The organism is Roseateles sp. (assembly GCF_039595295.1).
GTDB lineage: Bacteria > Pseudomonadota > Gammaproteobacteria > Burkholderiales > Burkholderiaceae_C > Roseateles.
Genome location: NZ_JBCNLU010000005.1, coordinates 172,373 through 224,141, shown reverse-complemented (window position 1 = coordinate 224,141; position 51,769 = coordinate 172,373). Strand labels below are relative to the sequence as shown.

Here is a 51,769-nt window from a genome sequence, read left to right as displayed (position 1 = left end):
GCTTGGGGCTGGCGGTCGAGGTACTCGGCGAGCATCACACCCAGCGTCGTCGTCTTGCCGGTGCCCGGCGGCCCCCAGAGGAAGGCGTTGTCGTGCGCCACCAGCGCCAGCGCCGCGCGCTGCGCCGCCCGCAGCCAGCGGAACGGCGAGCCATCGAGCGCCGGTGCGTCCGCCAACGGCGACGGCCGGGCGAGCCCCGGCCAGCAGGCCGCGGCGCGCTGCGCCCAGACCTCGTCGGCCCAGGCGTCGACGATGGCCTTGAGGAAGCGCGGCGGATAGAGCCGGATCAAATGACCCTCGCCCGGCGGCGCGGCGGTCGCGTCGCGCAGCACGAGCTGGTCCTGCTCGACGACGACGGCGAACACGTTGGCCGCGCCCTTGGTCGGCGCGCCCCACCAGGCGGAGGCGCCTTCCAACCGGTCGTCGAGCAGCGTCAGCGCCGAGGCCTGCCCGGGGCGCTGGCCCTCGGCATAGACGTACTCGGGATCCAGCGTGACGCGCCACAGCGCGCCGTCGCGCTCGGCGCGGATCACCTTGAAGTCGTAGAACTCGGGCGTCGCGGCGACTTCGGCCTCGATCGCCGCGCGGATGTCGGCGATGGGCATGGGGTCGCGACGGATCGGCCGGGGCCGTGGAACTGCGGGGAGGCGGGACTATAGCGGCCTCGGCGCACTGGCCGCACCCCGGCGATGGGCCACCAGCCGCCGGCCGCAAGCAGCAAGCCCTGACCCTTCCGGGAGACCCGGCATCGGTCGATGCGGTCAGGATGCGCTGCCCCGGCGGCCGCACAATCGCCGGATGTTCCGGCTGCCCACCACCGCCACCGCGCCCTTCTGCCCCTCCGAGGTCCACGGCTCCATCGCGCTGGACGAGGGCTCGCCGCTATGGAAGCGGCTGTTGCGCGTGGCCGGGCCGGGGTTGTTGATCTCGGTCGGCTACATGGATCCCGGCAACTGGGCCACCGACATCGAGGCCGGCTCCCGCTTCGGCCATGCGCTGATGTGGGTGGTGCTGGCGTCGAGCCTGGCGGCGATGCTGTTGCAGACGCTGTCGCTGCGATTGGGGCTGGTGACCGGGCAAGACCTGGCGCAGGCCTGCCGCGACCGCTACCGGCCGGCGGTGCGGTTGCCGCTGTGGGTGATGGCGGAGCTGGCCATCGTCGCCTGCGACGTGGCCGAGGTGCTGGGCACCGCGCTGGCGCTACATCTGCTGTTCGGCGTGCCGCTGCTGGGCGGTGTGGGCATCGCGGCGCTGGACACGCTCATCGTGCTCGGACTCAAGGGCCGCGGCTTCCGGCAGGTGGAGGCCATCATCCTCGGCCTGGTGATGACCATCGGCATCTGCTACGCCATCCAGCTGGCGCTGGTCGGGCCGGACTGGGTGGCGGTGGCGCGCGGCTTCATTCCCAACGGCGTCGCGGTGCACGACCCGAAGGCGCTGCTGCTGGCCATCGGCATCCTCGGCGCGACGGTGATGCCGCACAACCTCTACCTGCACTCGTCCATCGTGCAGACGCGGCGCATCGGACGCACGGACGCGGCCAAGCGCGACGCGATCCGGCTGTCGACGATCGACACGCTGGTCTCGCTGACGCTTGCGCTGATGGTCAACGCGGCGATCCTGATCCTGGCGGCGACCGCCTTCCACGCCCACGGCCATCGTGACGTGGCCGAGATCCAGGACGCGTATCACCTGCTGGATCCGCTGGTCGGCACGGCGGCGGCCTCGGTGCTGTTCGGGGTGGCGCTGCTGGCCGCGGGGCAGAGCTCGACCTTCACCGGGACCATCGCCGGTCAGGTGCTGATGGAGGGCTTCCTGCGCCTGAAGATCCCCTGCTGGCAGCGCCGCCTGGCGACGCGCTTCCTGGCGCTGGTGCCGGCCTTCCTCGGCTTGCTGTGGCTGGGCGAGGGAGCGGTCGGCCGGCTGCTGGTGGCCAGTCAGGTGGTGCTCAGCCTGCAGCTGCCCTTCGCGATGTGGCCGTTGATCCGCATGACCAACGACCGCGCGCTGATGGGCGACTTCGCCAACGGGCCGGTGGTGCGGGCGCTGAGCTGGCTGCTCTTCGCGCTGGTCACGGCGGCGAACGGGGCCCTGCTGGTGTCGTTGATGCAGTGATCGACGTCTGTCGAAAATCGCCGCGGTCGTTCGTCATGACGATGAACGCCTCAACCTCAGGGAGATCCGACATGGCGACCGAGCAAGTCAAAGGACCCGCGTCCTACTTTCCGTCCATCGAGAAGAAGTACGGCCAGCCGATCGAGCACTGGATGAAGCTGCTCAAGCAAGCCGGGCCGTTGAAGCACATGGAGCTGGTCAGCAAGCTCAAGACCGAGCACGAGATGGGGCACGGTCATGCGAATGCGCTGGTGGCGTTCTTCTTGGCGAAGCAGTAACCCTCAGGCCCCAATGCGGTGATGGGCATGAGCCTCATCAAAGACATGCAGATGAGCGCCTATGCTGTCTTAATGATCTTCGACGTCGTCATCGAACGAGAGCCCGACAGCACTGTGCTTGTGGGGAGTGTCCCCGCAGTCCGGGGAGCCTATACGCAAGGCGGCTCCACGCAGGAAGTGCTGGAACGTCTCTCCGAGGTCTTGCACCTGCTGGCCTCGGAGGGACTTGTAGCCCTCGACGGTGGGATCGAGTTTCGCGTGTCATCGCTCGACACCTGAGCGCGAACAGCTCCTCAATCGCCGTTGCCCAACAACGCATACGGCCCACCCCGCTCCAACGCGCGCCGGTACGCCGGCCGCGCGTGGATGCGCTGCAGGAAGTCGGTGATGCGCGGCTGCTTGGCGACCGCGCCACCGCGCTGCACCGCGGCCTCCAGCGGGAAGCTCATCTGCACGTCCGCCGCCGTGAACTCGCCGCCCGCGAACCACGGGCTCTTGGCGAGCTGCGCTTCCAGATAGTTCATGTGGTTGTCGATCTGCGGCTGCACGAAGCTCGCCTTGGCCTTGGCGGCGATGCTCTTGGCGATCGGCCTGACGAAGAACGGCACCGGCGCCCGCTCAATGCGGTCGAAGACCAGCTTGAGCAGCAGCGGCGGCATCGCCGAGCCCTCCGCGTAATGCATCCAGTAGCGGTAGCGCAGCGCATCCTCCGTCCCCGACACCGGCTTCAGACGGCCGTCTCCATAGCGGTCGACCAGGTACTCCAGGATCGCGCCGGACTCGGCGATGGTCAGACCCTCGTCGGTGATCACCGGCGACTTGCCCAGCGGATGCACCGCCCGCAGCTCCGGCGGCGCCAGCATGGTCTTGGGATCGCGCTGGTAATGCTTGATCTCATACGGCAGCCCGAGTTCCTCGAGCAGCCACAGGACCCGCTGCGAGCGGGAGTTGTTCAGGTGATGGACGGTGATCATGGGGCCGAGTCTATGACCCCCGGCCCGCACCGCCCTTGGGGCATCCCCTCCATCCGGCGGATGCGCCTCGCGCGACCTTCAGGCACCCTCCTACAATCCGCGCGCCCGCGTTCATGGAGCTTGCATGTCTGCCCCGATCGACTTCTATTTCGACTTCGCCTCCCCCTACGGCTACATCGCCTCGCAGACCATCGACGAGCTCGCCGCCCGCTACGGCCGCACCGTCAACTGGCACGCCATCGTGCTCGACGCCAACTTCCAGTCGCTCGAGCGCATCCGCATCCCCAACAGCGTCATGCGCAGCGACTACATCCGCCGCGACGTGATCCGTCTGGCTGCGTTCTCCAAAGTGCCCTACAACCCACCGTCGACGCTGGGCCTGCACACCGAGACCGCCGCCCGCCTGTTCCACTGGTTCAACGACCGCGACCCGGAGCTGGGCCGCAAGTTCGCGCAGTCCGTCTACAAGGCCTATTTCGTCGAAGACCGCAACATCGCCCAGGCCGAGGTGCTGCAGGAGCTGTGCGCCACCCAGCAGCATGTCACTGCCAACGAGCTCCAGCACCTGGCCAACGACAGCGCCACCCGCGCCCGCCTGAAGGCCGAGATCGACCTGGCCGAAGCCCGTGGCGTGTTCGGCTCGCCCTTCTTCATCGTCGAAGGCGAGCGCTTCTGGGGCAACGACCGCCTGCCCCAGCTCGAGCGCTGGCTCGAGCACGGCCCGTACTGATCGCCCCAGCCCGATCGGCCCGTCCGCGTCACACGCGGGCACGGGTGGTTACTTCGTGTCCGCCGGGTAATGTCCGGCGGCACGGGTCATCGCCGCCGCCAGGGACCGCGTTTCCACAAGACACGCAGTTCCCCTGGAGGTCCGTCATGCGAATGCCCCGTCCCTCGCGCACCTTGCGCTCCCTGCTGGTGGTGCTGGCCGCCGCGCCAATCGTCGCCTCGCTGACCGGCTGCGTGGTCGTGCCGGCGCACCGTTATCGCGGCTATGACGACGGCTACGGCGGCGGAGCCGGCTACTATGGCGCCCCGCCCTACGCCGGCGCGATCTGGATCGAAGGCTATTGGAGCAGCGACCGCTACGGCGGCCGGCGCTGGAACGAAGGCCACTGGGGCCGTGGCCGCTGAGACCCCTGAGGCGGGTCAGGCCGATGCAGATGCCGAGCGCGGCTCACGCCGCGCAGGGCGCCGCCCCGCTCAGTTCGCTTGCTTGAAGGCCATCACGGCCTGGTTGCGCAAGGTGCGCAGCAGCGAGAGCTGCTTCTCGTCGAGCACCACGCTGCCCGGCTGCGCCTTGTCGGCATAGATCATCGCGAAGGGCGCTCCGCGCAGCGCCATTGGCAGGATCAGGAAGCTGTGCGCCTTGGCCCCGGTCAGGAACCAGGGGGGAAGCCGCTCCGCGATCTTGGGCTGCGAGGCGTCGGCGATCAGCGTGTCCACGCCCTTGGCGCAGATCGCCGTGAACAGATCGGCCGTCGCGCCCGGCATCACCCGCAGCGGCACGCGGAACAACGGCACCACCGCCTCCACGCCCTCGCCCAGGCCGAAGCGGCCGGTGAGCGTCTCGGTCTTGGGATCGCGCAGGCAGAAGATCACCCGGCGGAAGCCCAGCCCGCGGTACATCGTCTCCAGAATCATCCGCAGGATCTCGTTGAGCTTGAAGCTCTCGACCATCGCGTTGGTGATGTCCTGGATGCCCGCGGCCAACGTCGCCGCGGCCTGCTCCGGCGGAATCACGCCCGCCGGGGCCTGACCCTCGACCAGCGTGGCCTGCAGCTCATGCGGCGACAGCGTGTCCTGCGGCGACGGCGTCAGCGGCGCCAACAGGCGCTGAGCCGGCGAGTTCTTCGCCAGCTGGATGTCCATCGCCTGCGCCAGCTGCGACAACCGCTGCCGCGCCTGATCCGCCGCCGCCTCGAAGGCTCGCGCCTCCACGCCCAGCCCGCGCGCATAGCGCTGCGCCATCGCGCGCACCTTGGCGTGGGCCTCGGCCGGATCACTGTTCAGGATGACGTCGGCGACATCATTGCTCGCGCGGGCCAGCCAGCGCATGCGATCGCCCGAATGCTCGATCAGCCGCGTCGGCGCGTCGCCGTCGGGCCGGCGCATGGTGCGCTGCAGGCTGTCGGGGAAGCCCCACTGCCGCGCCACGCCCAGCCCCAGATCCTCATAGCTCAGCCCCAGCACCTGCGCCGAGGCCGCGCCCTCGCTCACCGGCGGGGCGGCCTGCTCGCCCATGCCGCGCTCGGGCCGCACCAGGCGGCGCACCTGCTGCGCCTCCTCGGGCAGATAGAACTCGGCCAGCAATCGGCCCAGGCCTTGGAACATCGTGGCGAGGAAGGACTCCTCGTTCTCGCGCGGGACCAGACAGAGCTCGCGCGCCAGCGAGCCCGCCATCAGCGAGCGGAGGAACTCCTCTTTCAGCCGCTGAGCATGGCCCTTGTTCTCCATCCGCTCCAGCAGCACCAGCGACAGCGCCAGGTTGCGGATGCCGCCGAAGCCCACCAGCGCCACCGCCCGCGACACCGTGCTGATGTGGCCGCCGCCGGCGTGGCTGAACTGCACCGTGTTGACCAGGCGCAGCAGCTTGTTGGTCAGCGCCACGTCCTTGAGGATCTCGTTGGAGAGCGTGGTCAGGCTCTCGTTCTCCGACTGCGTCATGCGCTGGATGCGCGCCACCGAATCGGCCATGGCCGGGAAGTCGGTGCGGTGCCGCATGCGGCGCAGCAGGAAGTCCAGCGTGGCGCTGCCGCCGTCGCTGGCGGCGGGCGCCTCGCTGGCCGGATGCAGCCAGGCGGCCAGCGCGTCATGGAAGGTCTTGGCGTCGGGCCAGCGCTGCGCCGCCTCGCGCGACAGACCGCGCAGCAGCACCGCGCGCAGCGCGTCATCGGTGTCGGCGCCCAGGTCCGCGGGCGGCTCCAGCGTCTGCTCCATCGCGCGGCGCACCGCGCGCCAGGGATCGGGGTCGTAGTTCAGGCGCTGACCGGACAGCATCTCGCTGAGCATCACCGCCGCGGCGAAGACGTCCATCACGGGCGACGCCGGCTCGCCCCGCGCCGCTTCCGGCGAGATGTAGCCCGGCGTGCCGACGATGCGATTCGGGCGCGCGCCCGGCAGTCCCGTGGTGCTGACGCGTCCGGCGATGCCGAAGTCCATCACCTTGGGCCGGCCGCCCGCGTCCAGCAGGATGTTGGACGGCTTGAGGTCGCGATGCACCACGCCCGCCTGATGCGCCGCATGCAGGCCGTCGAGGATGCCCAGCATCATCGTCACCGCCTCGCGCGCCGGCAGCCGGCCGCGCTGGCGCAGCCGCTCGGTCAGCGTGCCGCCGGGGACGAACTCGAACACCATGTAGGCCTGCCCGGCCTCGATGTCGGCCTCGAAGACCGGAACGATGTTGGGGTGCGTCAGGCGGCTGACGGCGCGGGCCTCGTGCAGCCAGGTGTCGACGCTGGCGCGGTCGGCGCCCTGGGTCAGCACCTTGAGCGCCACCTCGCGATCCAGACGCGGATCGTGGGCCAGCCAGACCACGGCCTGCGCGCCCGTGCCCAGGCTGCGCAGCGGCTTGAAGCGCCCGACGGCGGGCGGCATGACGGTCATGGGCGTTCCTTGCCGGACGGAGGCGCCTCATCGCGCGATCCAGCCTGGCCGGTGGAAGCTCCCTGGGGTGAAGCGGACGTGCCGGGTCGGGCGGCAACGCCGGCCGCCCCCTCGGCGCGTTCGCGCAGTCGTGAACGGGGCGCCGCGGTGGCCGCCGCGCCGATCACGGGATCGTCGAGCGGGGCCATGGCGCTGTCGGGGCTGCCGCCAAGCGCCCCTTGCACGCTGCCCAGCGCGTCGTAGACCTCGCGCAGACCCAGTCCCAGCGCGCGCGCATAGCGCCGCGTCGCCAGCTCGATGGCCGCCTGGCGCTTGCGCTCGGGCACGCCCAGCGCGTCGATCAGTTCATTGGCCAGGCTGCAGGTCAGGCGCAGGATCTCGCTGTCCCCTTCGCCGTGACGCACCGGCGCCTCCTGCGGCTGGCGCCGCATCATGTGCTGGAGTTCGTCGCCCAGGCCCCAGTACCTCGCGACCGCCAGGCCCAGGCTCTCCAGGTCGCAGCCCAGCACCGCGTAAGCGGCGGACTGTTCGGTCATGCCGCGCGGATTGGGGTTGTCCTCGGTCGCCTCGGGCGCGACCTGCAGCTGGCGGATCTGCTGCGCGTCGTCCGGGAAGTGGTACTGCACCAGCAGCCGCCCCAGGTTCTGCATCAGCGAGATCAGATAGACGACCTCGGCGTCGTAGCCGGCCGGCCGCAGCGCCTGCGCCACCTGACCGGCGCGCTGCACGCGGCGGATCAGGCTCTGCATGAACGCGGCCTGGCCGTCGTTCATCGGACCGGGCCAGGGCTTGAGCGCACGCGCCGCGTCTTCCAGCCCGTTCAGGCCCAGCATCGCGATCGCGCGCTGCAGGTTCAGCACCGTGCCGCCGCTGGTCGGGCCCTGCTGCCGCAGCGCGTTGTTGACGCGCCGGATCAGCTCCAGCGACAGCGCCATGTCCTTGAGCGCCAGCGAGGCCAGCTGGCTGCCGTGCTGCGATTCCATCGAGGACGAGGCCACCGTCGTCACCAGCCGCGTGCTGGTGCTGGGCAGGTGGCCGAAGCGCTGCATCTTGTCCTTGAGCAGCGCGATCGGGCCGCCGTCGTCCTGCTCGGCCGACAGGCGCCAACCGTCCAGCGCGCGCCAGAAGCTGCGCGCCAGGTGATAGCGCTGCCGCGTCTGCCGGTCGCTGGCGCGGTTGACGATGGCGCGCAGCGGCTCGGGAATCGGGTACGGCGTTTCCCAGCCCAGGCGCACCAGCTCATGGCCCTGCGGCTGCATGCGCTGCAGCACCAGCTGCAGATCGGGTTCGTCCAGGACCGCCTTGCCGCTGAGCAAGCGATGCAGCAGCAGGCCGACGCTGACCACGTCCTCCTCGGAGGACTCGCGCACCGCGCGGCGCGAGGCGGCGTTGAAGTCGGCGCTGGCGGGCACGATCTCCTGCGCCACTTCCAGGCCCAGCACGCGGACGTGGTTGGCGCCGTCGATGACCAGATGCGCGAGCTGGATGTCCCGATGCGCGTGACCGGCCTCGTGGGCGAAGGCCAGGCCCTCCAGCGCCTGCGCGACCCAGCTGGCGGCATCCAGCGCCAAGGGCGGTCCGCTGCGGGCCAGGCGCTCTTCCAGCGTCTCGCCCAGCGCGCGGTCGTAGGCGACGTAGGGCCAGGGATCGACGCGGCCCGTCTCGATGACGTGGCCCAGATTCGGGTGATGGATGCGGGAGGCGGCGTCCAGCGTCTTCAGCCAGTGCAGCATCGCCGCCTCGCTGTTGGGCTTCTCGCGCGGCATCATCAGGAACATCTCCTGGCCGCTGGACGGGTCGAAGACCACCCACAGCATCGAGCGCTGGCTCTTGTGCAGCAGCGCGCGCAGCTCGAAGCGGCCGAAGCGCCGCATGGGAGCGGCCGAGGGAGTGGAGTTGTTGTCAGGCACGAGCGATGGGCAGCACCGGTTGACCCGGGACCACGGACCTTTTATCCACCGGATTGGACCGAAAACCCGCGATGTCCGTCCGGAGAAGAAGGGGAGATTCTCCGCTCAGTTTTGTAACTGCGCCCACACCTTTTCCAGCCGCTTGACGCTGACCGGCTGCGGCGTTCTCAGTTCCTGTGCGAAAAGGCTCACCCGCAACTCCTCGAGCTGCCAGCGGAAATCATCGACCCGCGCATCCGGCGTGCCCTTGAGCTCCGCCACCCGTCGCTGCCAGCGCTGCTCCAGCGGACGCAGCTCGGCCAGCAGCTTCTGGTCGCGGGCCGCGTCGGCGCGCAGCTTGTCCAGCCGCAGCGTGATCGCCTTCAGATAGCGCGGAAAGTGCTGGAGCTGCGCCCACGGCGTCTGGAGCACGAAGCGCTTGGGCATCAGGCGCTGCAGCTGCGCCTGGATGTCCTCGACCACTTCCTTCGAGGCCGAGCGCGTGTCCTTGAGCTTGCGCAGCGCGCCTTGGTACTCGATGAGCACGTTGAAGGACAAGCGCGCGACCTCTTGCGCGATCAGGTTGAGACGGGCGCGGCCTTCCTCGACGCGGGACTTGAAGCGGAACTCGTCGGTGGGCAGCGGATCGGCCAGGAAGGCGCGGTCCACGGCCACGGCGATGATCTGGTCGCGCAGCTCCTCGGCCGTCCCCAGGCTCATGTAGGCGACGGCCATCTGGGTCAGGTCGGGGATGTTCTTCTCGAGGTACTTGAGCGGCTCTTTCAGCTGCAGCGCGACCAGGCGGCGCAGGCCGGCGCGGTGCTTGGCGGCGGCCAGCTCGGGCTCGTCGAAGACTTCGATCTCGACGTGCGCGCCCTTGTCGATCAGGGCGGGGAAACCGATCAGGGTCTGCGGGCCGCGCTTGATCTCCATGAGCTCGGGGAGCTCGCCGAAGGTCCAGGAGGTGTAGGTCTTGGTGGCCTCCGTCGCGGGACGCGGGGGCGGAGTGACCGTCGCTTTGATGCCGCGGGTGGAGGGCTCGCTGTTCACGCCGACCCTCTCCCCTGCCCTCTCCCGCTCGCGGGAGAGGGGGAGGGAAAGGGCGAGGGGGTTGGAGGGGGTTGTCGCGTCGGGTTGGCTTTGGAGCTTGAGGGCGGCCAGGGCCTGGAAGGCCGAGCGGGCTTGGCCGCCCAGCTCCGCCTTCAGCGTCGCCAGGTTGCGACCTTGGCCCAGTTGGCGGCCGTGCTCGTCGACCACGCGGATGTTCATGAACAGGTGGGCGGGCACCTGCTCGAGCTTGAAGTCGTTGCGCTGAACCGCGAGCTGGGTCCGCTCCTTCACCGCCTTGAGCAGCACGTCCACCAGCCCGCCTTGGGCGAATGGGTGCAGCTCGACGAACTCGGCGACGAACTCCGGCAGCGGCGTCAGCCGCGCGCGCGGCTTCTGGTGCAGGCTCTTGAGCAGCGCGGTGACCTTGGCCTCCAGCATGCCGGGCACCAGCCAGTCGGTGCGCTCGTCATTGACCTGATTGAGCGCATAGATCGGGACGGTGACCGTCAGACCGTCGCGGGCGTCGCCGGGCTGATGCAGGTAGGTCGCCGTGCAGTCCACGCCGCCCAATCGCAGCGTCTTGGGGAAGGCGTTGCTGGTGACGCCGGCGGCCTCGTGCCGCATCAGCTCGTCGCGACTCAGGTGCAGCAGCTTGGGCTCGGCCTTGCTGGCCTCCCGGTACCACTTCTCCAGCGTCACGCCCGAGTACACGTCCGCCGGCAGCTGCTGGTCGTAGAAGGCGTAGATCAGCTCGTCGTCGACCAGCACGTCCTGCCGGCGCGACTTGTGCTCCAGCTCCTCGACTTTGGCGATCTGCTTCTGGTTGTGCGCCAGGAAGGGCAGCCGCGTCTCCCAATCGCCGTTGACCAGCGCCTCGCGGATGAAGATCTCGCGCGCGGCCACCGGGTCGACGCGGCCGAAGTTCACCCGCTTGTTGTTGTAGAGCACGATGCCGTAGAGGGTCGCGCGTTCCAGCGCCACGACCTCGGCGGCCTTCTTCTCCCAGTGCGGCTCCAGCAGCTGGGTCTTGATCAGGTGGCCGGCGATGCCGGGCAGCCATTGCGGCTCGATTCCGGCGATGCCGCGGCCGAACAGCCGCGTCGTGTCGACCAGCTCGGCCGCGACGATCCAGCGGCCCGGCTTCTTGCTCAGGTGCGCGCCGGGATGGCGCCAGAACTTGATGCCGCGCGCGCCCAGGTACCAGTCGTCGTCATCGGACTTGCAGCCCAGGTTGCCCAGCAGGCCGGCCAGCATGGACAGGTGGACCTGCTCATAGGTCGCGGGCGCGCCGTTCAGGCGCCAGCCGTGCTCGGCGATCACCGTGTGCAGCTGCGCGTAGATGTCGCGCCACTCGCGCACCCGGCGTGGGCTGACGAAGTGGTCGCGCAACAGCTGTTCCTGCTTGCGCACGGACAGCTTGTGCTCCCCTTCCCCGCCGCGCGACTCGCCCAGCCATTTCCACAGCTTCAGATAGCCCATGAACTCCGACTTCTCGTCGTCGAACTTCTTGTGCTTCTCGTCGGCTTGCTGTTGCTGGTCCATCGGCCGATCGCGCACGTCCTGGCCGGACAGCGCGCTGGCGATGACCAGGATCTCGCTGAGCGCATCGCGCTTGCGCGCTTCCAGGATCATCCGGCCCACGCGCGGATCCAGCGGCAGCTTGGACAGCTCGTTGCCCATGGGCGTGAGCTCGTTGCGCTCGTCGACCGCGCCCAGCTCGTTGAGCAGCTGGTAGCCGTCGGCCACCGCCTTGCGGGGCGGCGGCTCGATGAAGGGGAAGTCCTCGACCTGGCCCAGGTGCAAGGCTTTCATGCGCAGGATCACGCCCGCGAGCGAGCTGCGCAGGATCTCGGGATCGGTGAAGCGCGGGCGGCCGAGGAAGTCCTTCTCCTCGTACAGCCGCACGCAGATGCCGTTGCTGACGCGGCCGCAGCGGCCGGCGCGCTGGTTGGCCGCGGCCTGGCTGATGTTCTCGATCTGCAGCTGCTCGACTTTGTTGCGGTAGCTGTAGCGCTTGACGCGCGCCAGACCGGGGTCGATCACGTAGCGGATGCCGGGCACCGTCAGCGAGGTCTCGGCGACGTTGGTCGCCAGCACGATGCGCGGCTGGCCGTGCGGCTGGAAGATGCGGTTCTGCTCCTGCTCGGACAGGCGGGCAAACAGCGGCAGCACCTCGACACCCGGCGGGTGATGCTTGCGCAGCGCTTCTGCGGCTTCGCGGATCTCGCGCTCGCCGGGCAGGAAGACCAGCACGTCGCCGCGCCCCTCGCGCCAGAGCTCATCGACCGCGTCGCAGATGGCGTCGTTGACGTCGTACTCGCGCGATTCCTCGAAGGGGCGGTAGCGCTGCTCCACCGGGAACAGCCGGCCCGAGACCATCAGCACCGGCGCGGGGCCTTTCGCGGACGCGAAATGCTGGGCGAAGCGGTCCGCGTCGATGGTCGCGGAGGTCACGATGATCTTCAGGTCGGGCCGGCGCGGCAGGATCTCGCGCAGGTAGCCCAGCAGGAAGTCGATGTTGAGGCTGCGCTCGTGGGCCTCGTCGATGATCAGCGTGTCGTAGGCCTTGAGCAGCGGATCGGTCTGGGTCTCGGCCAGCAGGATGCCGTCCGTCATCAGCTTGACCGAGGCGCCCGGCTGCAGCCGGTCCTGGAAGCGGACCTTGTAGCCGACGACCTCGCCCAGCGGCGATTTCAGTTCCTCGGCGATGCGCTTGGCGACGCTGGACGCGGCGATCCGGCGCGGCTGGGTGTGGCCGATCAGGCCCCCGCCGTTGCCGCGACCGCGGCCCAGGGCCAGCGCGATCTTGGGCAATTGCGTGGTCTTGCCGGAACCGGTCTCGCCGCAGACGATGACGACCTGGTGCTCGGCCAACGCCCGCATGATTTCCTCGCGGCGGCCGGAGACGGGCAGCGACTCGGGGAACTCGATGGGCGGAATCGGGTTGGCGGGGACCGGCGGGCGCGGGCCGGCCTGGCGCGGAGGCCGGGGCGAGCGCGCAGGGCGGCTGCTGGCCGTGGCATCGGCGTTGCGGTCGGTCTGGCGGGCGGGGCGCTCGGCGCCGCGCGGCGGCTTGGGCGCCGCCGGGGCGGGGGCATTGGTGTCTTGACTCACGGGGCGCGGATTATCTCGCGGCCTGGTGGGAGGGACGGAAGTCCCTCTGCTCAGGAGCCCGAAGACCCTCTCCCCTGCCGACCCGTGTCCCCGCCAGTGACCTTGCCGCCCCGTCGAGGGGACAGCCTGTTGCACAATTCGCGCCCATGAGCTTGGTCTTCCCCCATACCTTCGTGCCGTGGTTTCGCGCGGTGGCCCCTTATATCCACGCGTATCGCGGCGAAACCTTCGTCGTCGGCATGACCGGGGAAATGATCGCGGCGGGCAAGCTCAACGGCTTCGTCCAGGATCTGGCGATCATGCATGCGATGGGCATCAAGATCGTGCTGGTCCACGGTTTCCGCCCGCAGGTCAACGAGCAACTCGCCGCCAAAGGCCATCAGCCGCAATACAGCCACGGGATGCGCATCACCGACGGCATTACGCTGGACTGCGCCCAGGAAGCCGCCGGCCAATTGCGCTTCGAAATCGAAGCCGCGTTTTCCCAGGGCCTGCCCAACACGCCGATGGCCAATTCCACGGTACGCGTGGTCTCGGGCAATTTCCTGACCGCGCGCCCGGTCGGCATCGTCGACGGCGTGGATTTCAAGCATTCCGGCATCGTGCGCCGCGTCGACGCGGCCGCGATCCAGCGCGCCATCGATATCGGCGCCATCGTGCTGATCTCGCCCTTCGGCTTCTCCCCGACCGGCGACGCCTTCAACCTGATGATGGAAGAAGTCGCCACGGAAACCGCGATCGCGCTGCAGGCCGACAAGCTGCTGTTCATGACCGAAGTCCCGGGCGTGCTTGAAAACCCCGAGGACCCGGACAGCTCGATCGACACGGAACTCGCGCTGGCCGACGCCAAACGGCTGATCGCCAAACTCCCCCCCGCCACGCAGCCGACCGATGTCGGTTTCTATCTGAAGTACTGCGTGAAAGCCTGCGAATCGGGGGTCGAGCGCTCGCACATCCTGCCCTTCGCCGTCGACGGCGCCATCCTGCAGGAGGTCTATACCCACGACGGCATCGGCACCATGGTCGTGGACGAGAAACTCGAAAGCCTGCGCGAGGCGACCCACGACGATATCGGCAGCCTGATTGCGCTGATCGAACCCTTCGAGCGCGACGGCACGCTGGTCAAGCGCGACCGCAGCGAAATCGAACGCGATGTCGAGTCCTATACCGTGATCGAACACGACGGCGTGATATTCGGCTGCGCCGCGCTGCACCCGTATCAGGAAGCGCGCACCGCCGAGATGGCGGCACTGACCGTGTCCAGCGCGGTCCAGGGCCAGGGCGACGGCGAGCGCATCCTCAAGCGCATCGAACAGCGCGCCAAGGCCATGGGCCTGACCAGCATCTTCGTGCTGACCACCCGCACCATGCACTGGTTCATCAAGCGCGGCTTCCAGCCTGTGGACCCGAACTGGCTCCCCGAGGAACGCAAGCGCAAATACAACTGGGACCGGCGCTCGCAGGTCCTGGTCAAGAAACTCGGCTGAGCGTCGGCGCCACCGGCCGCGGCCGGCGAGCCGGCACCCAGCCCTTCTCCCCTACACTTTTCCGAACATCGAGGTTTGATATGGCCCGCACCATCCAATGCGTTTATCTGAAGAAGGAAGCCGAAGGCATGGACTTTCCCGTGATGCCCGGCGAACTCGGCAAGCGCATCTATGAGAACGTCTCCAAGGAAGCCTGGGCCGCCTGGATGAAGCACCAGACCATGCTGGTCAATGAAAACCGCCTGAATCTGGCCGATCAACGCGCCCGTCAATACCTGATGCGCCAGCTGGAACAGTTTTTCTTCGGCGACGGCGCGGAACAGCCCGCCGGTTATGTGCCGCCGAGCAACTGAATTCAAGTCAGTGGCGATGACCAGTCGCTGTGGGTCTATCCTCGATTCATGCCAGTCCCGACCAGATTCGAGTGGGATTGACGTCTTTCCGGAACATCGCCGGAAGAAACCGGGAATTACCCCCTTGCGCCCCATTTAGCTTCCCTGCCTATAATGCGGCAATCCCTTTCGAGGGAGCCGTTGAACAACGCGAGGAATTGCATTTATGGCATCGCTCAAAGACCTGCTGGCCCAACGGGCCGCCCTCGAACAGCAAATCGCCGAAACCCAGGAGCGGGAGCGTTCGGACGCCATCTCCAAGGTCAAGTCGCTGATGCAGGAATACGGCCTGTCGGTCGCCGACCTGACCTCGCGCGCGGCCAAGGCGCCCGGCGCCAAGGCCTCCAAGGTCGCGGCCAAGTACCGCAACCAGGCCACCGGCGAAACCTGGAGCGGCCGCGGTCTGCAGCCCAAGTGGCTGAAGGCGGCCATCTCCGGCGGCGCCAAACTGGAAGACTTCGTCATCTGACGATTTGCCACGCCCTCCGATCGCGCATCACTTTTTCGGGCGCGCCATCGCGGAAGCCACCTTCGGGTGGCTTTTTCCATTTCCGAACGGCAATCGCCCAAAGGCCACCCTTATTCCGGGGGGAGAACCCCATGCGACAGGGATAGCGCGCCCCCTGCGCGAAACCCCGCCCGGCTAGCATCCGGCCGCCCCGCCTGCACCCTCGCCCACCGCACCCGCCGCCCCTCGTGAAGTCCGAGCTGTCCGCCTCCGCTGGCTGGTCCCTGCCCAGCCTCCCTCGCCGCCTGCTCGCTCCGACGCCGAGCGGCCTGATGCTGAGCGCCACCGCGGCGCTGACCCTGGCCGGCGCGCTCTGGCCGACCTGGCGAGCGCTGGCCTGGGCGCCGTTGCCCGCGTTGGGCGCCGCGATGATCTGGCGCACCCGCGCGGAGCGTCAACGGGCGCTGGAGGAGCGCCTGGAATGGCGCGCCAAGCTGGACGCCGCCGGCATGTCGCTGGCCCAGTGGGTACCGGGCGAATCGCTCACGGCCTCGGCCGGCTGGCAGGAGCGCCTCGGCGCGCCGGATCCGGCCGATCCGACGGCTTGGCTCACGCGGCTGCACAGCGTCGACCGCATGACTCTGGAGGAGCGCCTGCCCGCCCTGCTCCAGGCGGGGCTTGCCGCCGCCTCCTCCTTCGACGGTCCCGATTCCCCTGATTTGCCCCATTCGCCCAACACCCTGATCCACGCACTGCGCCTGCCTGACGACGCGGGCGGCTGGACCTGGCACGAGTTGCGGCTGCGCGTAGCGCGCCGCGACGCGCGCGGCCGCGCGAGGCGAGTGCTGGCCAGCCTGCAGGACATCCAGTGGCGCCGCACCGCCGAGGAACGCCAGCGCATGAGCAGCGGCCTGTTCCAGCATCTGCACGAGGGCCTGGCGATCACCGATCTGGAGCACCGGCTGCTCGACGCCAATCCGGCCTACTGGACGCTGATGGGCGAGCTGACCGACGCCACCGCGGGCCTGGTCATCGATGCGGGCGAGCCAGGCGGCGATCCGACCGAATTGCTGCGTCGGCGCCTGCTGGGCCGCACGGCGCTGCCCATGGACGAGGCGCAGCTGCGACGCGCCGGCCACGATCCCGAAGCCCTCGCCGAGGCGCTGGCCGATCCGGCCGGTCATTGGCAGGGGCTGGTGAAAGTCCGCGCCGCCGGCGGTCAGGCCCGCACGCTGCGGCTGACGGTCTCCTCGATTCCCGAGCCCGACGGCCCGCCGCGCTACCGCGTGCTGGCCCTGTCCGACCTGACCCAGGAGCTGCAACGCCAGCAGGCGCTCGAGCGCCTGGGCCGCTTCGACGCGCTGACCGGCCTGCCCAACGAGCAGGAATTCCTGCGCCGCCTGGAGACCGCGCTGCAGACCAGCCGCCAGGTCGGCCCGGGCTTCATGCTGTGCGTCGCCCGGGTGGACCTGGACGGCTTCGCCGCCTTCAACCGCCGACATGGCGCGGGCCGCGCCGACGAGGCGCTACGCGAGCTGGCGCGCCGGCTGGGCACCGCGCTGCGTCAGGCGCCGCAATGGTCGGACGAGGTCGCTCGGCTGGGCGGCGACGAGTTCGGCCTGCTGCTGCGCGTGCAGAGCGCCGAGGAGGCGCAACTCGCGCTGGACCGGCTGCTGCAGGTGCTGCGCCGCCCGATCGATCTGCAGGGCGACCTGGACGCTCCGGCGAACCTGGGCTCGAGCGTCTGCCTGGACATCGGCAACGGCGCCGGCTTCGATGCGCTGGACGCGGGGCATGCCTTCGATGCATTCGACGCGTTCGATGCGCCGACCCAGCCGGGCGGCCTGCCCCCGTTGCCCGACGAGACGCTCGCGCCGCGCCTGAGCGCCAGCGTCGGCGCCACGCTCTATCCGCAGGACGGCGGCGAGGCGGAGACCCTGATCCGCCATGCCGCGCATGCGCTCTACCGCGTCAAGCGCAGCGGACGCGATGGCGTGCAGTTCTTCGACGTCGAGAAGCGTCGTGATCGCGAGGCCCATGCCCAGGCGGTGCTGCGTGTTCAGCAGGCGCTGGACGCCGGCGAGCTCTGCCTGCATTACCAGCCCAAGCTGGATCTGGTCAGCGGCGCGCTGGTCGGCGCCGAGGCGCTGCTGCGCTGGCGCCATCCGCAACGCGGCCTGCTCGCGCCGGCGGCATTCCTGCCGACCGTGGAGCGCAGCGGCATGGCCGCGCAGCTCGGCCACTGGGTGCTGGAGCAGGCGCTGGAACAACTGCGCCGCTGGCGCGCCGACGGGCTGGATCTGTCGCTCAGCGTGAACATCAGCCCGCGCCATCTGGCCGCGCCGGAGTTCGGCTCGCGCCTGGCCGCGCTGCTCGCCCGCCATGCCGAGGTGCCGCCGCAGCGCCTGGTGCTGGAGCTGCTCGAATCGAGCGCGCTGGACGACGTGGTCCGCGCGCGCCAGCTGCTGACCGACTGCAAGCGGCTGGGTCTGCGCCTGGCGATGGACGATTTCGGCACCGGCTACGCGACGCTGGCGGTGCTCAAGCAGCTGCCGCTGGACGAACTCAAGATCGACCGGTCCTTCGTGCAGACCATGCTCGTCGACGCGCAGGACCGGGCCCTGGTGCAAGGCGTGATCGCGCTGGCCGGGCAATTCGGCTGCGCGCTGGTGGCCGAGGGCGTCGAATCCCAGGCCCATGCGCAGGCGCTGGTGGAGCTGGGCTGCCAGGTCGGCCAAGGCAGCGGGCTGTGCGAGCCGCTGCCGCCGCAGGCCCTGCGGGAATGGGCGAGAGGACGCCCGATTCAGGTCATCACGTAAACTCCCGCGGTGATTCCGCCCGGCTTTATTCAGGACCTTTTGGCTCGCGTCGACATCGTCGAGATCGTGGGCCGTCATGTCGACCTCAAGAAGGCCGGCATCAACCACAAGGGCCTGTGCCCCTTCCACGGCGAGAAGTCCCCGAGCTTCATCGTCAGCCCCTCGCGCCAGACCTTCCACTGCTTCGGCTGCGGCCAGCACGGCAACGCCGTGGGCTTCCTGATGGAACATCTGGGCATCGGCTTCGTGGACGCGGTGAAGGATCTGGCCCAGCAGGCCGGCATGCAAGTCCCCGAGGACGATCGCAGCCCACAGCAGCGCGAGGCGGAGAAGGCGCAGAAGCAACGCCAGGCGACGCTGACCGAGGTGCTCGCCAAGGCCTGCCAGCATTACCGCCAGCAGCTCAAGGGCAGCCCCCGCGCGATCGACTACCTGAAGGGACGCGGCCTGACCGGGCAGATCGCGGCGCAGTTCGGGCTGGGCTACTCGCCCGAAGGCTGGCGCACGCTGGCCAGCGCCTTCCCCGCTTACGACGACCCGCTGCTGGTCGAGACCGGACTGGTCATCCTGCAGGACGACCCCGGCAAGAGCGACGCCGAACAGCGCCGCTACGACCGCTTCCGCGACCGGATCATGTTCCCCATCCGCAATGTGCAGGGCGAGGTGATCGGCTTCGGCGGACGGGTGCTGGACAAAGGGGAGCCCAAGTACCTGAACTCGCCCGAGACGCCGGTCTTCCACAAGGGCAAGGAGCTCTACGGCCTGTACGAGGCCCGTCCGGCGATGCGCCGGCGCGGCTATGCGCTGGTGGTCGAGGGCTACATGGACGTGGTCGCGCTGGCCCAGCACGACTTCGGCAACGCGGTCGCGACGCTGGGCACCGCCTGTACGCAAGATCACGTGCAGAAGCTGTTCCGCTTCACCGAGTCGGTGGTGTTCAGCTTCGACGGCGACGCCGCCGGCCGGCGCGCCGCGGGTCGGGCGCTCGAGGCCGCCCTGCCCCATGCGAACGAGGACCGCACGATCAAGTTCCTGTTCCTGCCGGCGGAACACGACCCCGATTCCTACGTCCGCGAGCTCGGCGCCGAGGCCTTCGAGCGCTGCGTGGAAAACGCGGTGCCGCTGTCGCGCCAGTTGATGGAAACCGCCGCCGAAGGCTGCGATCTGGGCACGCCGGAGGGGCGCGCCAAGATGTTGAGCGTCGCCAAGCCGCTGTGGGCGGCGCTGCCGGAAGGGCTGCTCAAGCGCCAGCTGCTGGGTGAGCTGGCGCGCCGCGCGCAGCTGCCGGATGCGGAACTGATGGGCCTGTGGGCCAGCGCGCTGCCGCCCGCCGCGCCGGGGCAGCGCGCCCGCGCCGAGCAGCGACCCGCGATGGCCCGCGCGCAGCCGCGCTCGCCCACGGGCGGCGGTCATGGCGGTCATGGCGGTCATGGCGACGAGCCCTACTTCGACATCCCCGCCTCCGCCTATGGCGACGAGAGCGCCGGCGGCGACGAGGTCCACATTCCATACGATGCCTACGCCGGGGACGCCGCCGCGCCCGCGCCCGACGCGCAGCCCCAGCAGCGCAAGTGGGAGCCGCGCGGCGACTTCAAGGGCAAGGGCCAAGGCAAGGGGAAATGGGGCGGCGGCGACTGGCGCAAGCGGGATCAGGACCCGACGCAGGGCCTGCCGCGCAAGGCGCCTCCCGCGCCCATGGATCACGCGGTCCGGATGCTGCTGCTGCATGGCGATCTCTGGCATCGGCTCAGCGAGCAGGACCTCCAGTTGCTGCATGAACTCCCCGCGGAACACGGGGAACTGATCGCTTGGCTCGAACGCTTCCTCGTCGATCACGGCCCGACGCCTTGGGCGGTGCTTCAGGCGGCCCTGCTGGAAGCGGACCGGATGGAACTGGCCGAACGCGTCTGCGGCGGCCCCATCAGCCCCCCGGTCTCCGAGGATCACCTGGACGACGAATTCCGCGTCGTGATGCGAAGGCTCTGGATCAATCGCCTGCGCGCGGAGGCCGACCAGATCGCCCGCAGCCCGCAGCCGGACATACGCAGATTCCAGTCATTGCTGCAGCAGATTCGCGAGCTCGAAGCTGCTTGATTCCAAACTTTTTGACCGAACCAGATTTCTGGCAGATAATCAAGGGTTTTCGCGCGTCAAGAGTGACGGCAGCGCCAACCGGTCCCGGCCCCCCACTGACCCTGGGTTCATACAAAAAGCGGCCAAATGACACCGCCTGGGCTGCACTTTCAAACGTTCACGCTAGCTTGTCCGCGCAAAGCCTTGAAGGCGGACCGGTTCATCCCGATCCGCATGTCAAGGCACGAGTTCGAGCCGCCTGGGCTCGCCGCGTCGCATAGCCCGCAAGTGTCGGGAGTTTGCGGCCGTCGGCGACGCAGGTGGCCGTTTGCATTGCCCCCTGCTCACCCCACTGGCCCCCCAGCCACCGAGGAACTGCATGACCGCCAAAAAGACCGCGTCCAAGGCTGCCGCCGCAGAAACCGAAGAAGTCGTCAAGAAGCCGGCCGCGAAGGCCGCCACGAAGACCACCAAAGCCGCCACCGCCGCATCGGCTGACGATGCCAAGCCCAAGCGCGGCCGCAAGCCCAAGGCCGAGACCGAGTCGAAGAAGCCCGCCAAGGCCGGCAAGACCGAGGAAGAGGAAGAAGACTTCAGCGACGTCGAGGCGGATGTCGACGTCGACGGCGAGGTCGAGGCGGACACCGAGGTGGAGGCTGTCGAGGTCGAGGAAGTCGGCGAGGACAAGCCCAAGGCCAAGCCGCTGCGCATGAAGGTCAGCCGCGCCAAGGAGCGCGCGCTGATGCGCGAGTTCGGCCTGGACGAGACCGCGCTGACCGAAGAGGAAGTCGCCAAGCGCCGCCACGAGCTCAAGACCCTGATCAAGATGGGCAAGACGCGTGGTTTCCTGACGCACCAGGAAATCAACGACCACTTGCCCGAGAAGCTGATCAACGAGGAAATCCTCGAGGCGATCGTGTCGATGCTCAACGACATGGGCATCGCCGTGTACGAGCAGGCACCCGATGCCGCCACGCTGCTGATCCAGGGCTCGACCTCCCCGACCGCGACCGAAGAGGAAGCGGAGGAAGCCGCCGAAGCCGCGCTGTCCACCGTCGATTCGGAATTCGGCCGCACGACCGACCCGGTGCGCATGTACATGCGCGAAATGGGCACGGTCGAACTGCTGACCCGTGAAGGCGAAATCGAGATCGCCAAGCGCATCGAAGGCGGTCTGCAGGCAATGATGCTGGCCATTTCGGCCTCGCCGACGACCATCGCTCACATCCTGGAGTTCTCCACCAAGATTCGCGCCGGCGAGATGCAGATCTCCGAGGTCGTGGACGGCTTCGTCGCCGCCGACGAGGCGGACGACTACGTCGCCGAGGAAGACTTCGACGAGTTCGACGAAGAGGACGACGACGACGGCAACGGCGGCTCCAAGGCCCTGACCAAGAAGCTGGAAGAGCTGAAGAACGCCGCGCTGGTGAAGCTGGATTCGCTCGCCTCGAACTTCGACAAGATGCGCAAGGCCTTTGAGAAGGACGGCTACAAGTCGGCCAACTACAACAAGGCCCAGGCGGCCATCAGCTCCGAGCTGATGACCATCCGCTTCACCGTCAAGACCATCGAGAAGCTGTGCGACATCCTGCGCTCGCAGGTGGACGACGTGCGCCGCTTCGAGCGCGAGATCCGCAAGATCGTGGTCGACAAGTGCGGCATGCCGCAGGAGCACTTCATCAAGACCTTCCCGCCCAACGTGCTGAACCTGCAGTGGGCGGAGAAGGAAGTGGCCTCGGGCAAGCCGTACGCGAACATCATGTCGCGCAACCTGCCGGCGGTGCAGGAGCTGCAGCAGAAGCTGATCGACATCCAGGGCAAGGCCGTGGTCCCTCTGGATGACCTGAAGGGCATCAACAAGCGCATGAACGAGGGCGAGAAGGCCTCGCGCGATGCCAAGAAGGAAATGATCGAGGCCAACCTGCGTCTGGTGATCTCGATCGCGAAGAAGTACACCAACCGCGGTCTGCAATTCCTGGATCTGATCCAGGAAGGCAACATCGGCCTGATGAAGGCGGTGGACAAGTTCGAATACCGTCGCGGCTACAAGTTCTCGACCTATGCGACGTGGTGGATCCGTCAGGCCATCACCCGCTCGATCGCGGACCAGGCCCGCACCATCCGCATCCCGGTTCACATGATCGAGACGATCAACAAGATGAACCGCATCTCGCGCCAGCACTTGCAGGAGTTCGGCTTCGAGCCGGACGCCCCGACGCTGGCCGAGAAGATGGAGATGCCGGAAGACAAGATCCGCAAGATCATGAAGATCGCGAAGGAGCCGATCTCCATGGAAACGCCGATCGGCGACGACGACGATTCGCACCTGGGCGACTTCATCGAGGACACCAACAATACCGCGCCGATCGAAGCCGCCATGCAGGCCGGTCTGCGCGAGGTGGTGAAGGACATCCTCGACAGCCTGACCCCGCGCGAAGCCAAGGTGCTGCGCATGCGCTTCGGCATCGAGATGAGCACGGACCACACGCTGGAAGAAGTCGGCAAGCAGTTCGACGTCACCCGCGAGCGCATCCGCCAGATCGAGGCCAAGGCCATCCGCAAGCTCAAGCACCCGAGCCGCTCGGACAAGCTGCGCACGTATCTGGACAACCTCTGATCCTGCGCTGATCGCCTGCGCTGATCGCGCCGCTCTCCCGGACGCAAAAACAGGCACCGGGATTGCTTCAAGCACCGGCCCACGTCCTCGGACGTCGGCCGGTTTTCTTTTGGGCACGTCCTCGGGCGAGCCAGGACGCCTCGGATTGCTGCGTTGCGGCATTCGCCCGCCGGATGGGGGAGCGTTGTCGCGCGGGCGCCGACGGGCCCTCAAGCAAGGGCTAATCACCACGTTCGCCCTGGGAGCACGCGGCTACACTGAGACTTCCTTCACACCCCACCCGCAGCAAGGCCGATGACCCAGATCCGCGAGCGCACCGTCCTGTTTGCCGACCTGCGCGGCAGCACGGCGCTGTTCGAGACCCTGGGCAACGCGGAAGCCTCGGGGCTGGTCACGCAGACGGTGGCACTGCTGAGCCAGGCGGTCGACGAGAACCGCGGCAGCCTGATCAAAACCCTGGGCGACGGCCTGATGGCCGCCTTCGACAATCCGCGCGACGGCATCAAGTCGGCGATGCGGATGCAGGAACTGCTGCTCAAGTCCTCGGTCCGCAGCGAGCGTCTGCGCCACACGCACCTGCAGATCGCGCTGGCGCGCGGCGAGGTGGTGGAGATCCACGGCGACTGCTTCGGCGACGCGGTCAACGTCGCGGCACGTTTGCTCGACCACGCCGGCGACGGCGAGACCGTGGTCACCGCGGAAGTGGTGAACGGCCTGACCAGCGCGCAGAAAGCGCGCTTCCGCAGCCTGGACCACATCAGCGTGCGCGGCCGCGCCGAGCCGGTCCACATCTACGTCCTGGACAACGGCCGCGGCGACGCGGCCGCCACGCAGTTCGGCGAGATCGTCCGCAGCGCCGGGCCGGAAGGCATCCGGCTGGTGTGGCAAGACCTGGATCGCGTCTTCGACATCGAGCAGATGCCCGTGGTCCTGGGCCGCAGCACGCAGGCGACCTACTGCATCACCGATGTCCGCGTCAGCCGCTCGCATGCGCGCATCGACTGGCAGGGCAGCAGCTTCAGCCTGACCGACCTCAGCTACAACGGCACCTTCGTCCGCTTCGGCGCGGGCGGCCAGACCCTGAGCCTGCGGCGCGGCTCCTGCACGCTGCACGGCGCCGGCTCCATCGGACTGGGCGGCCCGCCGTCCGAGACTCAGGCCCCCACCGTCCGCTTCGAGATCATGCATCTGGCCGAGGCTGCCTCGCCGATGTTGATGCGCCGCGGCCTTTGAGCGGCGCCCGCTCGCTGCTTTTCATTTTCTTCCCACGACCGGCGTCACGCCTGCCCGGATGAGCTTCCGTCCCGAGCCCCCCTTCGATCACGGCGCCTCGCCGGTCACCGGCGTGTTGCTGGTCAACCTCGGCACGCCGGAGGCCCCGACCGCTGCCGCCACGCGCCGCTATCTGGCGCAGTTCCTGTCCGACCCGCGCGTCATCGAGATCCCCAAAGCCGCCTGGTGGCCCATCCTGCACGGCGTGATCCTGAGGACCCGTCCGGCGCAGTCGGCCAAGAAGTACGCCAGCATCTGGATGAAAGAGGGCTCGCCGCTGATGGTCTGGACCACGCGTCAAGCCCGGCTGTTGCAGGGCTACCTGGGCGAGCGCGGCCACCGCGTCGCCGTCCGCCACGCGATGCGCTACGGCAGTCCGTCGATCGGCTCGCAGCTCGACGCGCTGCGGGCCTCGGGCGCGACGCGGGTGCTGGTGCTGCCGGCCTACCCGCAGTACTCGGCGGCGACGACCGCCAGCGTCATCGACGAGGTGGCGCGCTGGTCGCTGACGCGACGCCATGTGCCGGAGCTGCGCATCGTCAACCGGTATCACGACCATCCGCGCTACATCGGCGCCTTGGCCGAGAGCGTCCGCGCCCATTGGGAACGCGAGGGCCGTGCCGAGCTGCTGGTGATGAGCTTCCACGGCATGCCCGCACGCACGCTGACGCTGGGCGACCCTTACCACTGCGAATGCCTGGCCACAGGCCGGCTGCTGGGGGAGGCGCTGGGGCTCTCGCCCGCGCAGTACCAGGTGACCTTCCAGAGCCGCTTCGGCAAGGCCCGCTGGCTGGAGCCCTACACCGAGCCGACGCTCAAGGCGCTGGCCGGCAAGGGGCTGAAGTCGGTGGACCTGATCTGTCCGGGCTTCTCCTCCGATTGCATCGAGACGCTGGAGGAGATCGACATGGAGGCGCGCGCCGCCTTCCTCACCGCCGGCGGCCAGCGCTTCAGCTACATCCCCTGCCTGAACGACCGCCCCACCCACGTGCGCGCCCTGGCCACGATCGCCGAGCAGCACCTGCAAGGCTGGCCGACGCAGGACGCGCCCGATGCCGACGCGCTCAAGCGCCGTCGCGAAGCCGCGGTCGCGGCGGGCGCGCCACGCTGATCGTCGCCGGACTGGCCTCCCTGGGCCGGAACGGCGCAGAATTCCCGGACATGGCTCACTCGTCCCGCTCGCATCCCCCGATCCCTCCGTCGCGATCCTCGTCGGCATCGCCGCCGGAGGCCATCCGCCTGGACAAATGGCTCTGGGCGGCCCGCTTCTACAAGACCCGCGCGATCGCCGTCGAGGAGATCGGCAAGGGCCGCGTGACCGTCAACGGCCAGGCGGTAAAGGCCTCGCGCGACGTGCGCGTCGGCGACATGCTGCGCCTGCGGCAAGGCCAGATCGACCGTGAGGTCCGCGTCGCCGGCATCAGCAGCGTCCGCGGCCCCGCCCCGGTCGCGCAGGCGCTGTACGAGGAAACGCCGGACAGCATCGCCGCCCGGGAGCGCGCGGCCGAGGCCCGCCGCCTCGCCCCGGAACCTGCCGACACCATCCAGCAGGGACGCCCGACCAAGCAGGACCGCCGGCGCCTGGCGGAATGGGATGAGCGCTGGAGCGCGAAGCTGGTTTGAGCCCGGCGAGCGGCTCGCGCCTCGCGATTTCCGTGCGCTCCTCGCCACCTGAGGCGGCGCCGGCTATCAGGTACAGGGTTTGCCAGCCCCCGGATGTCAGAATCCCCCTCTTGAACCTCCGGACATGCGCCCCATATGTCGCGGGTCGCCCGAAGCCCGGCTCACGCTGGCGCAGCCTCCGCAGAGAGGCCCGGGCATTCGTATTGGGGCATTCCAACCATGACGACTGACAAGCAACAACCTGATCCGACGCTGGACGAGCTGACCCAGCAAGCCGCGGCGGCCGCCGCCGCTTCGATCCCTGAAACGGCCGAGGCCAAGCTCGCCGACACCGAACGCCGTCTGGCCGAGATGTCCGACGCGTACCTCCGGGCCAAGGCCGAAGTCGAGAACACCCGCCGCCGCGGCGAGGAAGAAGTCTCCAAGGCCCGCAAGTTCGCGGTCGAAGGTTTCGCCGACGCGATGCTGCCGGTGGTGGACAGCCTGACCGCCGCCATTGGCCGCCCGGACGCCAGCGTCGAGCAGGTGCTCGAGGGCGTGCACGCCACGCTGCGCCAACTGCAGTCGGCACTGGAGCGCAACAAGGTGCTGGAGATCAATCCGGCTGCCGGCACCAAGTTCGACCCGCATCAGCATCAGGCCATCTCGATGGTTCCGGCGGACCAGGACCCCAACACGGTCGTGACCGTGCTGCAGAAGGGTTTCCTGATCGCCGACCGCGTGCTGCGCCCGGCACTGGTGACCGTTTCGGCCCCGAAGTAAGCAATCGACATCGCCGGGGGTCTTGAAGCCCGGCAAGTTATCCACAGATCAGAAGCATCCCGGAACGCAGTTTCAGCCGCTCGAATCACGAGCCCGATCCATGGCCGAAAGGCCGACCTCGACGCTGACCGTTCCGCCAGTTTTCAAGTTTCAGGAGCATCCTCATGGCCAAGAAGAAGATCATCGGCATCGACCTGGGCACGACCAACTCGTGCGTCGCTGTCATGGAAGGCAACACCACCCGCGTCATCGAGAACGCGGAAGGCGCCCGCACCACCCCGTCCATCATTGCGTATCAGGAAGACGGCGAAGTGCTGGTCGGCGCCTCGGCCAAGCGCCAGGCGGTCACCAACCCGCGCAATACCCTGTACGCGGTCAAGCGCCTGATCGGCCGCAAGTTCCAGGAAAAGGAAGTCCAGAAGGACATCGACCTGATGCCCTACACCATCGCCGCCGCCGACAATGGCGACGCGTGGGTGGAAGTGCGCGGCAAGAAGCTGGCGCCCCCGCAGGTCTCCGCTGAAGTCCTGCGCAAGATGAAGAAGACCGCCGAGGACTACCTCGGCGAGGAAGTCACCGAGGCCGTCATCACGGTCCCGGCCTACTTCAACGACGCGCAGCGCCAGGCGACCAAGGACGCCGGCCGCATCGCGGGTCTGGACGTCAAGCGCATCATCAACGAGCCCACCGCCGCGGCCCTGGCCTTCGGCCTGGACAAGCACGGCGCCGGCGACCGCAAGATCGCGGTGTTCGACCTGGGCGGCGGCACCTTCGACATCTCGATCATCGAGATCGCGGACGTCGACGGCGAGAAGCAGTTCGAAGTGCTGTCGACCAACGGCGATACCTTCCTGGGCGGCGAGGACTTCGACCAGCGCATCATCGACTACATCATCGGCGAGTTCAAAAAGGAACAGGGCGTCGACCTGACCAAGGACGTGCTGGCCCTGCAGCGTCTGAAGGAAGCGGCCGAGAAGGCCAAGATCGAGCTGTCGACCTCGTCGCAGACCGACGTCAACCTGCCCTACATCACCGCCGACGCCACCGGTCCGAAGCACCTGAACATCAAGCTGACCCGCGCCAAGCTGGAGTCGCTGGTGGACGAGCTGATTGAGCGCACCATCGCCCCGTGCCGCACCGCGATCAAGGACGCCGGCGTGTCGGTGAGCGAGATCGACGACGTCATCCTGGTCGGCGGCATGTCCCGCATGCCCAAGGTGCAGGAGAAGGTCAAGGAGTTCTTCGGCAAGGAACCGCGCAAGGACGTCAACCCCGATGAGGCGGTGGCCGTTGGCGCCGCGATCCAGGGTCAGGTTCTCGGCGGCGAGCGCACCGACGTGCTGCTGCTGGACGTCACCCCGCTGTCCCTGGGCATCGAAACCCTGGGCGGCGTGATGACGAAGATGATCAAGAAGAACACGACCATCCCGACCAAGTTCAGCCAGACCTTCTCGACCGCCGAAGACAACCAACCCGCGGTGACCATCAAGGTGTACCAGGGCGAGCGCGAACTGGCGCAGGCCAACAAGAGCCTGGGCGAGTTCAACCTGGAAGGCATTCCGCCGGCCCCGCGCGGCACGCCGCAGATCGAGGTGAGCTTCGACATCGACGCCAACGGCATCCTGCACGTCGGCGCCAAGGACAAGGGCACCGGCAAGGAAAACAAGATCACCATCAAGGCGAACTCCGGCCTGTCCGAGGCCGAGATCGAGAAGATGGTGAAGGACGCCGAGGCCAACGCCGCCGAGGACAAGAAGAAGGTCGAGCTGGTCCAGGCCAAGAACCAGGCTGACGGTCTGGTGCATTCGGTGCAGAAGTCGCTGGGCGAGCATGGCGACAAGCTGGACGCCGGCGAGAAGGAAAAGATCGAAGCCGCCATCAAGGACCTGGAAGAAGCCATCAAGGGCGAGGACAAGGCCGAGTTGGACGCCAAGACCGAAGCGCTGATGACCGCCAGCCAGAAGCTGGGCGAGAAGGTGTATGCCGAATCGCAAGCCGCGCAAGCGGCGGCCGGTGCCGCCGGCGCGGCGGGTGCCGAGCACGCGGAAGCGGCTGGCGCGCAGCAGGCTTCGTCCAAGCCGGCCGACGACAACGTCGTCGACGCCGAGTTCAAGGAAGTCAAGGACTCGAAGTAAGCCGGGCATGCCGACGATCCAGACGTCGGCATCGCGTCGGGAACATGCTGTCAATGACAGCCGCCGCGCGAGGCCCCTAGCCTCGCGCGGCGTTTTGGTTTGAGGCCGCAGGAAGATCCATGGCAAAGCGTGACTATTACGAAGTCCTGGGCGTCGCGAAGAGCGCCAACGAAGAGGACATCAAGAAGGCGTATCGCAAGCTGGCGATGAAGTACCACCCTGACCGCAATCAGGGCGATGGTGCCAAGGAAGCCGAGGACAAGTTCAAGGAGGCCAAAGAGGCCTACGAGATGCTGTCCGACGCGCAGAAGCGCGCGGCCTACGACCAGTACGGCCACGCCGGCGTGGACCCCAACCAGGGCTTCCGCGGCGCGGGCGGCGGTGAAGGATTCGGCGGCTTCGCCGAGGCCTTCGGAGACATCTTCGGCGACATCTTCGGCCAGCAGGGCGGCGGTGGCCGTCGCGGCGGTGGTGGCCAACAGGTCTACCGCGGCAGCGACCTGAGCTACGCGATGGAGATCACGCTCGAGGAAGCGGCCAAGGGCAAGGAAACGCAGATCCGCATCCCGTCCTGGGAAGGCTGCGAGACCTGCCACGGCAGCGGCGCAAAACCTGGCACCAGCGCCAAGACCTGCGGCTCCTGCGGCGGGAGCGGCACGGTGCACATGCGCCAGGGCTTCTTCAGCATCCAGCAGACCTGCCCGCACTGCCACGGCACCGGCAAGATCATTCCGGAGCCCTGCACCACCTGCAACGGCGCCGGCAAGATCAAGAAGACCAAGACGCTGGAAGTCAAGATCCCGGCCGGCATCAACGAAGGCATGCGCATCCGCTCCGCCGGCAACGGCGAGCCGGGCGTCAACGGCGGCCCGTCGGGCGATCTCTACATCGAGATCCGCATCAAGCAGCACGACATCTTCGAGCGGGACGGCGACGACCTGCATTGCACGATGCCGGTATCGATGACGACGGCGGCGCTGGGCGGCTCCATCGAGGTGCCGACGCTGGGTGGCAAGGCCGAGATCGAGCTCCCCGAGGGCACGCAGCACGGCAAGACCTTCCGCCTGCGCGGCAAGGGCATCAAGGGCGTGCGCTCCAGCTATCCGGGCGACCTGTACTGCCACGTCAGCATCGAGACGCCGGTCAAGCTGACCGAGCACCAGCGCAAGCTGCTCAAGGAGCTCGACAAGAGCCTGCGCGACGGCGGCGAGCGTCACTCGCCCAACGCTAAGAGCTGGACCGATCGCGTCAAGGACCTGTTCAAGTAAGCGCGCTGCTTGACGAATTTCCGTGCGGAAGCGACGGTCGCGTGACAGTCGCTTACACGGAAACCCTCAGGCGAGTCGTCCTCCACCGGATGGACAATTCGGCGCGTGGTTGACGACATTCGCACAACGAGTTGGGGATATCGAAGCCCGCTTCCTTCCGGAGCGGGCTTTTTCACTTTGCGCCGCCTGGGACGGACGCCATGAGCTTCGTCGCGGCGAATCCCTTCGCCCGCACGCAAGCGCTGGTGATCGACGGCAACGCCACCTCGCGCAGCCTGATGACGGCGCAGCTCAAGGAGCTGGGCGTCGGTCACGTGCGCCAGACCACGCGAGTGCGCGACGCCCGGGTGATCCTCGAGACCCAGCCCTACGACATCGTCCTGTGCGACTACTACTTCGACGGCTCGGAGCTGTCGGGGCAGGACCTGCTGGACGAGCTGCGGCGCGAGCAGCTGCTGCCCTACTCCACCGTCTTCGTGATGGTGACCGGCGAGTCCTCCTATGCGAAGGTCGCCGAAGCGGCCGAGGCGGCGCTCGATGCCTACCTGGTCAAGCCCTACACGAGCGCGGCGCTGGCCGATCGATTGGCCAGCGCGCGCCATCGCAAGACCGAGCTGAAGGCCATCTTCGAGTCCATCGATGCACGCGAGTTCGGCCATGCCGCCGACCTGTGCCTGGCGCGCTTCCAGCAGCGCGCCACCTACTGGCTCTATGCGGCGCGCATCGGCGCCGAACTGCTGCTGCGATTGGAACGTCACGCCGAGGCGCGCGAGCTCTATGAAGCGATCATCGCCGCCCGCACCGTGCCGTGGGCACGGCTGGGAGTCGCACGGACCGAAGTGGCCGGCGGCAATCTGGCCGCGGCGCGGCGCACGCTGGAAACGCTCATCGGCGACCTGCCCGAGCAGGCGGACAGCTATGACCTGATGGGCCGCGTGCAGATGGAGCAAGGCGAGATCGGCGCCGCGCTGGCGACCTACCGGACCGCCGCGACGCTGACCCCCGGATGCCTGCTGCGCCAGCAGCATTGCGGCACGCTGGCCTTCTATGCGGGACAGCGCGACGAGGCGCTCAAGATGCTGGAGCGCAGCATGGCGCAGGGTCTGCGTTCCAAGCTCTTCGACTGGCACAGCCTGACCCTGATCGCGCTGATGCGCTTCGACGCCAAGGACGGCAAGGGCCTGAAGTACGCCGCCGACGCCATGCAATGGGGCATCGAGCGCTCGCCGCGCGACGCGCGGCTGCGGCGTTTCGAAGTGCTGCTGAGCGGCCTGCGCCTGCTGCTGGAGCGGCGCCTGGCCGATGCGCTCGACGTGGCTCGCCGCTTCGCCAAGCAGGCGGACGCGGAAGACTTCGATCTCGAATCCGCCAGCCTGCTGATCGCGCTATGGGTGCGGATGGCGCGGCAGGACATCGAGCTCACCGAGATGGATGCGTTGATGACGCGCTTGGGCATGCGCTTCTGCAGCTCCAAGTCCGCGACCGAGGTGATGGCCAGCATGGCCGAAGGCCACGAGCCCAGCGCGCAGCTGCTGCGTGAGGCCCAGTCCCGCGTATTCGCGATCTCCGAGGCCGCCATGCGGCAGGCCATGCGGGGCGACGCGCAGACCGGCGTCCAGTTGCTCCTCGAGCAAGGGACGCAGACGCTCAACGCCAAGCTGATCGACATGGCCGCGCTGGTGCTGCGCCGCTACCGAGATCGCATGAGCGATCCCGACGCGCTGGCGCCGCGCATCGAGGCGCTGCAGCGCCGCTACGTGCAAGCCAGCGGCCAGGGGCTGAAGGCGGCGCGCGCGGGCGGCGTGGCGCTGCGCGGATGATGCGCGGACGGCACGCGGACCCGGCGCGGACAGCGCGCACGGAGCACGGAGCACGGCGCACGCACAATCAGGTCAGCCCTCGCTCTCTCGCGCATGGCCCAAGCGAGCCACCTTCAGCGCAGCTTCAGGGGCGCTTCAGCTAGGACTACTACAAGGGTCGGTTGCCTCCCGGCCCGACCGAAACACGATGCCGTTCTCCGATTCCTCGATCCTCTACCGCAGCGCGCAACCCTCCGGCGCAGGCCGTTCCCCGCTCCTCCTCACCTGGCTGACCGCGCTGTGGACCGCGGTGCTGGGCAATTGGCCGTTGTGGCAGCGGATGTGGGGCATGCCGGACTACACCGGCCTCTCGGGCAAGGTCTTCGTCATCGTCTTCGCCGGCATCGTGCTGATGGTGCTGGGCGCCGTCTTCAGCCTGCTGGCCTGGCGCGTGGCGGTCAAGCCGCTGCTGACGCTGATGCTGCTGATCACCGCGCCGCTGGCCTATTTCATCGGCAGCTACGGCGTGGTCATCGACAGCGCCATGGTGACCAACGCGCTGCAGACCGATGTGCGCGAGACCCGCGATCTGATGGGCTGGGGCTTGCTGGGGCATGTCGTCGTCATCGCGCTGATCCCGTCGATCTGGATCTGGCGGCAACGGCTGAGCGACACGCGCTGGTTCAAGCGCCTGGGCTGGAACCTGGTCAGCCTGGCGGTGGCGCTGGCGCTGGGCGTCGGACTGGCGGCGACGCGCACCGCGGACCTGGCCTCCACGCTGCGCAACAACAAGACGCTGACGAAGATGGTCAGCCCGATCAACGGCATCTGGGCCAGCACCGCGCTGCTGGTGCAGAAGCACAAGAAGCCCAAGGGCCCGCTCGAGGTCGTGGCCGCCGACGCGCAGCTGCTCCCGCGCGCGGCCGACGCGAAGCCGCCGCTGGTGCTGCTGGTCGTCGGCGAGACCGCGCGCTCGGTCAACTTCCAGTTGAACGGATACGGCCGGCCGACGAATCCGGAGCTGTCGCAGAAGGCAGTGCTGAGCTACCGCGAGGTCGCGTCCTGCGGGACCTCGACCGCGGCCTCGCTGCCGTGCATGTTCTCGCAGCTGGGCCGCGAGGCTTTCGTCGACCATCCGGGCAATCAGGAGACGCTGCTGGACGTGCTGCAGCGCGCCGGCCTGGCGGTCCTGTGGCTGGACAACCAGTCCGGCTGCAAGGGCCTGTGCGACCGGGTCCCGAATGCGCAAGCCATCAACCCGGCCCGCCCGGATCATCCGATTCCCGCCGGCCTGTGCCGCGCCGACGGCGAGTGCCTGGATGAAGTGATGCTGCACGATCTGGACGCCCGCATCGCTGGCCTGGATCCGCAGCGCGTGGCCAAGGGCGTCGTGCTGGTGCTGCATCAGATGGGCAGCCATGGGCCGGCCTACTACCTGCGCACGCCGGAGGAGCGCAAGCCCTTCCAGCCCGAGTGCCGCAGCAGCGCCTTGCAGCAGTGCCCGCTGGATCAGGTCCGCAACGCCTACGACAACACGATCGCGTACACGGACCATGTGCTCGCGCGCGCGATCGACTGGCTGGGCACGCAGGAATCGAAGTTCGACCCCAGCCTGCTTTACGTGTCGGATCACGGGGAATCGCTGGGCGAGAACAATCTCTTCCTGCATGGAATGCCCTACGCCATCGCGCCCAAGGAGCAGAAGCACGTGCCGCTGATCCTGTGGTTCCCGGACCAGACGCGCCAGTCGCAGCACCTCGATGCCGCATGTCTGGCGCAGCGCCGCGACACGCCGATGTCCCATGACGGCCTGTACCACACGGTGCTGAGCCTCAGCGGGGTGCAGACGGGCGTGTATCGGAAGGAGTGGGATTGGGTGGGGGCGTGCCGGAAGGGTTGATGCGCCCCGTCCATGGCGCCGTCAGGTCCGCGCCCGGCGCCTCATCGCAGCGCGCAATCAATTGGGCGACCTGATCGAGCTGTTCGCTCAGCTCTTTCTCGCTCACCCAATCGTTCAGTCGATAGTCCGCTTTGACCCTCCGCTCCCGCTGCACCTCAAGCTGCGCACCATTCGCCTTTGATCGAAGTTTCATGACGGCGCTGCACGCTCTGTCTGGATGCTTCAATCGGTTGATGAGTTCCTGGTGCCTGCCCCCCTGCGATCCGACGTTGGCGCCCAACGCCGGCAGCGCCCGTTCCCACTCCCGGCAGCGGTGGTAGGCCGCGTAGTACGCGCGACTGATCGCGGAGCGCCGCCACCCCTCCGCATTGCGCTGCCCCTGCTCCCTGGCGATGTTCATGAGCTCATCAATCGTGACAGGCATGGTTCGCCTTTCCTTCAATCGCGTGGCCGGCCAATTTGAAGTTCAGCCCTCCGGCTGGTCCACGAAGTGAAGGAGGAATGGCGGCTGGAGCAAGTCGACATACGCCAGCTCACTCCAGAAGGCCATCGTATGTTCGTAAGCGTCCGTCTGAGAAAGATGCACCGGCATCTCGTAGCGGATGCTCACGACGTCCTCCGCATCGAAGACCGTCAGCAGGGCCGGCCCCGATCGCTTCACGCCGAGCCGATGCGTGAAATGGGCCGCGAGATGCAAGAGGTGCCGCACGTAAGTCACCGACACGTTGCGCCGGCGCTCAAGGATGTCGAGGTAGTCCGCCAACGTGTCCCATGACGCGTATTTGCAGCGGGCGTCGATCCCGTCCTCGGACCCACCGGGGCCAAAGATCATGGCGGGGTGCCTCAGCAACTCCACCACGGCATCGATCTCCGGGGCGTCCGGCGGAATCGGCACCGGATGAACCATGATCGCAATCAACCGATCGGGCGATACCGCCCGGCGCAAGGCCTGCACATCCACCGTCATCACCGCTCCTTCATGCGAGTCCCTCGACCCGAAGGCCACCAGTCTGCGAGCGGATGAGCGCCAACACAGTCCCTCCGAAGGGCGTTTCGACGGGGGGTGCTGATCTCGGTAGGTCACTCCCCCTGCGCATACTGGGGAAGGTCATTGCGGTTCGCGTGGTGGGCGCGGAGCGCGTGGGGTCAGGCGTTGCCTCAGACCCTCAGCCCGGCCCTTCAGAACAACGACTGCTGCCCCGCCGCCTTGGCCGGCGGACGGAACTCGCTGAAGTCGAAGTCGTGCCGCTCGCGGCCGAGGCCGAGACGTTGCGAAGCCTTGCGCAGGCGCTGCTGCAGCAGCTCCGCCCAGATGCCCTCGCCGGTGAAGCGCGTCCCGAAGCGCGGATCGTTGTCCTTGCCGCCGCGCATGTCGTGCAGCCGCGCCATGATGCGCGCCGCCTTGTCGGGCTGGTGCTGTCGCAGCCAGTCGTGGAACAAGGGGGCCACCTCCCAGGGGAGCCGCAACGGAATGCTGAAGGCCTTGGTCGCGCCCGCCTCCGCGGCCGCTTCGAGGATGCGCTCCAGTTCCGGCTCGTTGAGGAACGGGATCACGGGCGACACGCTCACCCCCACGGGCACGCCCGCCTCGGCCAACGCCTTGATCGTGCGCAAGCGCCGCTGCGGCGACGCCGCGCGCGGCTCCAGGATGCGCGCCAGCTCCGGATCCAGCGTCGTCACCGACAGATAGACCGACACCTGCCGGCGTCGCGCCATGGGGACGATCAGGTCGAGGTCGCGCTCGATGCCGCTGGACTTGGTCACCACCGAGAACGGATGCCGCGCCTCGGTCAGCAGCGCCACCACGGCGCGCGTGATGCCCAGCTTGCGCTCGATCGGTTGATAGGCGTCGGTCGCCGTGCCCAGCACCAATGGAGCCGGGCGATACGCGGGTGATGCGAGCGTCTCGCGCAGCCGCTCCGCGGCGTTCACCTTGGCGATGATCTTGGTCTCGAAGTCCAGTCCCGGGGACAGGTTCAGATAGCTGTGCGTCGGCCGCGCGAAGCAGTAGATGCAGCCGTGCTCGCAGCCCCGATACGGATTGATGGACAGGTCGAATCCGATGTCCGGCGACTGGTTGCCGCTGACGATCTTCTTGGCCCGCTCCTCGATGATCTCGGTCTTGGGCGCGAGATGCTCCTCCGACGCCTCCTGGTCCAGCGTGCCCCAGCCGTCGTCGTACTGTTCGCGCTCGCGCGACTCGAAGCGATGCGCGATCGCCCAGGCGCTGCCGCGGCCCTTCAGCGCATCGGCCTGGACGTACAGCGGCGTCGCGGCGATGCCCCTCATGCGGCGGACCCCGCTTCGCTCCGGGCGAGCGTGCGCGTCCTCCGGATCGCGGTCGCGTTCGAAGGGGGGATCGGGTCTTTCCTCGCGGGACATACTGGCAATTTATACAGTATCTCATCAGATTTCCAGTGCCCGGACTTCCAGTGCCCCAGGCATGAGAGGATTCGCCCCCCCACGCGAGCCGCATCAGGGACGGCCTTCGCAGAACAAGACAGACGATCACGATGCATCACCGATTCACCGCGGCGGCGCTGGCCATCGGCGCGCTGGCGGCCCTCCAGACCGCGCCGCAAGCGGCCCTGGCGCAAAGCCAAGCCTCCCCCCAGGAACTCACCCGTCCGGGCGAACTCGCCCAGCCGCCCGAGGGCGTCAGCCGCGAGCGTGACGCCAGGAACTGGACCCTCACCTGGACACCGGTCGCCACCATCGGCACCGGCAACCGCACCAGCGGCCAGCGCTCCACGCTGAAGCCGGGCGGAGGCAACAACGGCGACGACTCCGATCTGAACTACGCCGCCGGCGACGCCTTCACCCGCGTGGTCAAGCTCAACAGCGAGTTCAAGGCGGTACACCGCTCCGGCCTGGGCGTCGAGCTCGACGGCTACGCCTGGTACGACGATGCGCAGCTGAACGGGAACGTCGCCCACGGCAACAACCCCAGCAACTACCAGCCCAACGCGCCGCTGTCCGACCGCGGCTTCGCGCGCGGCGCGCGCTTCCAGGGTGCGCAGGTGCTGGGCGCCTACGTCTTCGGCACGACCGCGATCGGCGACGGCTCGGCCGACTTCAAGATCGGCAGGCTCTCGCTGGAGCGCGAACGCGGCTTCAGCTTCAGCGGCGGCTCCCGCGATCTGGAGACGCGCAATGCCGCCGCGGCCGCGCGTCCCGGCGCCTTGGCCAACGAGGGCGCAGTCCCTGTCTGGGCCGCAACGGCGCGCTGGAGCGTCTCTCCGGCGCTGAAGCTCGAGGCCTTCCTGCAGTTCAAGCCCGAGGGCTCGGTGCAGGCGGGCTGCGGCACCTTCGCCGCGGTGCTGGACTTCTCCGCCCCCGGCTGCGACCGCGTGTTCTACAGCAACGTGCTGAGCGAGCAGCAGAACGTCGCGCGCGGCATCTTCACCGCGCGCGGCCCGGACATCGAGCCCAAGAGCCGACCGGATCAATTCGGCCTGGGCGCGAGCTATGTGGTGCGCGAGATCGGCACTCGCTTCGGCGTGCTGGCCGCGAAGTACCACTCGCGCGACGCCTTCGTGAACGTGCTCAAGGGCACGGGCCTGGGTCCCGCCGCCGGCGCAACCTACCAGATCGAGCATCCGGCCGACAAGAAGCTGCTGAGCCTGAGCACCGCGACCCGCATCCCGATGCTCAACCTGTCGGTGCTCAACGAGCTGAGTTACATCGACGGCCAGCCGATCCAGCTCAACACCACCGACCTGCTGAACGCCTTCCTGGCCGGCCAGGGCCCGCTGGGCGCCGAGGCTCGCGCGCTGCCCAACGGCACGCTGTTCCGCGGCTACGACCTGTACAAGGTCGCGCAGCTGCAGACGGGCATGCTCAAGGAGTTCCCGGGCCTGTGGGGCAGCCGCAAGGCGATGCTGGGGCTGGAGGCTTCGGTCAAGCATGTGATGGACCTGCCCGATCCGTCGGTGCGCCGCTACATGCGTCCGGAGAACACCGGCGTGTGCACCTCGCCGACCGCCTGCGCCACCAACGACGGCTTCGTCACCGCGACGGCCTGGGCCTACCGCATGCACGTGGGCATCGAGCTGGACAACGTCGGCGGCAGCGGCGTGTTGCTGCGACCGGCGCTGATCTTCGGCCAGGACGTCAAGGGTTGGTCCTACGACTACGCCTTCATCGAGGGCCGCAAGTCGGCGCGCTTCTCGCTGGACGCGGACTTCAGCCGACACGTCTACGCCAACATCAGCTACACCATCAGCCGCGGCGGCCAGTTCAACATCCGCAAGGACATGGACTTCGTGATGGCAAGCCTGGGCTACAAGCTCTGATCCCAGCGGCTCGGGCGGGCGCGAGCGCGGCCGCTCAGTAGCCCTTGGCCTCCTCGGGCAGGAGGCCGGCGCGCACACGCTCGCGGGCGCGCCGCTCGTCCTTGAGCAGCCGCCCGTTGGCGACGAGGCGCACGATCCACGGCAGCGGGCTCACCGGCCCGCCGGTCGCGGCCGCCAGCACATAGGCGGTCGCGCATTTCTCGAAGAGCTCCGCGTTCAGCCCCAGCCGCATCGGCGTCGTGCCCAGCACCAACGGCCGGCCGCCGAGGATCAGCACATTGCCGCCTCGCGCGAGCGCGGGTCCAATGGCCTCGAGCTTGCCGGCATCCATGATGGGCGCGGGCATCAGTCCGAGATGCCGCACCTGCTCGTCGAAGACACCCGGCATCGCGCCGCCGAAGTCCGCGAGCATCGCGCCGAAGCGCCCTCCCCCGAACGCGATCGCGCAGGCGTCCTCGCGCGCGGCGAGCACCGCCGCGTGCAGCTCGACATCGCGCATGCCACGATCTTCATGCTCGATGCGATCGATGCGATCGACGCGTCGAGGCTCGTCGTCGTCGGCACGGCCGAACCACATCGCCGTCGAACCCGGGATCCGCAGTGCCAGGCTCGCACCCTCCCCGATCAACAGCCGCTTCGCGGCGAGGCGCTCGCGCCAGTGCAGCCATTGCTCTCGCAGCGCGTGACCGATGTCGGAGATCACATCCGAGGTCTCTTCCGAGCTCCCCTGCTGATCCACGTCCGAGCTCATCGCCGATGTCATGGCCAGCTCGCTCACACCAGCGCGAACACGTCGTCGAAGCGATTGAGCGCGTCATCCACGACCTCATCGCTGTCCGCCGCGCTGGTATAGAGCCGGCTCCCGGCGAGCGTGATCAGACCGTGCGCCGCGTAGGCCGCGCCCATCTCTTCCATCATGTGCTTGCGCCGCTTGGCCTCCTCCTTCAGCTTGAGCAGCTTCCACAGGCTGCTCGTGTCCAGCAGCAGCACGCCCGAGGTCTGCAGATGGACGATGGAGCCCATGTTGTAGGCGACGTAGGGCAGCCCTCGGCGCCGGATGATCTCGTCGAGTCCCGCGCGCAGCCGGTCACCCGCGCGGCCCGCCACGACGGCGGCGTTGCTGCGCTTGGCCTCGACCAGCGCGTGATAGCCCGCGACGCAGGACAGCGGATTGGCCGACAGCGTGCCGCCGACGAAGGCGCGCCGCGCCGTCGTGCCGATGCCGCCGGCCAGCGACATCATGATGTCGCGCCGCCCGCCGATCGCGCCCGCCATCGGGTAGCCGCCGGTCAGGCACTTGCCCAGCACGGTGATGTCGGGCGTGACGCCGAAGTAGCCCTGCGCGCCGCCCATGCCCAGCCGGAAGCCGGTCACCACCTCGTCAAAGATCAGCAGCGCACCGAACTCATCGCACAACGCGCGCACCTGGGCGTTGTAATCCCGGGTCACCGGCCGCGTGCCGCTCTCGGGGCCGAGCGGCTCCAGCAACACCGCCGCCGTCCCGCCGCGCAGCCGATTCCATCGCAGCTTGCGCCGCAGCTCCTCCAGATCATTGGGCAGGCACTCCTGCGTGTGGCCGGTGGCGCCGCGCGGAATGCCGATGGCTTCGAGGCGTCCCGTCTTGGGCAGCCGCATCCCGTAGACCAGTTGATCGCTCCAGCCGTGGTACGCGCCGCCAATCTTGATGATCCACTTGCCGCCGGTGTGGGCCCGCGCCAGCCGCACCGCGCCCATCACCGCCTCCGTGCCCGAGCCCAGCAGCCGCAGCATCTCCACGCCGGGCATGTGCTGGCAGACCAGCTCGGCAAGCTTGATTTCGTACTCGTGCAGCAGGCCGGTAACCGGGCCACATTCATCGATGACGGCGTGCACGTGGCGTCGCACTTCCGGATGATTGCTGCCCAGCAGCGTGGGTCCGCCGGCCTGCAGGAAGTCGATGTAGCGATTGCCGTCGACGTCGGTCAGCCAGGCGCCCTCGGCCTGCGCCATCGCCAGCGAGAACGGATGGTTGAACGCCAGGTTGTGCTGCACGCCGCCGGGGATCACCGCCTTGGCCTGCTCGGCCAGGCGCTTCGACGTGGCGCAGCGCTCATCGAACCAGCGCATCACCGTCGCCATCGCATCGGCGCGGATCGGACGCATCGGTTGCGCGACCAGCGCGGCCAGGCGCCGGTAGAGCTGGTCCACATCGGGCCATTCGGAGATCGCGGACGTGGCGGCATCGCCCTGCACGGCGATCGGCGATGTGGACGGGCGTTCAGGGGTGATGGTGGTCATGAGGGGGACTGCTTCAAGTGGAGGCCGCGCGAGCGGAGGGAGCGTCGGCATCGGCGGCGTCCGAGTGGCCGGAGGGAATCAGGTCCAGCACACGGCTGCGCGCATCGCGCGCGGCGATGTGTTCGCGCAGCGCGTCCCGGGCGAGCTGCTCCAGCGCGTCGAGCGCGCGCATCGCCGCATCGCTGTCGGCGCCGCAGCACAGGATCCCGTGGTTGCGCATCAGGTAGGCGTTGCTCGCCGGCGTGAGCGCGCGCGCCAGCTTGCTCGCGAGCCAGCGGCTGCCCGAGGGCGCATAGCCGACCAGCGGCACGCGCGGCCCCAGCACGGCCTGATGGCGCGACGGCACCTCCATCGCGCGGCCGAGCAAGGCGCAGGCGCTCGCCACCGGCTGATGCGTGTGGATGGAGCAGCCCACCTCGGGCCGCGCCTTCAGCACGCGCGCGTGGAGGCTGCTTTCGACCGATGGCGCGAGCTCGCCCTCCACGCGAGAGAGATCGTCCAGACGCAGCACGCAGACGTCCTGCGGACGCATCGTCAAGTAGTCCGTGGCGGAGGGCGTGACGGCCACCAGCGCCGCGTCGATGCGCAGCATCAGGTTGCCGCCGGTGCCGGCGAAGTAGCCCTTGCGCGACAGCGTCAGGCAGAGGTCCACGACATGGCGTCGTTCGTCGAAGTGATTCATGAGCAGGCCCGCTTCATCGTTGTTTTCACACGCGTCCCCGCGCGGTGGCGGGGGCGGGGGCGGGGGCGGACGCCTCAGGCGTCGTCGCCGCGCTCAGACCGCGCGGCGCATTGAGCCGGTGATACAGCGGCGCCAGGCGCGTCCGCACTTCCTTGAAGGCCTCGAACTTGTCGAGGTAGAGCGCCCTCAGCGCCGTCGTCGGCTCATGGACGCGACGTGTGCGGCGCAGCGCGGGCAGATCGCTGAAGCGCAGCTCGCCCAACCCGACCGCGGCGATGAAGCTCGCCCCGATCGCGTTGGCCTGGATCGGGCTCTCCAGCTGACGGATGGGCTGGCCGGTGACGTCCGCCATGATCTGGCACCACACGTCGCTCTGGGCCCCGCCGCCGACCGCCGCGATCGTCCCCGCATCGCGACCCAGCAGACGCGCGAAGGGCTCCAGCATCCAGCGCGTGTTCAGCGCCACGCCCTCCAGGAAGGCGCGGAAGATGTCCTCGCGGGAATGCTCCAGCGACAGATTGATCAGCCCCGCGCGCAGCCGCGGATCGTCGACCGGCGTGCGCTCGCCGAAGAGCCAGGGCGTGTAGATCAGCCCGCGCGCGCCCGGAGGCACGCGCGCGGCAATGGTGTTGAGCAGCTCGTAGGCGGCAGGGTGTTCCTCGTCGCGAGCGAGCTCGTCGCGATGGAAGAGGATGCGATCGCGCAGAAAGGACAGGTTGGCACCGGCCGTCGATTGCAGCGCCATCGCCAAGTAGCGGCCCTCCACCGCGCAGGGCACGGCCGCGATCTTGCGCCGCACGTCGGTGCGCATGCGCGGCACGTGCGCGCCGAGCCACGACGAGGTGCCGAGATAAAGATGCGTCTCGAAGTCTTCGACCGCCGCGCCCACCGCGACCGCCGAGTTGTCCACCGCGCCCGCGACCACGCGCGTGTCCGCCGCCAGGCCCAGCGCCTCCGCCACGTCCGGCAGCAGCGTGCCGATCACCTCGGTGGACTGGACGATCTCGGGCAACTGCTCGCGCTCGACGCCCAGCTGACGCAGCAGGCCGTCGTCGTAGCGGACGCGGCGCGGATCACGGTTGTCGGTGACCCAGGCGGTGAGGATGGAATCCTGCGTCGCGCAGAGGCGGCCGGTCAGGCGCAGGTTCATGAAGTCCAGCGCGTTGAGGAACTTGTGCGTGCGCGCATGGAGCTCGGGCATCTCGTCGCGGATGAAGGCGATGTGGCCGGCGATGTCGCGGCCGGTGCTGGACGGTGCGCCGCCGGTGAGCCGCAACCAGCGCCAGAGCTTGAGCGGCCCGTAGCCCTCGATGTTGAGCAGCGCGCCGCGCGAGCGCCGCGCGATGGCCGCCGCGCCGCGCGCGTCCAGCCAGCTGAAGGCCTTGCCCAGCGGCTTGCCCTCGCGATCGACGCAGACGGTCACCTCGGTCTGCGTCGAGCAGCTCACCGCCACGACGCGCCGCCGCAGCGCGGCGTCGGCGGCGAGCAGCTCGCTCGCCGCCATCAGGAAGGCGCGCCACCAGCTTTCGGCATCCTGCTCGGCGCGCGCGCCCTGCACTTGCAGCGCCACCGGCTGAAAGGCCCAGGCCTGCACCCGGCCGTCCAGCGCCACCAGCGCGCACTTGCAGCCGGAGGTGCCCAGGTCGACGGCCAGCACCAGCCGGCCGTCGGGACGATCCGCGCTCATCAGAACTTGCGCGCCACCGAGATCACCAGCTTGCTGTTGTCCTGCCGCCGGATCCGGTCGCCGTCGATGACCATGAAGAGCTCGCGGGCGCGGGTGCGCGTGGCCAGCCATTCGGCGCTCCATTGGAAGCCCCAGCGGGTGTGGGTCACGCCCAACGAGTAGTCGCTGAAGTTGGCTTCGCTGAAGTGACGGATGCGTTGCGCGCCGGCGTGCAGATTGAGCGTGGTCTGCGCGCCCAGCGGCAGCTTGTAGCCGAGGTCGAACAGCCAGCTGCCGCGCGAGTTGGCCTCGCCGCGGGCGTAGCACTCGAGCGCCTTGGTCGGGTCCTCCGACACCGAGAGGATCTGGCCGCACACGCCGCCGGTGTCCGCGCCGCGGTAGCTGCGCGAGAGCACGTTGAGGATGCGGCCCTCCAGGGCGCCCCAGCCGATCTCGATCACCGCATAGGAAGTGTCGTAGCGGGTCTTGCGGAAGTCGACCGGCGCCCCCGCCTCCAGGTCGACGGCGTGGGGCGCGTAGAACTTCGCGCCGGGGAAAAACTCGGTCGCCAGGCCGACGCCGAAGTGCCAGGCGTCCGGGTCGCCGAAGCGGTAGCCCACGCCGAGCAGCAGGTTGACGCCGTCGGCATCGGTGTAGGCCTTCTTGCTGACGGTGGAGAGCTGCACGAGGCCGATGACGCCGGACTCGTGCGCCATCTGGATGCTGAGCTGCGCGCCGGGCCGGTTCAGCGAATCGGAGATGCCGCGGTTGCGCTGGTCGGAGACCAGCTTCACTTCGGTGTCGACGGCGAAGCTGGCCATCGCGGCGTCCTCGGCGCGGGGCAGCTTGGTGGTGTCCTCGGCCCGGGCGCCGGTGCAGAGCGCCGCGCCCAGCGCGAGCAGCAGGAGGGGGTATCGCATGGATGACCTTTCGGGCGATGTCGTGGGGAGTGGGCGGGCGGCGGTCGTCTTCACGACGGCTTGCAGACGGGCGAGGTCGGGAGTTCGGTGACGCGGGAGAAGCGCTCGGTCTGGCCGAGGATCTCGGTGCCGACGAAGGCGCGCAGATGCAGCTCGCCGGACTTCAGGCGCAGCGCGCCCTTGTACTTCTTGTTGTCGCGCGGATCGAAGACCCAGCCGTCACGCCAGGCGTCGCCGTCGTAGCGCTCCAGGCGCGCGACCGTCACGCCGCAGGTGTCCTTGGGGGTGCCCGCGTCCTTGTCCCAGACGATGCGGCCGCAGAGCGCGCTCGGCTTGTCGGCGCAGGGCTTGAACTCGATCACGGCGTCCTTCGCGGCGGTCAGCCACAGGCCGGCGGCGTCGGTGGGGGCGGCGTGGGCGCTCAGGGTCGTGAGGATCAGGGCCGTCAGGGCGGTGAGGGGCAGGCGCCCGGCCCCGGGGATTGCAGTCATGCGCGGCTCCGTCGATGCGTTAGCGATGGCTACAGTCTAGTCATCGCTATCTTTTTGACGATGTGGGAAGAACCCTGATGAGCACTGGCGCTGATGGCTCCCTCGCCCGCTTGCGGGAGAGGGCGGGGGAGAGGGTCTTCGGGCGCAGGCTGCGAAGCGTCAATCGCAGGCGGGGGAACAGCCAGGCTCTGGTCTGCCACGGCCCTCACCCCAACTCCTCTCCGACTTCATGGGAGAGGGGCTCTCCTGGCGCCTCGCCCGCTTGCGGGAGAGCGGTTGGGGTGAGGGCCGGCGCACACAGCGAGCAGCAACGCCCCCACCGTCACCGCCGCGAACCCCGCGCTGACCAACGGCACCGCCCCCGCCTCCTCGCCCTCAACCATGAGCGACGCCACCAGCGGCCCGAACGCGACACCGAACAACTGCGCCGCAGGAATCAACGCCGCCACGCGTCCCGACGCATCCGCCGCGAAGGCCAATCCCATCTGGAACGGCGCAACGAAGAGCCAGACGAACGTGAACACCCCGCACAGCAGCGCAAAGGCCACGACGTCGCCCGCCCCCGTGCGTCCGATGCCGAGAGCCGCCAGCCCCAACACCACCGCGCTGGTCGCGAGCGTCGCCCGCAGCGGCAGCCGCCGCACCAGCACCGAGCCGATGCTGCCGCCGATCACCTGCATGCCCAGCCCCGCGGCGATCAGCGTCTGGATCTCCACCGCCCCATAGCCCGCGCGCTTGCCCAGCGGCTCGATGTAGGCCCAGAGCGAGCCCAGCGTCGCCATCACCAGGAAGGCGATCAGCAGCGGCAACGCGCTCGCGATGGACCAGACGAAGCGCGCCCCCCGCTCCGCGGTTTGGTGCTCCGACAAAGGACGCAGATCCCCAGGAAGCCCGACCGCCAGCACCATCGCCATCGCCGACAGCACCGCCAACACGACGAACGCCCCCTGCCAGCCATGCGCCGGCACGACCAGCCGCGCCAACACCAGGCCGACCACTCCCTGCGCCACCGTCTGAATCACGAAGAAGATGCCTGCCTTGCGTTCGGGCTGCGCCGAGCGCACCAGCACGCTGGTCGTCGCCCAGACGAGCACGCCCTCCCCCACGCCGGCCGCCGCACGGATCAGCGCGAAGCCGACATCACCGCTGACGCGCAGCGTGAGCAGGTCCAGGCCCGCTGTGATCAAGGCGGCCAGCGCCGTGATCAGCCGCAGCCGCCCGACCGGCAACGCGAGGTCCCCCGTCAGCACCCCGACCCCGAGGCCGACGATCTCCGCCATCGCCACGACGCCCACGCCCTCCAGCGTCACGCGTCCGGATTCGAGCAGTTCGCCCAGCACCAGCGGCTGCAGGCCCAGCATCAGCAGCGCGATGGCGCCCACCGCGATCGCGCATCGCCAGGCCCCGCCGCCGATCTCATCCCGTGTCGCCATGCCGCTCTCCCTGCGCCAGTGCCGCTACACTCGCGACGCACAACACTAGCCATCGCTACCTTTCAATCATCGGACAAGCGCCGACGCAGCGCGCTGGGAGAATCCCGCAGCACGACGCGGGGCCGGCACGCCCCACGCCCCACGCCTCAGACCGCTCGCCAGGAACCAGGACCACGGACCGCTCATGCCGACTGCCCGCCGCACGCCGCCCCCTTCGCTGACGACCAAGGTCCAGCCCGCGCAGCAGCGCGCCGCCGAGACCTTCGAGCGCATCCTCGACGCCGCGGCCAAGACCCTGACCGAGGTCGGCATCGAGCGCTTGTCGACCAACCTGGTGTGCGAGCGCGCCGGGCTCTCGCCGCCGGCGCTGTACCGCTACTTCCCCAACAAGTACTCGCTGCTGGCCGAGCTCGGCAAGCGGCTGATGCAGCGGCAGAACGACTGCATCGGGCAGTGGATCTCACAAGAGGTGTTGGCGGGCGGCCGCGCGGCCATCGAGACCGCGCTGGTGGGTCTGCTGCTCGACACCTACCAGGTCACGCGGGACACCGAGGGCGGGGTCTGGATCATGCGGGCGCTGCGCGCGGTGCCGGCGCTGCAGGAAATCCGGCTGGCCTCGCACACGCAGGTCACGCGCGCGCAGGCGCGGCTGCTCGCGCAGGCGCTGCCGGGAGCGAAACCGGCCGAGCTCAAGCTGGCCAGCCGCATCGTCGTGGAGCTGATCTATGCGACGGTGGAAATGCTCTTCGACGAGACGCTCGATGCCAAGCGCGTCGCGGCGGTCACCGCGGGGATGCTCGCCAGCCACGTGGAGCGGCTGGTGCCGCCCTCACCGCCCCAGCAGTCGCGCCAGCGCCGGTAGCGCGTCGCCCTCCATCAGCGTCGCGATGTTGAAGCGCATGTGGGACGGATGCGCGCCGGAGAACAGCCTGCCGGGCGCCATCAGATGGCCCTGCTCCAACATGCGCTGCGCGACGCTGAAGGCATCGACGTCCTCGCCCAGATCGGCCCAGAGATAGAAGGCAAGCCGCTGCACCACCGGCGCGAGCGCCAGACAGGGCTGACACCCAGGCTCCCAGAGGTCGAGCAGCAAGGGCGGCTGGCCCGGCGCGGAAAGAAGCCGGTCGAGGGCTTCGGGAGTGAGGTGGGGGATCGCCGTGTCGGTGGACGGGCGGGCGATGTCGGAGACGGACATGTGAGCTCCCTGCGCGACCGTGAATCGGTCGTCGAGGGGGCGAATGTATGACGGGCGCAGGGAGGTTCTCCCGACGGCGCGAAGGAAGTTGGTCGACCCGTACTGGTCCGACCGTCAGGACAGTCGGGGCGCCGCTCACCAGGGGAACCGCGATTGGCGGCCGACTCGGTCCAATGCGGCAGTTAGCATCCCGCGCATGCCTCGCCGCCAACACCCCCACGTCCTCAGCGCCCGGCTGCGCGACGACGTCCGCATCGACTTTGGCGCTTTCCAGGCGGCGGCCGGCACGTCTTCGCCGGCCAGGCAGCGGCGATGCAGGTCCTGGATGCTGGCCAGTGCCTCGGCGAGCTCGCGCTGCGGGAGACCTCGGCCTCGAACAAGGCGTCGGTGACGGTGTGGATCAATGCGGACATGGTTTCCTTCGGTGGCGTCCTCGATCACGACAGTCGGTCGAACGGAGGCCGCGATCAAGCCGGCACTCCAGGACCCGAAGACGACGCACGCCGCAGAGGGAGATTCGGTACAAGCGCCCCGACCCACGCCCGGGGTGTACCGCTCACGAGATCAGGACAGTCAGGACACTTTCACCCCAACCGCCAACCGCCAGCCGCCAGCCGCCAGCCGCCAGCCCCCAGCCGCCACGCGTTGCCCCGCGAGTTGCCCCCTCTCCCGCGTTGCGGGAGAGGGCTGGGGAGAGGGTCTTCCCTCACCCACCCCCCGACAGACTCGGAAACACCACCGACCTTTTCACCCGCGAGTACGCGAAGCTCGTATCGATCGACTGGATCCCAGGAATCGCATGCAGCTCCTTCCGAACGAAGCGCTCATAGTCCTGAAGGCTCTGCGTCAGCACCCGCAGCAGATAGTCCACCTGCCCGGTCATCACGTAGCAATCCAGCACCGCATCGATCGCCTGGATCGCGCGCTCGAACTTGCGGACCGATTCGGCGGTGTGTTCCTTGAGCTTGATGCCGACGAAGGCCGTCACCGGCAGGCCGTAGGCCTCCTCGTCCACCACCGCCGTGTAGCCGCGGATCATTCCGGACTCCTCCAGCATGCGCAGCCGCCGCAGGCACGGCGTCGGCGTGAGGGCGAGCTGCTCCGACAGTTCCTGGTTGGTCATCCGGCCGTTGGCCTGGAGTGCCGCGATGATTTGGTAGTCTTTGCTGTCCATGGCCTCCACATTAGCAGCTTCCACCAATCCAGCGCCAGATCACTGGAGCTTTTGAATACTTCCACCCAGGCTCGCGACCGAGAATTTCCAGCGTACCGCATCGTGCCTCGCAGGAAGTTCCATGAAGTCGCTCACCCCCACCGCCGACGGTTTCGGCCGCCCATCCTTTCTTCAAAGCTCGGCCGCCGGCTGGCTCACGATGGGCCTCACGCTGGTGATCTGGGCGAGCTTCTCGCTGTCCATCCGCGCGATCGGCGCGTCCACGCTGACGCCGTCCGACGTCGCCCTCATCCGCTTCCTGGTGCCCGCCCTGCTGCTCGTGCCCTTCGTCGCCTCGCGGCTGCGCACGCTCAAGCGGCTGCCGCTGAAGTGCTGGGCCATGATCTCGCTCGGCGCCGGACTCCCCTTCTTCCTCATCGCGTCGATGGGCGGCCGCTTCACCTCGGCGGCTCACGTGAGCGCGCTGATCGCCGGCACCACGCCGATCTCCTTCGCCCTCGTCGGCTGGCTGCTGTGGCGCGAGCCGGTGCCCGCCGCGCGCATCAAGCGTCTCGCGCTGATCGTGGCCGGCGTGGCGCTGATGGTGCTGGGCTTCGGCACGCAGTCCTCGCAGGTCCTGGTGGGCATGGGCGTGCTCTTGCTGGCCAGCCTGCTCTGGGGCACCTACACCCATGGCCTGCGCCTGGCCGGCATCGATCCGCTGGCCGGGGTGATGGTGGTGACCTATCCGTCGCTGCTGCTGCTGGCCGGACTCTCCGGCGCGGGGCTGCTCGAGTCCCGCCTTGCCGCCGCGCCGATGCGCGACATCCTCGTCTTCGCCGCCGTGCAGGGCGTCGGTGTGGGCGTGTTCTCCACGCTGCTGTACGGGCTCGCGATCCGCATGCTGGGACCGCAGAAGTGCGCGATGGTGGGCGCGCTCGCGCCGGTGCTGGCCACGCTGATGGCCGTGCCGCTGCTGGGCGAGACGCCCAGCCTGCTCACCGCCTGCGGCGTGGTCGTGGTGAGCCTGGGCGTGGTGCTGGCCGTGCGGGCGCAGAGCCGCTGATCAATACTCGTCGCCCCCCGGACTCACGTATCCAGGCGCCAGGTTCTCGAACTTGGTGTTCTGCCGCGCGAAGGCCAGCTTCACCGTGCCCACCGGGCCGTTACGCTGCTTGGCGATGATGATCTCCGCGACGCCCGGCTCCTTGCACTCGTCCTTGGTGTAGTACTCGTCGCGGTAGATGAACATGATGATGTCCGCGTCCTGCTCGATGGCGCCGGACTCGCGCAAGTCCGACATCATCGGCCGCTTGTCCGGACGCGTTTCCACCGAGCGGTTCAGCTGCGACAGCGCGATCACCGGGCAGCGCAGCTCCTTGGCCAGCGCCTTCAGGCCCCGCGAGATCTCGCCCACGACGGTTGCGCGGTTCTCTTCGCTGGCGCCGCCGTTGCCGCTCATCAGCTGCAGGTAGTCGATGATGATCAGGCCGATCTGGCCCGAGATCCGCGCTTGCCGGCGCGCCCGCGCCCGCACTTCGCTGGGCGACAGGCCGGGGCTCTCGTCGATGTAGATGGGCGCGTTGCCCAGCTTGTCCACCGCCTCGGCCAGCCGGCCCCATTCGTCGTCCTGCAGTCGGCCGGTGCGCAAGTGGCTCTGGTCGATGCGGCCGATGGAGCCGACCATCCGCAGCGCCAGCTGCGCCGCGCCCATTTCCATCGAGTAGATGATGACGGGCAGGCCCTCGTTGATCGCGACCGCCTCGCCGATGTTGATCGCGAACGCGGTCTTGCCCATGGACGGACGCGCCGCCAGGATGATCAGGTCGCCCCGCTGCAGGCCCGCCGTCATGCGGTCCAGGTCGTAGAAGCCGGTGCGCACGCCGGTGACGTCCTCGGCGCCCTGCTCCGCGAGCTCGTTGACCCGGTCCATCAGCTCGACCATCAGCCGGTCCATGCTCTGGAAACCGGTGCCGCCGCGCGAGCCCTCTTCGTTGATGCGGAAGATCTTGCCTTCGGCCTCGTCCAGGATCTCGTTGACCGCGCGACCCGCTGGGTTCAGGGCGGCGGTGGCAATCTCGTCGGAGGTCGCCACCAGCTTGCGCAGGATGGCGCGCTCGCGAACGATCTCGGCGTAGCGGCGCAGGTTGGCGGCGCTGGGCACGCCCTGCGCCAGCTGGTTGAGGTAGGCCAGCCCGCCGCATTCCTCGGCCTTGCCCAGCGAGGTCAGCTCTTCGAAGACGGTGACCACGTCGGCCGGCTTCCCAGCGTTGACCAGCTTGCCGATCGCGGCGTAGATCTGCTTGTGCTCGTAGCGATAGAAGTCGCTGTCGCTGAGCGTGTCGGCCGCCTTGTCCCAGGCGGTGTTGTCGATCAGCAAGCCGCCCAGCACGCTGTGCTCGGCTTCCACCGAATGCGGCGGAACGCGCAGCTTCGCGATCTCGCTATCGCTGGCAACTGACCCGGGCGGGGTGAAGATCGCGGACATTGTGGACAAGCCTGTGGATGGACGCTGGATAGCCTGTGGGGCGAGCGGGATAACTCACCCCCGAAAAAGCAGAAAGCCGACGGCTTCTCAGCTGTCGGCTTTCTTGTGATGCCCCGATCATGTCAGGCCCGAAGGCCGGTCACGCTCAGGGCATCCCCCAGGAGCGCGCAGAGCGCCCGGTGGGGGTGTCGAATCATTACTCGACTTCGGCGACGACCTTGATGGTCACCTCGACCACGACGTCCGTGTGCGGAGCGACGTTGATCGGGAATTCGCCGACGGTCTTCAGGGGACCGTTGGGCAGACGCACTTGCGCCTTGGCGACCGGCGTGCCGGCCTTGGTCAGCGCTTCGGCGATGTCGGCATTGGTAACCGAGCCGAACAGACGGCCGTCGACGCCAGCCTTTTGCGAGATCACGACGGTGTTGCCGTTGATCTTCTCGCCCAGGGACTGAGCGGCGGCCAGCTTTTCAGCGGCAACCTTCTCCAGCTCGGCGCGCTTGGCTTCGAATTCCTTGATGGCCGATTCCGTGGCGCGGCGCGCTTGACGGGTCGGGATCAGGAAATTGCGAGCGTAGCCGTCCTTGACCTTGACGACGTCGCCCAGGTTGCCGAGGTTGGCCACTTTTTCCAGCAGGATGACTTGCATGGGGTGGACTCCTTAGACCTTGTGCTGGTCGCTGTAGGGCAGCAGAGCCAGGAAGCGGGCGCGCTTGATGCACACCGACAGCTGACGCTGGAAGAAGGCGCGCGTGCCGGTCAGGCGGGCGGGCACGATCTTGCCGTTTTCGCTGATGAAATCGCGCAGGACGTCGACGTCCTTGTAGTCGATCTGCTCGACACCGGCGACGGTGAAGCGGCAGAAACGCTTGCGGCGGAACAGCAGCGATTGTTGGTTGCGCTTGGGCTTGCGGTCCTTCGAGAACCGACCTTTACCACGTGGCGGGGGCATAGTGAACTCCTGCTCTATCTATCCAGATGTAAACGAATCGCGCGACGGATCGTCTCGTTCAGTCCGACAGGCCGGTGATATGAAACACCGTGCCGCGGCCCTGCTTCTGCGCCGAAAGAAACCCGGTGAACACCGGACTTTCCGTCAGTCCCAGTCCTTGCACCCGCTTGACGATGTCTCCGATCGCCACCGCCTTGATCTCCAGCGAGACCTTGCGGCGTGTGCCGGCTTCATCGACAAAGGACTCGTGCCGAAGCATCAGGTCCAGGGCCGGCAGGCCGGCCGGCGTGTATCGGATCGCCGCTCTTTCGAGGATCTGCGCCTGCAGCACCAGTCGGTTCATGCGGCGAGGATCAGCGGGTCAGGATGGTCGAGAACGTCGGTTGTCGCGCCTGTCAGCTCAGGCGGACGCTTCTTGCGGAGCCTTGCGGGCTTCTTCGCGCTCGACGGCCTTCATCATCACCGACGGGTTCGTCTCGGCCTTGTCCTTGACGACGGTCAGGTGACGCAGCACGGCGTCGTTGAAACGGAAACCGGTCTCGATTTCAGCCAGGATGTCCTTGCTGCACTCGATGTTCAGGCACAGGTAATGCGCC

The 51,769-nt window shown here is 68.5% G+C and carries 43 protein-coding genes and 1 pseudogene (1 of these 44 only partly in view); 22 read left to right on the top strand and 22 right to left on the bottom strand.

What is annotated here, in order from left to right:
- Positions 1 to 605 (bottom strand): annotated as a pseudogene (locus ABDW59_RS06315) (DNA helicase); the annotation flags it as partial.
- A gap of 193 nt (positions 606 to 798) precedes the next feature.
- Here ABDW59_RS06315 and ABDW59_RS06310 point away from each other — a divergent pair.
- The 3 genes from ABDW59_RS06310 to ABDW59_RS06300 all read left to right on the top strand — a co-directional run bounded on the left by ABDW59_RS06310 (position 799) and on the right by ABDW59_RS06300 (position 2,672).
- Positions 799 to 2,115, top strand: a complete 1,317-nt coding sequence (locus tag ABDW59_RS06310) for an Nramp family divalent metal transporter (protein WP_343628683.1) — start codon at positions 799 to 801, stop codon at positions 2,113 to 2,115.
- A gap of 71 nt (positions 2,116 to 2,186) precedes the next feature.
- The gene (locus ABDW59_RS06305) at positions 2,187 to 2,393 is read left to right on the top strand and encodes a DUF4287 domain-containing protein (RefSeq protein ID WP_343628682.1); all 207 of its coding nucleotides are present in this window, start codon (positions 2,187 to 2,189) and stop codon (positions 2,391 to 2,393) included.
- A 27-nt stretch (positions 2,394 to 2,420) separates the two neighbouring features.
- On the top strand, positions 2,421 to 2,672 hold the full coding sequence (locus tag ABDW59_RS06300) for a type II toxin-antitoxin system HicB family antitoxin (RefSeq protein ID WP_343628681.1): 252 nt from the start codon (positions 2,421 to 2,423) through the stop codon (positions 2,670 to 2,672).
- Between the two features lie 14 nt (positions 2,673 to 2,686).
- Here ABDW59_RS06300 and ABDW59_RS06295 read toward each other — a convergent pair whose 3' ends face one another.
- Positions 2,687 to 3,367 (bottom strand): glutathione S-transferase, encoded by a 681-nt coding sequence (locus ABDW59_RS06295; protein WP_343628680.1) that lies wholly within the window; start codon positions 3,365 to 3,367, stop codon positions 2,687 to 2,689.
- 124 nt (positions 3,368 to 3,491) lie between these two features.
- Between ABDW59_RS06295 and ABDW59_RS06290 the strand changes: the two genes are divergently transcribed.
- Both ABDW59_RS06290 and ABDW59_RS06285 read left to right on the top strand, forming a co-directional pair.
- Positions 3,492 to 4,097, top strand: a complete 606-nt coding sequence (locus ABDW59_RS06290) for a 2-hydroxychromene-2-carboxylate isomerase (protein ID WP_343628679.1) — start codon at positions 3,492 to 3,494, stop codon at positions 4,095 to 4,097.
- Between the two features lie 146 nt (positions 4,098 to 4,243).
- A complete protein-coding gene (locus ABDW59_RS06285; protein ID WP_343628678.1) occupies positions 4,244 to 4,501 on the top strand; it encodes a hypothetical protein in 258 nt (85 codons plus the stop codon).
- Positions 4,502 to 4,570: 69 nt separating this feature from the next.
- Here the strand turns inward: ABDW59_RS06285 and ABDW59_RS06280 are convergent, their stop codons facing one another.
- The 3 genes from ABDW59_RS06280 to hrpA all read right to left on the bottom strand — a co-directional run bounded on the left by ABDW59_RS06280 (position 4,571) and on the right by hrpA (position 12,852).
- Positions 4,571 to 6,973, bottom strand: coding sequence for an HDOD domain-containing protein (locus ABDW59_RS06280; protein ID WP_343628677.1), 2,403 nt, complete (start codon positions 6,971 to 6,973; stop codon positions 4,571 to 4,573).
- A complete protein-coding gene (locus ABDW59_RS06275) occupies positions 6,970 to 8,883 on the bottom strand; it encodes an HDOD domain-containing protein (RefSeq protein WP_343628676.1) in 1,914 nt (637 codons plus the stop codon). The genes ABDW59_RS06280 and ABDW59_RS06275 overlap by 4 nt, the downstream gene beginning before the upstream one ends.
- A gap of 105 nt (positions 8,884 to 8,988) precedes the next feature.
- On the bottom strand, positions 8,989 to 12,852 hold the full coding sequence (hrpA, locus tag ABDW59_RS06270) for an ATP-dependent RNA helicase HrpA (protein ID WP_343628688.1): 3,864 nt from the start codon (positions 12,850 to 12,852) through the stop codon (positions 8,989 to 8,991).
- Between the two features lie 320 nt (positions 12,853 to 13,172).
- On the opposite strand from hrpA, the gene argA reads away from it, so the two are divergent.
- The 14 genes from argA to ABDW59_RS06200 all read left to right on the top strand — a co-directional run bounded on the left by argA (position 13,173) and on the right by ABDW59_RS06200 (position 33,621).
- Complete coding sequence (gene argA, locus ABDW59_RS06265) at positions 13,173 to 14,513, top strand: amino-acid N-acetyltransferase (protein WP_343628675.1); 1,341 nt, start codon at positions 13,173 to 13,175, stop codon at positions 14,511 to 14,513.
- An 80-nt stretch (positions 14,514 to 14,593) separates the two neighbouring features.
- Positions 14,594 to 14,866 carry an oxidative damage protection protein gene (locus ABDW59_RS06260; protein ID WP_343628674.1) on the top strand — a complete coding sequence of 91 codons (273 nt, stop codon included), beginning with the start codon at positions 14,594 to 14,596 and terminating at the stop codon, positions 14,864 to 14,866.
- Positions 14,867 to 15,071: 205 nt separating this feature from the next.
- The gene (locus ABDW59_RS06255) at positions 15,072 to 15,374 is read left to right on the top strand and encodes an H-NS histone family protein (RefSeq protein WP_343628673.1); all 303 of its coding nucleotides are present in this window, start codon (positions 15,072 to 15,074) and stop codon (positions 15,372 to 15,374) included.
- A 227-nt stretch (positions 15,375 to 15,601) separates the two neighbouring features.
- Complete coding sequence (locus tag ABDW59_RS06250; RefSeq protein WP_343628672.1) at positions 15,602 to 18,172, top strand: GGDEF domain-containing protein; 2,571 nt, start codon at positions 15,602 to 15,604, stop codon at positions 18,170 to 18,172.
- Positions 18,173 to 18,181: 9 nt separating this feature from the next.
- Entirely contained in the window at positions 18,182 to 20,266 is a 2,085-nt protein-coding gene (dnaG, locus tag ABDW59_RS06245; RefSeq protein WP_343628671.1) for a DNA primase, read from the top strand.
- 358 nt (positions 20,267 to 20,624) lie between these two features.
- Positions 20,625 to 22,862, top strand: a complete 2,238-nt coding sequence (rpoD, locus tag ABDW59_RS06240; protein ID WP_343628670.1) for an RNA polymerase sigma factor RpoD — start codon at positions 20,625 to 20,627, stop codon at positions 22,860 to 22,862.
- Positions 22,863 to 23,156: 294 nt separating this feature from the next.
- The gene (locus ABDW59_RS06235) at positions 23,157 to 24,095 is read left to right on the top strand and encodes an adenylate/guanylate cyclase domain-containing protein (RefSeq protein ID WP_343628669.1); all 939 of its coding nucleotides are present in this window, start codon (positions 23,157 to 23,159) and stop codon (positions 24,093 to 24,095) included.
- A gap of 58 nt (positions 24,096 to 24,153) precedes the next feature.
- Positions 24,154 to 25,245 (top strand): ferrochelatase, encoded by a 1,092-nt coding sequence (hemH, locus tag ABDW59_RS06230; RefSeq protein WP_343628668.1) that lies wholly within the window; start codon positions 24,154 to 24,156, stop codon positions 25,243 to 25,245.
- A 50-nt stretch (positions 25,246 to 25,295) separates the two neighbouring features.
- Complete coding sequence (locus tag ABDW59_RS06225) at positions 25,296 to 25,757, top strand: RNA-binding S4 domain-containing protein (protein ID WP_343628667.1); 462 nt, start codon at positions 25,296 to 25,298, stop codon at positions 25,755 to 25,757.
- A 219-nt stretch (positions 25,758 to 25,976) separates the two neighbouring features.
- A complete protein-coding gene (grpE, locus tag ABDW59_RS06220) occupies positions 25,977 to 26,519 on the top strand; it encodes a nucleotide exchange factor GrpE (RefSeq protein WP_273489247.1) in 543 nt (180 codons plus the stop codon).
- Positions 26,520 to 26,683: 164 nt separating this feature from the next.
- Complete coding sequence (gene dnaK / locus ABDW59_RS06215) at positions 26,684 to 28,654, top strand: molecular chaperone DnaK (protein ID WP_343628666.1); 1,971 nt, start codon at positions 26,684 to 26,686, stop codon at positions 28,652 to 28,654.
- Between the two features lie 119 nt (positions 28,655 to 28,773).
- Positions 28,774 to 29,922, top strand: coding sequence for a molecular chaperone DnaJ (gene dnaJ / locus ABDW59_RS06210; RefSeq protein ID WP_343628665.1), 1,149 nt, complete (start codon positions 28,774 to 28,776; stop codon positions 29,920 to 29,922).
- A 200-nt stretch (positions 29,923 to 30,122) separates the two neighbouring features.
- Positions 30,123 to 31,742, top strand: a complete 1,620-nt coding sequence (locus ABDW59_RS06205) for a response regulator (protein WP_343628664.1) — start codon at positions 30,123 to 30,125, stop codon at positions 31,740 to 31,742.
- A 187-nt stretch (positions 31,743 to 31,929) separates the two neighbouring features.
- On the top strand, positions 31,930 to 33,621 hold the full coding sequence (locus ABDW59_RS06200) for a phosphoethanolamine--lipid A transferase (RefSeq protein WP_343628663.1): 1,692 nt from the start codon (positions 31,930 to 31,932) through the stop codon (positions 33,619 to 33,621).
- Here ABDW59_RS06200 and ABDW59_RS06195 read toward each other — a convergent pair.
- The 3 genes from ABDW59_RS06195 to ABDW59_RS06185 all read right to left on the bottom strand — a co-directional run bounded on the left by ABDW59_RS06195 (position 33,554) and on the right by ABDW59_RS06185 (position 35,910).
- Positions 33,554 to 34,045: a hypothetical protein gene (locus ABDW59_RS06195; protein ID WP_343628662.1), complete on the bottom strand. Its 492-nt coding sequence runs from the start codon at positions 34,043 to 34,045 to the stop codon at positions 33,554 to 33,556. The genes ABDW59_RS06200 and ABDW59_RS06195 overlap by 68 nt on opposite strands.
- Before the next feature lie 42 nt (positions 34,046 to 34,087).
- Entirely contained in the window at positions 34,088 to 34,588 is a 501-nt protein-coding gene (locus tag ABDW59_RS06190; protein ID WP_343628661.1) for a hypothetical protein, read from the bottom strand.
- A 212-nt stretch (positions 34,589 to 34,800) separates the two neighbouring features.
- Positions 34,801 to 35,910, bottom strand: coding sequence for a PA0069 family radical SAM protein (locus ABDW59_RS06185; protein ID WP_343628660.1), 1,110 nt, complete (start codon positions 35,908 to 35,910; stop codon positions 34,801 to 34,803).
- Positions 35,911 to 36,134: 224 nt separating this feature from the next.
- Here ABDW59_RS06185 and ABDW59_RS06180 point away from each other — a divergent pair, with 224 nt between their 5' ends.
- A complete protein-coding gene (locus tag ABDW59_RS06180; protein WP_343628659.1) occupies positions 36,135 to 37,916 on the top strand; it encodes a DUF1302 family protein in 1,782 nt (593 codons plus the stop codon).
- 34 nt (positions 37,917 to 37,950) lie between these two features.
- On the opposite strand, the gene ABDW59_RS06175 is transcribed toward ABDW59_RS06180, so the two are convergent.
- From ABDW59_RS06175 to ABDW59_RS06145, 7 genes are all read right to left on the bottom strand, one after another.
- On the bottom strand, positions 37,951 to 38,667 hold the full coding sequence (locus tag ABDW59_RS06175; RefSeq protein ID WP_343628658.1) for a hypothetical protein: 717 nt from the start codon (positions 38,665 to 38,667) through the stop codon (positions 37,951 to 37,953).
- 23 nt (positions 38,668 to 38,690) lie between these two features.
- Entirely contained in the window at positions 38,691 to 40,193 is a 1,503-nt protein-coding gene (locus tag ABDW59_RS06170; RefSeq protein WP_343628657.1) for an aminotransferase class III-fold pyridoxal phosphate-dependent enzyme, read from the bottom strand.
- Between the two features lie 13 nt (positions 40,194 to 40,206).
- The gene (locus ABDW59_RS06165) at positions 40,207 to 40,875 is read right to left on the bottom strand and encodes a class II aldolase/adducin family protein (protein WP_343628656.1); all 669 of its coding nucleotides are present in this window, start codon (positions 40,873 to 40,875) and stop codon (positions 40,207 to 40,209) included.
- A gap of 25 nt (positions 40,876 to 40,900) precedes the next feature.
- Positions 40,901 to 42,562, bottom strand: coding sequence for an FGGY-family carbohydrate kinase (locus tag ABDW59_RS06160; protein ID WP_343628655.1), 1,662 nt, complete (start codon positions 42,560 to 42,562; stop codon positions 40,901 to 40,903).
- Complete coding sequence (locus tag ABDW59_RS06155) at positions 42,562 to 43,461, bottom strand: TorF family putative porin (protein ID WP_343628654.1); 900 nt, start codon at positions 43,459 to 43,461, stop codon at positions 42,562 to 42,564. Before ABDW59_RS06155 ends, ABDW59_RS06160 begins: the two co-directional genes overlap by 1 nt.
- A gap of 50 nt (positions 43,462 to 43,511) precedes the next feature.
- A complete protein-coding gene (locus tag ABDW59_RS06150; protein ID WP_343628653.1) occupies positions 43,512 to 43,952 on the bottom strand; it encodes a DUF2147 domain-containing protein in 441 nt (146 codons plus the stop codon).
- A 227-nt stretch (positions 43,953 to 44,179) separates the two neighbouring features.
- Positions 44,180 to 45,385, bottom strand: a complete 1,206-nt coding sequence (locus ABDW59_RS06145) for an MFS transporter (RefSeq protein WP_343628652.1) — start codon at positions 45,383 to 45,385, stop codon at positions 44,180 to 44,182.
- A gap of 184 nt (positions 45,386 to 45,569) precedes the next feature.
- On the opposite strand from ABDW59_RS06145, the gene ABDW59_RS06140 reads away from it, so the two are divergent.
- On the top strand, positions 45,570 to 46,247 hold the full coding sequence (locus tag ABDW59_RS06140) for a TetR/AcrR family transcriptional regulator (protein ID WP_343628651.1): 678 nt from the start codon (positions 45,570 to 45,572) through the stop codon (positions 46,245 to 46,247).
- Here ABDW59_RS06140 and ABDW59_RS06135 read toward each other — a convergent pair.
- Both ABDW59_RS06135 and ABDW59_RS06130 read right to left on the bottom strand, forming a co-directional pair.
- Positions 46,215 to 46,580 (bottom strand): hypothetical protein, encoded by a 366-nt coding sequence (locus tag ABDW59_RS06135; RefSeq protein ID WP_343628649.1) that lies wholly within the window; start codon positions 46,578 to 46,580, stop codon positions 46,215 to 46,217. The two genes, ABDW59_RS06140 and ABDW59_RS06135, sit on opposite strands and share 33 nt — an antisense overlap.
- Before the next feature lie 706 nt (positions 46,581 to 47,286).
- Positions 47,287 to 47,754 (bottom strand): Lrp/AsnC family transcriptional regulator, encoded by a 468-nt coding sequence (locus ABDW59_RS06130; RefSeq protein ID WP_343628648.1) that lies wholly within the window; start codon positions 47,752 to 47,754, stop codon positions 47,287 to 47,289.
- 121 nt (positions 47,755 to 47,875) lie between these two features.
- Here ABDW59_RS06130 and ABDW59_RS06125 point away from each other — a divergent pair, with 121 nt between their 5' ends.
- Positions 47,876 to 48,799, top strand: coding sequence for a DMT family transporter (locus ABDW59_RS06125; protein ID WP_343628647.1), 924 nt, complete (start codon positions 47,876 to 47,878; stop codon positions 48,797 to 48,799).
- Here ABDW59_RS06125 and dnaB read toward each other — a convergent pair whose 3' ends face one another.
- From dnaB to rpsF, 5 genes are all read right to left on the bottom strand, one after another.
- Entirely contained in the window at positions 48,800 to 50,221 is a 1,422-nt protein-coding gene (gene dnaB / locus ABDW59_RS06120; protein WP_343628646.1) for a replicative DNA helicase, read from the bottom strand.
- A 196-nt stretch (positions 50,222 to 50,417) separates the two neighbouring features.
- Positions 50,418 to 50,870, bottom strand: coding sequence for a 50S ribosomal protein L9 (gene rplI, locus ABDW59_RS06115; protein ID WP_343628645.1), 453 nt, complete (start codon positions 50,868 to 50,870; stop codon positions 50,418 to 50,420).
- A gap of 12 nt (positions 50,871 to 50,882) precedes the next feature.
- On the bottom strand, positions 50,883 to 51,173 hold the full coding sequence (gene rpsR, locus ABDW59_RS06110; protein WP_343628644.1) for a 30S ribosomal protein S18: 291 nt from the start codon (positions 51,171 to 51,173) through the stop codon (positions 50,883 to 50,885).
- A gap of 58 nt (positions 51,174 to 51,231) precedes the next feature.
- On the bottom strand, positions 51,232 to 51,516 hold the full coding sequence (priB, locus tag ABDW59_RS06105; protein WP_343628643.1) for a primosomal replication protein N: 285 nt from the start codon (positions 51,514 to 51,516) through the stop codon (positions 51,232 to 51,234).
- 57 nt (positions 51,517 to 51,573) lie between these two features.
- Positions 51,574 to 51,769, bottom strand: partial view of a 30S ribosomal protein S6 gene (rpsF, locus tag ABDW59_RS06100; protein ID WP_343628642.1) — the 3' portion only. 167 nt of this gene lie beyond the right edge of the window; only the last 196 of its 363 coding nucleotides appear in the window; its start codon lies off the right edge, out of view; its stop codon occupies positions 51,574 to 51,576.

Excerpts from the sequence above, each read along its gene's own strand:
- dnaB (WP_343628646.1), bottom strand. The coding sequence starts at position 50,221 with ATGTCCGCGATCTTCACCCCGCCCGGGTCAGTTGCCAGCGATAGCGAG.
- ABDW59_RS06280 (WP_343628677.1), bottom strand. The coding sequence starts at position 6,973 with ATGACCGTCATGCCGCCCGCCGTCGGGCGCTTCAAGCCGCTGCGCAGC.
- ABDW59_RS06305 (WP_343628682.1), top strand. The coding sequence starts at position 2,187 with ATGGCGACCGAGCAAGTCAAAGGACCCGCGTCCTACTTTCCGTCCATC.
- ABDW59_RS06235 (WP_343628669.1), top strand. The coding sequence starts at position 23,157 with ATGACCCAGATCCGCGAGCGCACCGTCCTGTTTGCCGACCTGCGCGGC.
- ABDW59_RS06130 (WP_343628648.1), bottom strand. The coding sequence starts at position 47,754 with ATGGACAGCAAAGACTACCAAATCATCGCGGCACTCCAGGCCAACGGC.
- ABDW59_RS06170 (WP_343628657.1), bottom strand. The coding sequence starts at position 40,193 with ATGACCACCATCACCCCTGAACGCCCGTCCACATCGCCGATCGCCGTG.
- ABDW59_RS06150 (WP_343628653.1), bottom strand. The coding sequence starts at position 43,952 with ATGACTGCAATCCCCGGGGCCGGGCGCCTGCCCCTCACCGCCCTGACG.
- ABDW59_RS06200 (WP_343628663.1), top strand. The coding sequence starts at position 31,930 with ATGCCGTTCTCCGATTCCTCGATCCTCTACCGCAGCGCGCAACCCTCC.
- ABDW59_RS06175 (WP_343628658.1), bottom strand. The coding sequence starts at position 38,667 with ATGAGCTCGGACGTGGATCAGCAGGGGAGCTCGGAAGAGACCTCGGAT.
- ABDW59_RS06160 (WP_343628655.1), bottom strand. The coding sequence starts at position 42,562 with ATGAGCGCGGATCGTCCCGACGGCCGGCTGGTGCTGGCCGTCGACCTG.
- ABDW59_RS06295 (WP_343628680.1), bottom strand. The coding sequence starts at position 3,367 with ATGATCACCGTCCATCACCTGAACAACTCCCGCTCGCAGCGGGTCCTG.
- priB (WP_343628643.1), bottom strand. The coding sequence starts at position 51,516 with ATGAACCGACTGGTGCTGCAGGCGCAGATCCTCGAAAGAGCGGCGATC.
- rpoD (WP_343628670.1), top strand. The coding sequence starts at position 20,625 with ATGACCGCCAAAAAGACCGCGTCCAAGGCTGCCGCCGCAGAAACCGAA.
- ABDW59_RS06195 (WP_343628662.1), bottom strand. The coding sequence starts at position 34,045 with ATGCCTGTCACGATTGATGAGCTCATGAACATCGCCAGGGAGCAGGGG.
- ABDW59_RS06165 (WP_343628656.1), bottom strand. The coding sequence starts at position 40,875 with ATGAATCACTTCGACGAACGACGCCATGTCGTGGACCTCTGCCTGACG.
- ABDW59_RS06135 (WP_343628649.1), bottom strand. The coding sequence starts at position 46,580 with ATGTCCGTCTCCGACATCGCCCGCCCGTCCACCGACACGGCGATCCCC.
- ABDW59_RS06140 (WP_343628651.1), top strand. The coding sequence starts at position 45,570 with ATGCCGACTGCCCGCCGCACGCCGCCCCCTTCGCTGACGACCAAGGTC.
- ABDW59_RS06180 (WP_343628659.1), top strand. The coding sequence starts at position 36,135 with ATGCATCACCGATTCACCGCGGCGGCGCTGGCCATCGGCGCGCTGGCG.
- dnaJ (WP_343628665.1), top strand. The coding sequence starts at position 28,774 with ATGGCAAAGCGTGACTATTACGAAGTCCTGGGCGTCGCGAAGAGCGCC.
- dnaK (WP_343628666.1), top strand. The coding sequence starts at position 26,684 with ATGGCCAAGAAGAAGATCATCGGCATCGACCTGGGCACGACCAACTCG.
- grpE (WP_273489247.1), top strand. The coding sequence starts at position 25,977 with ATGACGACTGACAAGCAACAACCTGATCCGACGCTGGACGAGCTGACC.
- ABDW59_RS06260 (WP_343628674.1), top strand. The coding sequence starts at position 14,594 with ATGGCCCGCACCATCCAATGCGTTTATCTGAAGAAGGAAGCCGAAGGC.
- ABDW59_RS06310 (WP_343628683.1), top strand. The coding sequence starts at position 799 with ATGTTCCGGCTGCCCACCACCGCCACCGCGCCCTTCTGCCCCTCCGAG.
- ABDW59_RS06300 (WP_343628681.1), top strand. The coding sequence starts at position 2,421 with ATGAGCCTCATCAAAGACATGCAGATGAGCGCCTATGCTGTCTTAATG.
- ABDW59_RS06205 (WP_343628664.1), top strand. The coding sequence starts at position 30,123 with ATGAGCTTCGTCGCGGCGAATCCCTTCGCCCGCACGCAAGCGCTGGTG.
- ABDW59_RS06255 (WP_343628673.1), top strand. The coding sequence starts at position 15,072 with ATGGCATCGCTCAAAGACCTGCTGGCCCAACGGGCCGCCCTCGAACAG.
- ABDW59_RS06225 (WP_343628667.1), top strand. The coding sequence starts at position 25,296 with ATGGCTCACTCGTCCCGCTCGCATCCCCCGATCCCTCCGTCGCGATCC.
- hemH (WP_343628668.1), top strand. The coding sequence starts at position 24,154 with ATGAGCTTCCGTCCCGAGCCCCCCTTCGATCACGGCGCCTCGCCGGTC.
- ABDW59_RS06285 (WP_343628678.1), top strand. The coding sequence starts at position 4,244 with ATGCGAATGCCCCGTCCCTCGCGCACCTTGCGCTCCCTGCTGGTGGTG.
- ABDW59_RS06125 (WP_343628647.1), top strand. The coding sequence starts at position 47,876 with ATGAAGTCGCTCACCCCCACCGCCGACGGTTTCGGCCGCCCATCCTTT.
- ABDW59_RS06190 (WP_343628661.1), bottom strand. The coding sequence starts at position 34,588 with ATGACGGTGGATGTGCAGGCCTTGCGCCGGGCGGTATCGCCCGATCGG.
- ABDW59_RS06290 (WP_343628679.1), top strand. The coding sequence starts at position 3,492 with ATGTCTGCCCCGATCGACTTCTATTTCGACTTCGCCTCCCCCTACGGC.
- rpsR (WP_343628644.1), bottom strand. The coding sequence starts at position 51,173 with ATGCCCCCGCCACGTGGTAAAGGTCGGTTCTCGAAGGACCGCAAGCCC.
- ABDW59_RS06145 (WP_343628652.1), bottom strand. The coding sequence starts at position 45,385 with ATGGCGACACGGGATGAGATCGGCGGCGGGGCCTGGCGATGCGCGATC.
- ABDW59_RS06185 (WP_343628660.1), bottom strand. The coding sequence starts at position 35,910 with ATGAGGGGCATCGCCGCGACGCCGCTGTACGTCCAGGCCGATGCGCTG.
- ABDW59_RS06155 (WP_343628654.1), bottom strand. The coding sequence starts at position 43,461 with ATGCGATACCCCCTCCTGCTGCTCGCGCTGGGCGCGGCGCTCTGCACC.
- argA (WP_343628675.1), top strand. The coding sequence starts at position 13,173 with ATGAGCTTGGTCTTCCCCCATACCTTCGTGCCGTGGTTTCGCGCGGTG.
- rplI (WP_343628645.1), bottom strand. The coding sequence starts at position 50,870 with ATGCAAGTCATCCTGCTGGAAAAAGTGGCCAACCTCGGCAACCTGGGC.